We start from the raw sequence: 57,109 nt of genomic DNA on the forward strand, positions 1-57,109 counted from the left end.
GACGAGATCGACCGCGCCGCTCTCCGCGAGCGCGACCGTCAGGTCGGCGTAGGCGTCGTCCGAGATCTCGACCTGGCCGCCTTCGTTCGCGGTCCGGCAGGTCGCGAGCAGCGGGGTGCCCTGCAGTTGCGTGGCCAGGCCGGCGGCCTGCTCGGCCACTGCGGCGATGTCGTCGATGCGGTCGAAGAAGTCGACGCGCCATTCGACGACGTCCGCCCGCCCGGCCACCGCGGCGACCTGCTCCCGCAGCGCAGCGGGCGTGCGGCCCATGACAGGAACGACGATCGTGGGTGTGCCTTCGCCGATCACCACGTCCCTGACACGGACGGGTGTGATCGTTCCTCCCACGTGCCGTCTCCCTTCCCTCACTCGATGCAGGGCCCTATTCGATCACGTGTGTGTCGAACCGCTCCCTGCGGTGTCCGCACTCGTCTCCGACTCGTCGACGATCACGGCGGTGTCGTTCTTCGTCGGCTTCGTCGGGTCGGCGACCGCCTCACCGCGCGCGACCATGAGAGCTTCGTCGGAGAGTGGGATCTCCTTGATGAAGCACGCGAGAACGAAGGCGATGAGCAGGAACGGGATGAGGTACCAGAAGACCGGGGCCAGCGAGTCGGCATAGGCATCGACGATGCCTTCGCGGACCGGGTCCGGAAGGAGCTTCATTGCTGCCGGGTCGACGGTCGCGGTGGCCTGGCCGGCCTGCTCCGGTGTCGCACCCGCAGCGGTGAAGACCTCGGTGAGCTTCTCCGAAAGCCGGTTGGTGAAGATCGTTCCGAAGATCGCCACACCGAGAGCAGCACCGACCTCACGGAAGTAGTTGTTCGAGCTCGTGGCGGTCCCGATCTCGTCGGCGGGTACCGCGTTCTGCACGATCAGGATCACGACCTGCATGATCAGACCCAAGCCCAGGCCGAAGACGAACAGCATCGAGCAGATCACCCACAGCGAGGTGTCGCCTTCCAGCGTGGTCAGCCACAGCATGGCCGCGGCGGTGATCAGCGAACCCGCGATCGGATAGATCTTGTACCGCTGGGTCTTGGTGATGGCCAGACCGGACCCGATCGAGGTGATCATCAGACCGGCCATCATCGGCAGAAGCAGCAGACCCGAGACCGCAGCGGAGGTACCCGACGACATCTGCAGGAAGGTCGGCATGAACGCGATGGCGGCGAACATACCCAAGCCGAGCACGAAACCGATGGCGGTGGCATTGACGAAGATCGAGTTGCGGAACAACGACAGCGGGATGATCGGGTCCTGCGCCCGCGACTCGACGAGCACGAACAGAGACGCGAAGGCGACGAGTCCTGCTCCGAACGCCCAGGTCAGCGGATCGTCCCAGCCGCGCTCGGCGTCGCCACCGAAGTCGGTGAAGAAGATCAGGCAGGTCGTGGCGAGCGAGAGTGCGACGACGCCGAGGACATCGATCTTCTTGGTGGGCTTCTTCGTCGGCAGACGCAGCGCGATCCAGGTGATGACGAACGCGGCGATGCCGACCGGGATGTTGATGTAGAAGCACCACTCCCAGCTCAGGTGGTCGACGAAGAAACCACCGAGCAGCGGGCCACCGACGGCGGACAGGCCGAAGATCGCACCGAGCGGACCCATGTACTTCCCGCGTTCACTCGCGGGCACGATGTCGGCGATGATCGCCTGCGACAGGATCATCAGGCCGCCGCCGCCGAGGCCCTGCATCGCGCGGAAGATCACGAACGTCCAGAAGTCGTCGGTGAGCGCGCATCCCACCGAGGCGAGCGTGAAGATGCCGATCGCGATGAGGAACAGATGCCGGCGCCCGAAGACGTCGCCGAACTTGCCGTAGATCGGCATGACGATCGTGACGGCGAGCAGATAGGCGGTGGTGATCCACGCCTGATGCTCGACGCCGCCCAGCTGCCCGACGATCGTGGGCATGGCGGTCGAGACGATCGTCTGGTCCAGGCTGGCGAGCATCATGCCCGCGATGAGTGCGGAGAAGATGATCCAGATCCGTCGCTGGGTGAGGACCAGCGGTTCCGAAGTGGTGGTCACGTTGTTCCTGTCGGATGATGAATATCGAAAATCCAGTGGGGCCTGCGCCGGGGCACCGAGACCTGAAATTGTGGCACCCGATGCACCTCGCCACCTAACGATTATTCCCGAATCATTCCAGCCAGGACCGTACGGGTGGTTTGACCCACATGATCTTCTCGTCCGCGTCGGTGGGCGCTGCTGACGAGTGATCAGGATGGTTGCGCGCCCACGCCGTCTTCTCGTCCATGAGACGCGCTGCCATCTCCCAGGTCTCCATGGTGCGTGGCGGGTGCGCGTCCGCTGCTCGCGCCAACTTGCGTCTCGTCTCGTCGGTCATGGCGAGCAGTTCCGTTCCCGAGATGCCGCGGTTCCACGCATACCGGGCCAGGATCACAGCCTTGTCGCGTCGGTTCTTCTCGGCGCGGTCGGTGTGGGCGAAGTCGGCGTCGCTCATGTTGCCAAACGGTACGCGTCTCCGAGTCGTGGCCGGCGACGACGATCTGCCGGATTTCCAGCGTCGTCCCCGGTCTCGTCTGCCTACCCTCGATGAGGGGGCGGAGGAGGCACGATGACCGACGAGATCCCGAAAGGAACACCCGAGTCGGTGGTGGCCCGGGCCGCCGAGCCTCCACGGGTTCCCGACTTCGAGCCGACTCTCGGTATCGAGGTTGCCCGGTCCTTCCGCGGCACACCCCGGCATCGACTGGTCGCGCTCGGCGATTCCCTGCTGCAGGGCTTCCAGAGCGGTGCGATCTACAACACCGACATCTCCGTCCCTGCGATCGTCGCGTACGAACTCGGTGCCGACTTTCGGTACCCGCGCTACGGCGGACCGGGTGGGCTCCCCTTGAACATCGAACTGCTGCTGCGCCGGATCGAACAGCGGCACGGAACGACTCTCGAACCGTGGGAACTGCCGACGGCGCTGCTGGCGGCACGAGGATTCATGGACGAAGTGGAGGACTACTGGGAACGCGGGCCCGGTGCGGCCTTTCCGTCTGTGGGATATCTCCACAACCTCTCTTGCTTCGGCTGGGATCTGCGCGATGCGCTGCAGAAGACCGCCCGCGACTGCGCCGCCCGGATTCGGACCCCGCGCGACGATCTCGTGCGGCAACTCGTCGAGAACAACGGAGAGCGTGCTGCGCTCCATGTCTATCCGAACGGCGACGAGCGACGCCGCGACCTGACGCTGTTCGACGTCGCGGCCGAACTCGGTGCCGACCACGACGACGCCACCGACACCGGGATCGAGACCCTCCTCGTCTTCCTCGGTTCCAACAACGCGCTGCGGACGGTCACCGAACTGCGCGTCGCGTGGAGCGGCGACGACTTCCGTGACCTCGACGCGAAGCGGGCCTACACGATCTGGCGACCCGAGCATTTCGACAGTGAGTGGACCGAGGTCCTCGCACGGCTGCGCACCGTCGGCGCGCGGCACGTCGTGCTGTGCACAGTTCCGCACGTGACCATCGCGCCCATCGCCCGTGGGCTCGGGACGAAGAGCGGATCGCGGTATTTCCCCTACTACAGCCGTCCCTGGGTGGACGAACGCCGGTTCGAGGCCTCCCGCGACGAACACATCACCGGCCCGGAAGCCCGCATGGTCGACGCCGCCATCGACCTGTTCGACGAGACGATCAGCCGCACCGTCGCCGATGCGCGTCGCGCCGGACTGGACTGGTATCTGCTCGACACCGCGGGCATCCTCGACCGTCTGGCCGCCCGCCGCTACGTCGACGACCTCGAAGCACGACCCGCGTGGTGGCAGCCGTACGCGCTACCGCCGGCCTTGGCCGCACTCGACCCGGTGCCGGACACGCGCTTCCTGTCCGCCGACGGACGCGGCGGCCGGGCGAGCGGGGGACTGTTCTCCCTCGACGGAGTGCATCCGACAACCGTCGGCTACGGGATTCTCGCCCAAGAGGTCCTCGACGTCATGGTGCGCGCGGGTGTCGAGTTCCGAACGGCGAACGGGACGGTGAGAACCGGAGCTGTCGCCGTGGATTTCGAGCGTCTGCTCAGGCGTGACACGCTCGTGCGCACCCCGCCGCAGAACCTCGATTCGATGCTCTCGATCCTCGGATGGCTCGACGAGGTGCTCGACGTCTTCCGGGTGCAGTTGCGGTTGGGTCTGTGAGGAATCAGGTCAGATTGACGACGTGTGCGTGCGACGCCACGGCGTCCTGCATCTTCTTGCGCGACAGTGATCGCGGACCACAGGCGCATCCCGAGGGTATGGAATCATCCTCGAACTGGGTCGCTTCGAGGGTGTCCACATACTCCGAGTTGAGCGACGTGCCGTTGTGGGGAGTCGATTCGCGATCGCGGTTACCGCGACCACCGGGTCCGCTGCGAGAGACCACGACCTGACCTTCGGAAGTGTTGTACACCGCCGCTACGGTGTGGCCTTTGGGACAGCGAATCTTGAGGACGGCCTTCTCGGTGCGCTGAGGCCCGAGTTCCTTCACCGCGGCGAGTGCCAGCTTGCGACGTTCGGTCGGGGGTGTCGTGGCGATATCCATTTTTCTATTCCACCTCACAGGGTCGGGGTTCACAGGAGATCGGCAGAAACCGATTCGGGGTTTGTTCTCAGATGATCTCGTCGGTGAGGTGGTTCGGTGTACCGAATCGATGTGCGGTGATCGCAACTGCCTGTTCGGCGAGGAATGGCAGCATTTCGATTCGTCCCGATTCGGTGACGGGATGGTCGAACACCGCGATATCGCATCGAGTGTCCCACTCGGCGGGGGGCTTCGCACCGATCAGGCGGACGCGGGCTACAGAGGAGGCAGCCATCCTCTCCGCCCATTCCGCATCACTTTCCACACGCACCTGATGCGCGAAACATGCTGTACAGGAATATCTTCCGAGATCGACATCGAGGGCGGACGAGATTTCGACCGGCGCACCCGCCTGCGCGGCGGCGCTGAGCACGCGCACAAGTTCGACTGGATGCCCATTTTCGCCCAGCCGAATATGAGTGCGAACAGGTTTGTACCGGAACAGGTTTCGTTCCGCGGACAGATCGCTGGCATCCTTTGCGATACCGAACTCGGATTGCCACGCCTGCTCGTCGCTTGCGAACGCGCGGTGCAGCGCATCCTCGTCGAGTGGGCGTGCTTGCCAGGAACCGAAACCGAACAGGTAATTCGGCCCGCCTGCCTTGAAGCCTGCACCTACCGAGGACTTCTTCCATCCCCCGAAGGGCTGGCGCTGCACGACCGCGCCGGTGATACCGCGATTCACGTAAAGGTTTCCGGCTTCCACCCGCTCGAGCCACCGGGCGATCTCGTCGGAGTGCAACGAGTGCAGACCCGCGGTGAGCCCGTAGTCCACCTCGTTCTGGATGGCGATGGCCTCATCGAGATCGGCTGCGGTCATCACTCCGAGCACAGGACCGAAGAACTCGACGAGATGTGTGCGCGACCCGCGTCGCACACCCGTGCGCACACCGGGACTCCACAGCCGTCCTTCCGCGTCGAGCCGCTGCGGTTCGACGAGCCACGACTCGCCGTCCTCGAGGCTCGTGAGTGCTTCGAGCAGCTTGCCCTGTGCCGGCTCGATCAAGGGACCCATGCGGGTCCGCGCGTCGTATGCCGGGCCGACCGGCAGCGAGCGCACCGCGTCGACGAGCTGGTCCCGGAATCGGCGGGAGGTCGCCACCGAGCCGACGAGGATCACGAGCGACGACGCCGAGCACTTCTGTCCTGCATGCCCGAAGGCCGACTGCACGACGTCGCGTACCGCCAGATCCGGATCGGCGCTCGGCGTCACCACGATCGCGTTCTTGCCACTGGTCTCGGCGAGCAGGCGCATGCCGGGGCGCAGGGCGCGGAACAACTCGGCGGTCTCGTAGGCACCGGTGAGCACCACCCGGTCGGCACGAGTGTCCGCAACGAGTTTCGTACCCAGCGACCGTTCGTCGGCGTGGGCGAGGTGCAGGACGTCGCGGGGCACGCCCGCATCCCACATCGCCTCGGCGAGCACCGACCCGCACCGGGCCGTGAGTGTCGCGGGCTTGAGGATCACCGCAGAGCCCGAGGCCAGAGCACCGAGTGTCGACCCTGCCGGGATCGCGACCGGGAAGTTCCACGGCGGGGTCACGACCGTGAGGGTCGACGACACGAACGGCGCACCGTCGATCGCGTCGAGTTCGCGCGCCCGCTCGGCGTAGTAGCGGGCGAAGTCGATCGCCTCCGAGACCTCCGGATCGGACTGGTCGAGAGTCTTGCCGCCTTCCGCCGCCATCACCTCGATCAGGTCGGCACGGCGCGCTTCGAGCACGCCGGCGACCTGTTCGAGGATCCGCGCGCGGTCGGCGCCGCCGAGAGCCCCCCAGGAGCGTCCCGCAGCGGTTGCCGCTACCAGCATGCGCTCGAGTTCGTCTTCGGATCCGAGGGTGTGTGCACGTACGGTGTCGACACCGAGTTTGGACGAGGGCACCCGTTCGAGGATGCGGCGCGCCCACTCCCGGTTCTGCGGCAGCGACGGATCACTGTCGGGAGTGTTCGCGAAGCCGGTCGGTGCCGGCGGTGGCGTCGGCGACGGTTCCTGCCGGTTCTGGGTGCGGTTGGGGACGGGGACGCTCTCGTCGAGAGCGGCGACCGATGCCCGGAACCGGCGTTCCTCCCGCTCGAAAACCGTGGGATCGTCGGCGAGATCGAAGACCGCGGACATGAAGTTGTCCTGCCCGGCGCCCTCGTCGAGTCTGCGAACCAGATACGAGATGGCCACGTCGAACTCGTCGGGCCGCACCACAGGGGTGTAGAGCAACAGGCTGCCCACATGCCGGCGCACCACCTCGGCCTGGCTCTGGGCCATGCCGAGCAGCATCTCGAAGTCGATCCCGTGTCGCGCCCCGCGTCGGCCGGCGAGCACCCAGGCGTAGGCGATATCGAAGAGATTGTGACCGGCGACCCCGATCCGCACGTTCTCGATCCGCTCGGGGTCGAAGGCGTAGTGCAGCAGGCGTTTGTAGTTGGTGTCGGTCTCCTGCTTGGTGTGCCAGGTCGCGAGGGGCCAGCCGTGCAGCGACGCGTCGACCCGTTCCATCGGCAGGTTGGCGCCTTTGACCACGCGCACCTTGATCGCCGCACCTCCACGGGCCCGCCGCGCCGCCGCCCACTGCTGCAGCCGCATCATCGTGCGCGGTGCGTCGGGGAGATAGGCCTGCAGAACGATGCCGGCCTCGAGACCTAGGAACTCGGGTCGATCCAGAAGGCTCGTGAACGCCGCGACGGTCACGTCCAGATCGTGGTACTCCTCCATGTCGAGGTTGACGAACTTCGGGGTCGGGGAGGAGGCGGCGAGTTCGTACAGTGGCGTGAGCCGATGGACGATGTCCGAGACGGTCTCGTCGAAGGCCCACGGCGAATGCGGCGCGACCGCAGCCGAAACCTTGAGCGAGACGTAGTCGACATCGTCCCGTGCGAGCAACGCCAGGGTGCCGTCGAAACGACGACAGGCTTCGTCGTCACCGAGTACTGCCTCGCCGAGCAGGTTGAGATTCAACCGGGTTCCGGGGCGTCGCAACCGTGCGATTGCGCGACCCAGCGCGTCGTCGTCGGTGTCGACGACGAGGTGTCCCACCATCGCGCGGAGGGCTCGGCGCGCGGCGGGAACGACGAGATGCGGGAATCGGGGTCCGGCCGTTCCACCCACGCTCAGAGCCGCCCGAAGATGCAGGGGAAGGAAACCCGGTATCTTCCGGGATAATTCGGCCAATGCGTGCGCTGCGACGGTCGGATCCTCGGGGCGGATCACCTCGTCGACGAAGCGCACCGTGAAGTCGAGTCCGTGAGGGTCCGCGAGGAGATCGGCGAGATGCCGGGCCGCACGGTCGGGGGCGACATCCGACGATTCCTCCACCCACCGGCGGGCCAGGGCGACGGCATCCTCGACGATCCGCACGACGCCCTCCGATCGACGAGTTTCGATCCTGACGCCAATCTACCCACTGAGGGCAGTTTGCGTTTGCGCTCTGCATCTCCGGGAATACAGGGCGAAGGGGACAGTCCCGACAACGAGGAGACGAAAGTGAACCGTCAGGTCCGGGCGTCGCGTGGCGCGTCGCAATCCGCCGAGCGCGTCGCGCAGAACGGCGTGTTCGAGAAGTTCGCCCGTGCCGGCTACATCGGTAGCGGCATCGTGCATCTGCTCATCGGTTATCTCGCGATCCGGGTCGCGTTCGGTGGCGAGGAGCAGGAGGCTTCGCAGTCCGGCGCGATGGCCGAGCTCGCCGAACAGCCCGGAGGGAAGATCGCGTTGTGGATCGCGGTCGTGGTCTTCGTGATGATGGGTCTCTGGCGTTTCGCCGAAGGGGCCTTCGGGAAGGTCTCCGAACCGGAACCGCGTGGCGCCGACAACAAGGACGTGGTGTTCGACCGGTTCAAAGCGTTCTGTGTGGGAGTGGTCTACTTCGCGTTCGCGTACACCGCCTTCGGTTTCGCCCGCGGAAGCGGACGGTCCAGCGGTGAGCAGAACGCCGGTCTTACTGCGAAACTGCTGCAGTCCGGCACCGGAAAGTTCGTCCTCGTCGTGGCGGGGCTCGTCATTCTCGGTGTGGGTGCGTACCACGTCTACAAGGGGGTGTCGAAGAACTTCATCGACGATCTGAAGAGCCACCCCAGTACCTTCGTGGAGCGCCTCGGTCTCGTCGGATATGTCGCGAAGGGACTCGCGATCGGTCTCGTCGGTGTGCTGGTGATCGCTGCCGTGTTCCAGGCCGACCCGCAGAAGGCCGCAGGTCTCGACGGAGCGCTGAAGACGTTGGGAGCGCAGCCTTTCGGATCGGTACTGCTCGTTCTCATGGGCATCGGGATCGCGGTCTACGGGCTCTACAGCTTCGTCATGGCGCGGAACGCCAAGATGTGAGCCTCGGTCGGTGGTCTCTGCCCCTGCGGCCTTCGGGTCGCGGGGGCAGAGACATGTCGGGCACCTTTCGGAACACGCCTGGTTGACACGGCAACCAGTCTGGTTATCCTGGTAGTTGACAATGCAACGACCGCCGCGAGGGGTAGATCGATGACCGTCGACGAGCAGCAGCGTTCGGAAGAATTCGAGCGCAGGCGTGCAGTCATCCGCGACACCCATCTGAAGCCTGCCGGATCGCGCCCGCAGTCCTCGGCACGCGGACTGCATCACGCCGCGCTGATCAGCAGTGATGTCGAGCGGACCGTGCGGTTCTATCAGGATCTCCTCGAGTTTCCCCTGACCGAGCTCATCGAGAACCGCGACTATCCGGGCTCGTCGCATTTCTTCTTCGACATCGGCAACGGCAACCTGCTGGCCTTCTTCGACTTCCCGGGTCTCGACATAGGTCCGTACCGGGAAGTATTCGGCGGTCTGCATCACGTCGCGATCAGTGTCTCGCTGCCCGTCTGGGAGCGCCTGCGCGCCAAGCTGATAGACGCAGGGGTCGAACTCGCCGAACACAGCGAGGTATCCCTGTACTTCCGCGACCCCGACGGGGCCCGCCTCGAGCTCATCGCCGATCCCCTCGGAGAGATGTACGGATCGAAGGTTCTCTAGGCACGCACGACGAAATCCCCGAACGCCGGCGGTGGAGTGACCGCGCGATTCGGGGATCTGCCGAACGGAACTCTTCGATTACTCCACGATCGGGAAGATCGAGTCCCCGTCCTCGGGACTTCCGTCGATCTGACCGCGATTGACGCGTGAATCCTCCACGATCACCCCGTCCACCACGTCCGCCAGTTTCTCGTCCTCGGGTCCACCCGTGGTGCCGTCGTCGATCACCTCGTCGACGTCCTCGGTGAGTTCGTCCTCCGGTGTCGCCGCGACCGGTCTGTCGAGCGGCTCGGCCGGTTCCACGTCGGGCTCCTCCTCGGCGAGCCGTTGGTCGAGAGACTCGCCTTCCTGCTGTTCACGCTGGGTCGTTCCGAACTTGTCGGCTTCACTCCAGCCCTCGGGCGGCTCGACGACCTCATCGCCGTCATCGTTCCGCACTTCGTCGGCGTCGAGGCCTTCGCTGGGGCTGAGGGTCTCGCCGGGGCCGTCTTCGATGCTCATGCAGGGGAGATACCCGACCGCCGGAGAGCGAAAACCGCCTGCAGTTTCACGCCGCACGGAGCAGGCTGTCTGTGCAGGCAGAACACGCCATGTAATCGAAGCGGCGGATCGAGGGACTGTCATGGACGAGAACGACCTCATCCAGTACATCGAGAAGTTGGTGGACGAGGAGAAGACGTTGCGCTCGCGCACGGGCGAGGACGGTCCGAGCGGTGAGGACCTTCAGCGCTTGGGTGTGATCGAGGAACGGCTCGACCAATGCTGGGACCTGCTTCGACAGCGTCGAGCGAGGGCGGAGTTCGGTGACGATCCGGACCGGGCGCAGACCCGCCCCGCGGACGAGGTCGAGTCCTACCGTCAGTAGGCAGGGCCGGCTGCGCATGCGGCGGTCGGCGCGTACCGCACGGTCTGTATCGACGCGGCGGATCCATGCTGCCCTGCGTAAGAGTGGCTGACCGGCGAGGCGGTCGAGTCTCGTCGTCATGTCGGCCGAACCGGGTCTCGACGGCCTGGAGGCGGCGAGCCGTGGGGGCCGGGTAGGTCCCGCTCGGCGTCGATGATGCGGCTCGACAGGCGAGGATGTTGTAGCAAACGTTGTGTGTTCTGTCACATCCCCGGCCGGAACAGTGTAACGAGCTGGCAAAACCAGGGGTTATAGCTCCTGCTTATCGAACTTCTAGAAAATATCGATTGGCACAATCAATCGTTCGCGGATAACGTCGAAATCGTCAACCCCATCGAGACGAGTGAGGTTCTACATGTCGCTGATCAACAAGAAGATCAAGCCGTTCAAGGCCGAGGCTTTCAAGGACGGCGCCTTCGTGACCGTGTCCGACGAGGACATCAAGGGCAAGTGGGCGATCTTCTTCTTCTACCCCGCAGACTTCACGTTCGTCTGCCCCACCGAGCTCGGCGACCTCGCAGATCACTACGAGGAGCTCCAGAAGCTCGGCGTCGAGGTCTTCTCCGTCTCGACCGACACGCACTTCACGCACAAGGCGTGGCACGGCTCGTCGGAGACCATCGGCAAGATCAAGTACGCCATGATCGGTGACCCGACCCTGCAGATCAGCACCAACTTCGAGGTGCTTCGCGAGGAGCAGGGCCTGGCCGACCGCGGCACCTTCCTGGTCGACCCGGACGGTGTCGTCCAGTTCACCGAGGTCACCGCAGAGGGCATCGGCCGCAACGCCGCCGAGCTCGTCCGCAAGGTCAAGGCTGCTCAGTACGTCCGCTCGCACCCGGGCGAGGTCTGCCCCGCCAAGTGGGAAGAGGGCGACGACACCCTCGCTCCGTCGCTGGAGCTCGTCGGCAAGATCTGATCCGTCGGCGGAATACGTTCCGGTGGCACGGGATCGAGATTCCCGTGCCACCGGGCACCGTCCGGGTCCGCTCGGCTCGAGCTGAGAAGTTCGCCGACTCCCCATCTTTTCCGGTCACAGTTCTTCCACCTCTGGAGTAATCCTCATGCTCGATGCCTCCCTTGCCGCCCAGCTGAAGTCCCTCCTCGAAAAGGTCACCCAGCCGATCGAGTTGGTGTCGTCCCTCGACGATGCCCCGAAGTCGAAGGAACTCGGCGATCTCCTCGACCAGATCGCCGGGATGTCCGATCTGGTCACCCACGAGCGCACCGGTGAAGCCACCCGTCGCCCGTCCTTCGTGATCCGCCGCGTCGGCACCGACATCGAGGTCGAGTTCGCCGGCATCCCGCTCGGCCACGAGTTCACCTCTCTCGTGCTCGCGCTGCTGCAGGTCGGCGGTCACCCCTCGAAGGAAGCTGCGGAACTGCTCGAGCAGGTGCGCGACCTCGAGGGCGACTTCCACTTCGAGACCTACTTCTCGCTGTCGTGCCAGAACTGCCCCGACGTGGTGCAGGCACTGAACGTGATGTGCGTGACCAATCCGCGCATCAAGCACACTGCGATCGAAGGCTCCCTCTTCCAGGATGAGGTCGATGCCCGCCAGGTCATGGCCGTGCCGACCGTCTTCCTCAACGGAGAACTCTTCGGCTCCGGCCGCATGAACCTCGAGCAGATCGTCGGCAAGCTCGACACCGGCTCCGCCGAGCGCACCGCCGCCGCGATCACCGCGAAGGACCCCTTCGACGTCCTCGTCGTCGGTGGCGGCCCCGCCGGTGCTACCGCCGCGATCTACACCTCCCGCAAGGGAATCCGCACCGGCGTCCTCGCCGAGCGATTCGGCGGTCAGGTGCTCGACACCATGGCGATCGAGAACTTCTCCTCCGTCCCCTACACCGAGGGCCCGAAGTTCGCCGCCGAACTCGAGAACCACGTCCGGCAGTACGACGTCGACATCATGAACGTCCAGAAGGTCGCGAAGCTGACCCCGGCGCCCACCGCGGACGGACTGGTCGAGGTCGAGCTCGAAAGCGGCGCCCGCCTGCTGTCGCGCAGCGTGATCCTCGCGACCGGCGCCCGCTGGCGTGCGATGAACGTGCCCGGTGAGAACGAGTACCGCAACAAGGGTGTCACCTACTGCCCGCACTGCGACGGCCCGCTCTTCAAGGGCAAGCGTGTCGCGGTGATCGGTGGTGGCAACTCGGGTGTCGAGGCGGCCATCGACCTCGCCGGTGTCGTCGCACACGTGACTCTCATCGAGTTCGACTCGGTGCTCCGCGCCGACGAGGTTCTGCAGCGCAAGCTCCGCAGCCTGCCCAACGTCGACATCATCGTCAGCGCTCTGACCACCGAGGTACTCGGTGACGGTTCGAAGGTCACCGGTCTGAGCTACACCGACCGCACCACGGACGCCTCGCACACCCTCGAGCTGGACGGCGTTTTCGTGCAGATCGGCCTGCTCCCCAACACCGAGTGGCTTGCCGGCACAGTCGAACTCAGCCCGCGCGGCGAGATCGTCGTCGACGATCACGGCCGCACCTCGGTGCCCGGCGTGTTCGCCGCCGGCGACTGCACCACCGTCCCGTACAAGCAGATCATCGTCGCCGCCGGAGCGGGTGCGACCGCTGCGCTCGGCGCGTTCGACCACCTGATCCGCACGAGCGCCCCTGCTCAGGAAGGCGAGGCGGTAACCGCAACCGTCTGACGACGATCGGTTGCTTCGCTCGGGCGGATACCGAGCACCGAACGGAGGCCCCGGCGCTACGCCGGGGCCTCCGTCGTTGTCGGACAATGGGGAGTCGGAGTGAGGTCGCTCGCGTCCCGGATGAGCACATTCCGGAAGTAACTGGAAGCGTCGTATGGACACCATCTTTCAGCGGTGTTGGGCGCTACCGTAGCATTTACCGTCATCGCGACTCCGGTGGTCCTCCCTGCGGGGACGGTTCTCGGCAGCGAGAATTGCCGCTTTTGGCCCGTTTCGACGCTTCGACGATTTACTTCGTTCATGACTCTCGATTTCCGGCCTGCGATACGATCGCATCCCATAGGCGCCTGTGCACCTGATGTTGTTACTGACCTCTTGTCGAGCGAGGAACAGATATGGCTGCTCCCGAGGCTCCTCCCGAAGTGAACAGGTTCGTCCCACCGCTTGCACGCGGTGCGCACGTGATCCTCGCCGACGGTGAGGATGCGAACCGCACATGGCACATTGCCGAGGCATCAGCTGTCCACAACCACTGTCCGAGGGAGAGTCATGTCCGAACCGATCGATCCCAACGAGTTCCGTGGACGCGGTCTCGGTACCAGCGACTCGCTTTCGCTCAATCCCGTCTTCTTGCGACCCGGAGAGGCTACCGACCTCCCGAAAACACGGATGCCGGAATCGGAGTCGCTTCCCGAGACCGCTTATCAGATCGTGCACGACGAGGCGATGCTCGACGGAAACTCACGGTTGAACCTGGCCACATTCGTCGGCACGTGGATGGACGAGCGCGCCGCCCGCCTCTACACCGAGGCCGCCGACAAGAACATGATCGACAAGGACGAGTACCCGCAAACCGCGGCTATCGAAACACGTTGCTGGACAATACTTGCGGATCTGTGGAGTTCCCCTGATCCCGAGGGTTCCATCGGAACGTCCACGATCGGCTCCTCCGAGGCATGCATGCTCGGTGGTCTGGCACTCAAGCGCAGGTGGCAGGCGCGTCGACGCTCCGAAGGCAAGTCCACGGAAGCGCCGAACATAGTGCTTTCGAGTGCCGTTCAGGTGTGCTGGGAGAAGTTCTGTAATTATTTCGAAGTCGAGGCGAGATATGTGCCCATCAGCCTCGAGCACAGAACGCTCGACGGGCACGAGCTCGATAAATATGTGGACGAGAACACCATCGGTGTCGTCGCCATCATGGGCGTCACGTATACCGGTGCGTACGAACCCGTTGCGGAGATCAGTGCGGCACTGGACCGGATCGCCGCCGACACGGGCGTCGACGTCCCCATCCACGTCGACGGCGCGTCCGGCGCGATGATTGCGCCCTTCTGCCATCCGGACCTGGTGTGGGACTTCCGTCTCGACCGAGTCGCGTCGATCAGCACGTCCGGTCACAAGTACGGTCTCGTCTATCCCGGTGTCGGCTGGGTGGTCTGGCGCGACAAGTCTGCGCTACCCGACGAGCTGATCTTCTACGTCAGTTATCTCGGCGGCGACATGCCCACTTTTGCGCTCAACTTCTCGCGCCCCGGCGCGCAGGTGCTGTTGCAGTACTACATGTTCCTGCGCTTGGGATTCGAGGGCTACAAGCGTGTCCAGGAGCAGTCGCTCGCAGTAGCCCAGTATCTTGCGCACGAACTGGCGAAGATTCCGGCCTTCGAACTGTGGAACGACGGCTCCGATATTCCCGTGTTCGCGTGGATGCTGAAGAAGGGATACACCGAAAAATGGGACCTCTACGACCTGTCGGACAGGTTGCGCATGAAAGGTTGGCTCGTCCCCGCGTACCCGATGCCCGACGACCTGGCCGACGTCACCGTGCAGCGCATCGTCGTCCGCAACGGTCTGAGCCACGACCTGGCCACTGCGCTGCTGGCCGAGATCAAGACGGAGGTCGACTTCCTCGATCGGCTCCAAGCGCCGATACCTCGTGAAGGTCGGCGGGTGATGTTCCACCACTAGAGTTCCGGCGACCGGCCAGGGCGGTATGGGTCAGTGGCACTGTGGCAGAGAACTTTCGGAATCGGACAGCTCGAGTGATCCGGCTGTAGATCGATCCGTGACCTCGAAACCCGGTGTGGCAGCGGCTGCGGGGGCAGAGGATGGGGGACGGCGCCGGATCAAGAATCGATGAGCTTCGGATGTGGAGGAGCAGGGGTTCTCGACGTCGAAACGCTCACGAATGTGCGGCCCACCCACCACAGGAGAATCGCCATGAAAGCAGCAGTCGTCACCGACTTCACAGCACCACTCGAGATCCAGGATTTGCCCGTTCCCGATCCCGGACCGACCGATGTACTGGTGAAAATGGAGGTGAGCGGCCTCTGTCACACCGATATCCACGCCGCACATGGTGATTGGCCCGTCAAGCCGTCGCCGCCGTTCGTCCCCGGCCACGAGGGAATCGGTCGTATCGAGGCGATCGGGTCGGAGGTGACCGATCGCGCGGTAGGTGACCGCGTTGCCATCGCCTGGCTGGGATATGCGTGCGGCGCGTGCCGGTACTGCATCTCCGGCTGGGAGACGCTGTGCGAGCAGCAGCGCAACTCCGGATACTCCGTCAACGGTAGCTTCGGCGAGTACGCCGTTCTCCCCGCTGCTTTCGCAACCCCGGTTCCCGAGGCTGTTTCCTCCGTGGACGCGGGTCCGCTGACATGCGCCGGCGTGACCACCTACAAGGCGGTTCTGGCGGCGCAGGTGCGTCCCGCCCAGACCGTCGCGGTCTTCGGCATCGGCGGACTGGGACACCTGGCGGTGCAATACGCCCGAATCGCCGGCGGTTTCGTGATCGCTGTCGACGTGGAGGACGGCAAGCTCGAAATGGCGCGGCGTCTGGGTGCGGACCACGTTGTCAATGCCAAGACCGAGGACCCGGTGGAGGCGATCACCCGACTCGGTGGAGCGGACGTGGCCCTCGCTCTGGTGGCCTCTGCCGCGTCCTTCGAACAGGCATACGCCTCCCTGCGTCGCGGTGGGCGACTCGTCTGCGTCGCGCTACCGGCCGGTGATGCGTCCCTGCCGGTACCGATCTTCGACACGGTGCTCGGCGGAAAGTCCGTCATCGGATCGATCGTGGGCACACGCAACGACCTGGCCGACGTCTTCGCGCTGCACGCCGCCGGGCGAACCCAGGTGATCGCCGAGACGCGTCCCTTGGAATCGGTGAACGAGTCGATCAGCGACGTGCTGAGCGGAGCCGTGCCCGCTCGGGTGGTGTTCGAGTTCTGACCGCTTCGCCGACGAAGGCGGCAACAGCCTCCCGCTCGTTACGATGTTGCATGAACATTGTGGTGATGGGCGTGGGGGGATGTGGGAAAACGACATTCGCGCAGCTGCTTGCCGACCGGATCGGCGGCGTCTTCATCGATGCGGATGATTACCACAGCGAGACGTCGATCGAGAAGATGCGCTCCGGCCGGCCGCTCGACGACCGGGCTCGCGAGCCTTGGTTGCGTGCGGTCGCAGCGGCCGCTTCCGACAGCGTCGAGACGCCGGTGGTTGCGTGCTCGGCGCTGAAACGGTCGTATCGAGACATCCTGCGTGCCGGTGCCCCGACCGTGTTCCTGCATCTGGACGTGTCCATGGATGTCGTGCGCTCCAGGGTCCGCGAACGCGGTGACCACTTCTTCCCCGAAAAGCTGGTCGTCTCGCAGTTCGAGGCGCTCGAACCACTCGCACCCGACGAGCACGGCGTGGTCCTGGACGGCACCCTGTCGCTCCCTGAACTCCTCGTCACATCCTGCTCGTACCTCGAGGGCCGTCGGGAAGGATGCGGGTGATACGAGCTGCCTGACATTCGCGACGATATCGGGGTCCGCCTTGGTACCGGACCTGGACGGTCCCGATATTCCCTCAGTACGGGACGGACTTTCGTCCGACGGGCTGAGGGGTCTTCACCAATCGCACTGGTACTCCTAGCGCTCGGCAGACCGGACGCATTGTGATTTGCCCTCGTTGCGATCAGGCAGAGTTGCTGCCATGCACCACTTGCCAACGGCGCTGCCATCTACGTTGCGAGAGCCGGCGGTGGGTGCCCCTCGGTGGACGGCTCGACCGGCTCGCAGTCGATCAATCGAATCCGTCCTTCCGGATCCGGGCATGCACCCCCTTGACGACGTCGACCACCTGTGAGATGTCGAAATCGGTGGCGGCCGACAGATCGTTCGGTGCACCTGTTCGCCGCGTCTGCGGTGTCGTGACCTGGACGCCTTCGATTTCGGCGTCGAGGCCCTGGGCGCGATCGTGCACGCCGATAGGCCCCGATCGGTCCAACACTGGGGTAGAGCCGACCTGCTCGCTCAAGGACTGCCGATCTGGGCCGTGGGAACACCGTCCTCAGGCGTGTGGGCTCCCGGTGGTGGGCGACCGTGCACCCCGACCGGCCCCTGTTTCCCGGAGGCGGAAACAAGGGTCGGTTCTTTCCCGCGTCGCGGAGGGGGTGTCGCACGCTCGCGCACAGGCCCCCGGGCTGGGTCTACTTGGGGGTGCCGAATCGTTGGTAAGCGGCCTGCCGGGTGGTGTCGAGGGCCAGGCCGATGGCGGCCCACGAGTCGCCGTCTTCGCGTGCGGCGGCGACGGCGGCGCGGAGTTCGGCCTCGGCGTCCTCGAGGCCTTTGCGGGCGGCGATGATCCGCCGGAGGTGCTTGGCGTCGCGGGCCTCGGTGCTGGTGGGGTCCAGGTGGTCGAGGCCGGTGGGGTCTGCGTTGGTTCGTTTGATGGTCTGCATGTGTCTCACCTCAGGTAGTCGTAGAACTTCGCACGGAGGCGGTCTGCGTGGATGATCCGGTTCGGCTGGCCGGCGGGCACGGCGACCAATTCGAGAAGTCGCCCTGCCGTGTCGGTGCCGATGATGAGGAGCCGTTCCTCGCCGTCGTACTCGTACTCGACGTAACGGATCGCGTGCTCGAACGCGTGGGTGATGTCGTCATCGCTGATGCCATGTTTGCGCGCTGAGTCGTTGATCCGCACTTGTAAAGGTTACCTTTACAACATTGGGTCGTCAAGGTTGCCTTTACAAGGCGATGCGTGGCCGGTGCCCTACGGCCTTTCGCAGTAGCCGGCTGCGTTCGAGTCCTAGGTGCAATCGACGAATCCGGTGGGCGTAGCTAAGTCCTTTGATGTGTGCCAGCGGGGTTGCTGACCGGACTCGGGCGGACTGGTGTGATCACTCGCCGGAAGTGTTCGTCTCAGGCGTGCCGGTGTCGTCGCGACCGAGGAAGCGACCCCACGACCGGCGGTCCGCGCCCCCCGGGCTCCCAGTCGTCGAGCGTGCCGCGTCGGTGGAGAAGATGACCGCGCTCTGGGCGCAGGGTCCCCGCCCCGCCGGCATCGCCGAGCTGACCGAACTCAGCAGCAGCGCGGTCACTGAAGCGCTACGCGCCGCCGAAGACGAACCGAGGAAGGGGAGGTTGTGGTGAGGGTGACGGAAGTCATCACGCCGGAAGTGGTGGCGATCCCCGAGATCAAACGGCGGCGATTCCAATGAAAAGGCCAAAAATGATAGAGCGCAACCGAGTACGCGATACCGAATTCAACTGGGACCGTTGCTGCCTCGTTGCTGGGGGTGGCGGTATGCGTGCATGTCTGCCCAGCGGGCGGGACATCGCTCACGCGGGGTGCCTAGTGAAGCGGGACTGGGGCTGGGTCTACGAGGAACTGCGCGACCTCCAGCGTGCCCGACGCCGACGACCTCCGGCGTGAAGCTGAGCAAGAAGCCGCCCCGTTCGTCCCGAGGGCTGAGCCGCCCACTCCGGCTGACGAGGTGGTGGACCTGGGGCTCATCCCGTTTGAAGACGCCGTGGAGCGCGTCCGGCGTACCAGCCCACCACCGCCCCGGCGCACACACCGCACCCGCCGCATATAGGGCCGCTGCACCCGTCCAACCATCGCCATATCGGAGCAGTAGGCTGCTGGGCGGCACGGGCTGGGGCGCGGCAAAAGTCAACCAGTAGGGGCGTTGACCTGCTGTTACGCACTGGTATCGAACATGCGTTCGAGGTCGGTTGTGGGGTGCAGGGGTGCAGGGGTGCAGGCAACATCGCGCCCCATGCACCCCCCCAACGGCAAGGGAGACAACGGGTATGAGAGTCATCGGGTACGTGCGAGTGAGTACCAAAGATCAGGGAGTGAGCGACCTCGGTTTGGAGGCTCAACGGGAATCGTTGGAGCAGTGGTGTTCCCAGCGTGGGCACGAGCTGCTCACTGTTACGACGGACGTCATCAGCGGGGCCAAGACGGACGCCATGTACGGGCGTGAGGTAGCCATCGCCGCCGTGGAGAACGGGGTCGCTCAGGCGTTGTTGGTGCGGGCGCTGGACCGCGTCACCCGCGACCAGCTGGACGCCGCTCAACTGATGAAGCGCGCCGAACGCTACGGCTGGCGACTGATGGACTGCGAAGGTGCAGACAGCGGCGAACCCAGCCAGCGCTTCGCGGCGGACATCCGCCTGGCGATGGCCGCTGAAGAACGGCGCAAGATCGGTACCCGCACTCGCGAGGCTCTGGACACCAAGCGTAAGCGCGGAGAGCCGGGGTTGGTCAGCACCAGCGCGCAGCGCCGCATCCAGATCCTGCGCTCAGAAGGACTCGGGGCGAAGGCGATAGCCGCACGCCTCACCGAAGAAGGCATCCCCACCGCCACCGGAGGCGATACGTGGCATTACTCGTCGGTGCGGCGTGTGTTGCGTCGCCTGGCTGAAGAGAAGGCGGTGGCCTGATATGGCACACGTGCAGAAGCGCACCACCAGCACCGGCCAGACCCGCTACGTGGTCAAGTACCGGACGCCGGACGGCAAGCAACGCAGCAAGGGCGGCTTCACCACGAAGAAGGACGCCGGGGCCTACGCCAACGAGGTGGACTACACCCAGCGGCGCGGCAGCACGTGGGACCACCGCGCCGGAGCGATGACGTTCGGTGTAGCGGCGGAAGAGTGGTTGGCGTCCCGGCACGACCTGAAGCCGCGTACCCGCGCCGAGTACGAGAATCTGCTGCGCCCCAAGACGCGCGGCCCCATCGCTACACGCGAGCTGTCCATTGCGGCTACGTTCGCTGGTTACCCGCTGAACGCGATCACCCGGCAGCAGATCAGCGAATGGGTGCAGCGCCTGGTCGCCGCAGGCAAGAAGCCGTCCACCGTGCGGCACGCGTACTTCGTCGTAAGGATGGTGCTGGCTCAGGCCGTGGTGGACGGACGCCTCACCGACAACCCAGCCGACTACGTGAAGCTCCCCAGCGAACACAGCACGAACGGCGGAGCGCACGGCGTTGTGGACGACCCGGACCAGTTCCTCACAGCGGAGCAAGTGCAGGCGCTCACGGCAGCGACGCCCTGGCCGTACAACGTCTACGTTCATGTGGCCGCGTGGGCTGGCCTGCGCGCGGCTGAGTTGGCGGGGTTGCAGGTGGGCGATGTAGACCTGCCCGCGCGGTCGCTGAACCCCAACGCGCGCCCCAAGCCGGGAACGCTCCGCGTAGAGCGGACCGTCATCACTATTGACGGCCAGCTCGTGTACGACACCCCCAAGACGCGGGGGAGCCGGCGACGAGTCCCCCTCCCGCCCGCGACCGTGGAGCTGCTGCGCGATTACCTGGCACGGCACCCCCGCCACCATGAACCCACCGCGCCGCTGTTCCCGGCTGGCACCCTTGTCCCGCAGAAGCCCACCGGCAAGAAGGCCACTGACGAGAAGGGGCGACGGGTAGTCCCCAAGGCGGAAGACGCACTGGCCGCGCTCACCGTGGACGAAGCGCAAGCGCGGCTGACGCTGGACTGGCACGCCCTGCCTCGGCACCAGACGTTCTATAAGGCGGTGTACCGGCCCGCAGTGCTGCGGGCAAACCGGCTCTCACCCAGCGCCGCGCTGCCGCCCGCGCTTAAGTTCCACGCGTTGCGGCACACCTACGCCAGCCTGTGCGTGGCTGCGGGCATACTGCCGTTGGAGATCGCGCGGTTCATGGGGCACGCCAAGGTCACCACTACGCTCAGCGTGTACGCGCACCTGTTCGCCGACGACCACGCAGACGCGATGGCCGCGTTAGGCGCAATGGGGCCACCGTTCGCTGAGACCGGGAACGTGGTGCCGCTTAGGGACGGCCACGGAATCGGCCCCGACGGTTGTTCGCCGACCGCGGCTACGACTACGACAAGTACCGTGCTCTGCTGCGTGCCCGCGGTATCACGCCGAGGATCGCCCGCCGCGGTGCCGCACACGGATCCGGTCTCGGGAAGGTGCGCTGGGTCGTCGAACGGACCTTCGCCTGGCTGCATCAGTTCAAGCGCCTACGAACCCGTTCCGAAGTACGAGCCGACTGCACCAAGGGCTTCTCGAACTCGCGTGCAGCATCATCTGTTTGAGGCGACTCCGGAAGTCATTCTGAAACGCTCAGTTAGTGACAGAGATCGGGGGCTCTACTGACTCAAGCATGGGGGGAGTGTAAACCCAGTCGACCTAAGTCTCGGTCTCTTGATTGCTTACTGCGGCGGTATGCCAGGGCGCGCGGAGGACCGTGTAGGCATCTGTTCATTCGGGTGCCGAGGTACGACGGAGGTACCGCTACGCGGAGGACAACAAAGGCCCCGGCTGCGCGATGCGCGTACCAGGGCCTTCAGGAGAGCCGATGACGGGAATCGAACCCGCGTATTCAGCTTGGGAAGCTGATGTTCTACCATTGAACTACATCGGCACGCTGGGCTTTTGCCGATTCTCACCGGCTCGGCCCGAGCTTCGGAGCAAACTTTAGCAGACTCTCCGAGTCTGTTGCGGCACCCCTAGACGAGTGATCGTCCCGTCCGGATTCGCCATCGCATGTCGGCCAGCAGGACGCGGTAGGGCAGTTCGCGTATCGCCACCGGCAGTCGCTTGTTCACCACACCGAGAGTGCGCATGAGTCGGTCGAAGCGACGCTGGTCGCGCGGCGTCCACGGCAACAGCATCTGCTCGCGGAACAGCGGCGGCAGGAAGCCCGCGGTGAAGAACAGATTGAGCGGGCCGAACAGGGCGGGAACGGGTTGGGGCAGGAACTCGATCCGCGCGATCGACAGCAGGTGCTCGCGGATCGTGTCGTCGATCTTCACCTTGTGGAGGTTGTCGTTCCAGTACTGTTCGAACGCTGCGCGGTCCTTCGGCCACATCTCCTCTGGCACCTGCAGTGTCGTCCCGAAGGTTGCGCCGTTCTGATAGAAGTACTCGATCGCGTCGTCGGGGATCGGCCCGTAGAGCGCGCGGTGCACGTCCTCGAAGCCCCGGTAGATGCACGCCGCGACCCACAGTTGGAGTTCCGGGTCCATCGCGTTGTACTCGACGGGGCTCGAATCGGTGGAGCGGACCTGCGCGTGGGCCTTGTTCACACCGCGCCGGAACAGGCGCTTCTCGTCGTCGGTGCCCCGGGCCGCGACGGCGAGATAGGTGAGGGTCGTGCGGGTGCGCTTGATCGGGTGGTCGAACAACCGCCCCGACTCCACGCGGGATTCGTAGACGCCGTAGCCGACACCGGGCCACGACAACTGCATGATGATGTTCGCCGCTCCGGCGGCCAGGCCGATTCCGTCGATCGTGTCGTCCAGTCCGACGGGCTTGTCGACGATTGCTGTCATCGAAGATCCCCTTTACTCGAAGTGACCACGACTGTACTCAGATCCAGGTGGAGCGTAAAGGCCGGACGCTGCGAAGATGGGGGCATGGCAACTGGACGGCTCTACGGTGGACGCGCAGGTGAGGAACGGCAGGCGGATCGGCGAGCCCAGCTGATCGAGGCCGGTCTCGACCTCCTGGGAGCGGCCGACGGCGAACCCACGCTGTCGGTTCGCGGTGTCTGCAAACGTGCAGGCCTGGCCTCTCGCTACTTCTACGAAAGCTTCGCCGATCGCGACGAGCTCACCGGCGCCGTCTACGACCACGTCGTTCGACGCATCGCCGAGAGCACACTCGCTGCCGTAGCGGCGGCACCGGCCGGCGACGCCCGCGCGATCGTGCGGGCCTGTGTGGAGAACATCGTCCGGGAGATCGACGAAGATCCGCGGCTGGGTCGCATGCTGTTCTCCGTAAGCCAGGCCAATCCGCAGCTCGCGAAGCGACGCCTCGACTCGACCCGCATGTTCGCAGGCCTCGTCACCGCCCAGGCGGAGAACATCTTCGCCATCACGCCGAGTCCCCGCCTCGACCTGGCAGCCCATTACGTCGTGGGCGGGCTCGCGCAGGCGCTCACGGCCTGGCTCGACGGGACCGTACCGCTGAGCCACGACGACGTCGTCGACGAATGCACCGAATTGCTGGTCACGATGTCGGCTGAGCTCCGGCGCGACTCGGCCACGTAGAAGCTGCGCAAGGCCAGGTTGTTAACCTCTACTCGTGCTGCTCTCCGATCGTGACATCCGCGCCCAGATCGCCTCCGGTCATCTGGGGATCGACCCGTTCGATCCGGAGCTCGTGCAGCCCTCGAGCGTGGACGTCAAGCTCGACAGCCTGTTCCGTGTCTTCAACAACACCCGCTACACCCACATCGACCCGGCGAAGCAGCAGGACGAACTGACGTCGCTCGTGCAGGTGCCGGAGGGCGAGCCCTTCGTACTGCACCCGGGTGAGTTCGTGCTCGGTTCGACGATGGAAAGGTGCACCCTGCCCGCCGACCTCGCGGGTCGGCTCGAAGGCAAGTCGTCGCTGGGTCGTCTCGGTCTGCTGACGCACTCGACTGCCGGATTCATCGATCCGGGATTCGACGGACACATCACACTCGAGCTGTCGAACGTCGCGAACTTGCCGATCACGCTCTGGCCCGGCATGAAGATCGGTCAGCTCTGCCTGTTCCGGCTGACGAGCCCGGCCGAGCATCCCTACGGCAGCGCGAAGGTCGGCTCCAAATACCAGGGCCAGCGTGGACCCACCCCGTCGAAGGCGTACCTGAACTTCGTGCACAGGCATCCCGACGCCCCGTAACTCCCTCCCGCCCCGCATTCGCGGCGGTTTCCTCGGCGACGGGAAGCGCGTGTCGCGCGATGTCTCCGGTTCACGTGCTGCGATTGCCGGGGTGTCGAGCGACGGCGGGGCCGTAGAACCGGCGGCTGTCCGGTCGGCTCGGCTCGGGAAGGGGAATCACGATGGGCGGTCGTACATCCCACCGCACCGGAAAACTGGCCTTCCGCTGGAGCAGAGGTGGCACCGTGCCGGCGAGTGACAGGCTCACGTTGATGGTTCCCGCCTCGCATTCGATGAATTCGACAGCGCCGTTCCGAACGGAGACGGAGGTGCGTCCCATGGTGAAGACGACACTCAGTTCGAAATCGATACAGGCAGACTCGTGCTCCTCGACGAACAATGTGACCCGGGCCGGTCGCCGAACCGGAATTCGATACGGGTCGAGAATGTTCTCGACGACCTGCGTGCCCGGATCGGCACGAGTTGCGCGCGCCGCGGTCATCACGTTCTGAAGAGTGCCCAGACCCTTCGCGAACAGCGGTCCGGGATCCTCGTCGAGTAGGCCCAACGCCGTTGTGAGGATCCGCTTCTCGACGATTCTCAGAGCGTGCGAGGGAATACGCGAACCGCTTGTGCGACGGGCAAGTTCGTCGGGGCCGGCCTGTGCGGCCATCCTCGACACGAGATCGGCATCGTCGGCGGCGTCGAAGACCATCGACCTCAGTGTGGAGCGCGTATCGACGGTGGTCATGATTCCTTACCTTTCTTTCAGGGGGTTCCGAGTTCGAGGCGCACCGACAGCGACCGGGGGTCGTCCGCGGGACCTTCGATCACGGCGGGCGACGTGTCGAGACGAATGTCGGAGTTCGGGATGTCGCAACGGGAATCTTTGTGCCGATCGATGATTCGCTTGATACGAATCCCGGCTACCGTGCCGGCGAGTGCGGCGGCGAATAGCAGCCACGCACCGAAGTCCGTGCCGATCGACACAGGTGCGACGTCGGCCGTCGCCGGTGGGGCAGGCTCGGGCTGGGCGGAATCGGGCTGTGGAGAGGTGCTCTGGACAGGCTCGGACTCGGTCGGGGTGGGCTCGGGTGAACGAGACTCGGTTGGTGGAGCGGGGGTGGCGGCGTTCGAAGTCGGAGAGACGGTGTCGGTCCGGGAGGATTCCGCCGTCGTCACCTCCGCGGAGACTCGTTCGCGCCGCGAATCGGCCGGTGATAAAGGAGCATCGGGACTCTCCGGCTGGAGAGTGACCTCGGGTTGCGGGGGAGTGCGGGTCCCCCCGAGGGACTCCTGGGGTCGGCGCACCGGTGGTTCCACCGAGGGAGGCGGCTGCGGTGAGGGCTCCGGCGGCTCGGACGGTCGGAGCCGAGGCACGGGAGGTGGATCTACAAGGTCCGGCGGAGTGGTGGGAATCGGCGGGAGTGGAACGGAAGGAATCGATGTGATCGGCGGAAACGTGTAACGGTTCCATCCGGGATTCTCGCTGCCGTGGGAGTCACAACTCGAGCAGTCGGACGGCTCCGGCACGGTCGTCTCGTCGGCTGCAGCAGGTGTTCCCCATGCGGTTCCGGCGAGAACCGTGACGGTGAGACAGGTGACGGCAAGGGCCCTGTGGGTGTGCAGAGGCGGCGTGGTCATGGTTCCCCCTTGTGGTCGCCAGTCCACTCTCGGCCGAGGGAGGTCGGGGGTCATGCGTAGTGCACTACGCGAAAGCGGCGAGCGCTCTCGCCGGCACCGGGGAGCGGAGCGACCGGGGCATCGCGCAACCTCTGGGTCGTTGCATTGTTGTAACGAAGTGGAGAGAACACCCGATCTCCTCGCAAAGCGAGAAACGGACGAAACGGGAGATCCGCCGGTGGCACGACCCCTCAGAGCGTTGTTCGTCAACGAGAACATCGGTGGGCACGCCACCGTGCACAATTCGCTGAGGCGGGCGTTCGCCGAACGCGACGACATCGTCGTCGACTTCCTCGACGCCGACGGTCCGGGGCTCGTAGGCAGGGTTCTTCGCGCGCCGGTTCCCGTGCTCGGTCGCCTCGACCTCGACCTGCAGGCGCTGCGGGGGCAGCTCGTACATTCGCGCGGGCTGAGGCGCCGGGTGCAGGAGCGCCTCGCCGAAGGAGACATCGACGTCCTGCACGTCTACACCCAGAACTGCATGCTCGGTTCTACCGACCTCGTGCGGGCTCTGCCCACGGTCGTCACCACCGACAGCACCAACGAACTCAACGCCTATCTGCTCCCGTATCGTGCGCCGACCCGCTTCACCCCACTCGCGGTCAGCGCTGCGGCCCGCTTCGAACGGCCGGTGCTCGACGCCGCGGCGCTGGTAGTCGCCAACGGCAGGCGTACGGCATCGTCGTTGACCGGCCCGAGGTACGCCTTGCCCGAGGAGAAGGTGGTGACGATGGCGCCAGGGATCTGGTCGCCCTTCCTCACCGGCGAACGGGCGCTGCCCGATCGTTCGCACCACCCGCGGCCCACCATCGTCTTCGTCGGCACGAGCATGGAACGCAAGGGTGGCAACACCCTTCTGCGGCTGCATCAGCAGCACCTACGCGAGATATGCGATCTGGTACTCGTCACCCGCGATACCGTTCCGGACCTGCCGGGCGTGCGGGTCGTGGGAGATCTCGTCAGCGGTGACGACCGGCTGTGGGATCTACTCGCTGCGGCGGATCTGATGTGCTTTCCCTCCGGGATGGACCAGGCGCCGAACGTGATTCTCGAAGCCGGTGCGGCGGGTCTTCCCGTCGTGGCCTCCACGGTCGGCTCCATCCCCGAGATGGTTGTCGACGAGGAGACCGGGCTGCTGGTCGATCACGGCGACGAGGAATCGCTTCTCGCAGCACTTCGGTTGCTGCTCGCCGACGGAGTCCGGCGCCGCAGGATGGGGGCGGCCGCCCACCTACGGATCGCCGAGTCGTTCGACATCCGCACGACCGCCGCGCGGCTGACCGATCTGCTGTACCGGGTGCATCGGACGGTTGCCGCGCAGTGAGCGGTTCGCTGTTGTTCGTCGGGCACACCGGCCAGCGTTCGGGTGCCGAGAAGGTCATGCTGACGCTCATCGACGTCGCTCTCGAACAAGGCCTGCGAGTTGCGGTCGCGTGCCCCGACGGACCACTCGCCGAGGAACTTCCGGCCGGATGCAGGCATATTCGGGTGCCGAGACTGGGAATGTGGGGGCAGACGGGACTCGGCCGGATCGCCGGACTCGCCGGTCTGCCCGTGCGCTGGTTGGTGGGAGCGCTCCGGGTACGTCGCGTGCTCCTCGCCGAGCGACCGCGCGTGGTGTGCAACTCGCTGTTCGCGTTACCGTGCCTGCGACTCGCCGTGGCAGGCACGCCCCACCGTGAGCGCGCGAGGTGGCTGGTGCACGACACACTGTCGTCGAGGAAGCAGCGTCTCGTCGCCCGGCTGGGCAGAGCAGCGGTGGCGGGTGCTGTCGCGGTCTCCCGGGCCACGGCCGTTCCGGTCCGTGAATGCGGCTATCGGGTGAGCGTCGCCCCGAACGGTGTCCCGATCCCCTCGATCCCTTCCTCACCCGCATCTCGTGCGGACTCGACGGCGCGCGTGGGCATTCTTGCGTCGGTGACGGAGTGGAAGGGACACCGGGTTCTCCTCGACGCGGTCGCCGAGGTGCCCGGCCTCCACCTCGATGTGGCCGGCGCTCCGTTCCCCGGCGACGAACCGTTCCTCGAGGAGTTGCGGCGCCGCGCAGACCGTCCCGACCTGCGTGGGCGCGTGACCTTCCTGGGCGTGGTCGATCCGGCGGACGTCTTCGCGGTGTGGGACGTGCTGGTCTCGGCCAGCACCTCACCCGAGGCCGGGCCGCTGGGGGTGCTGGAGGCGATGGCGCACGGTGTGCCGGTCGTGGGAACCGATCACGGCGGTACCGCCGAATATCTGTCCGGAGGAGCCGGGGTACTGGTGCCGCCCGGTGACGTGAAAGCGCTGGCAGCAGCACTGCGGTGGATACTCGACGAGCCGGATCTGGGAAACGAACTCGTCGTCACTGCGCGTCGTCGCGTACAGAAGCAGCACGACATCGAGCTGACACTGCCGGCCATGGCGGATGCGTTGTGGGGGAGCGAATTCCCATTGTGAGCCGTCCTCGAGTATTGCTATTGCAACCATGTTGTGATCTCGGGTTTTTTGGTGTTGGCCGAGCTTTCCCGCACACTGTGAGCCATGTGGGTGTGGATCGCATCGGCGCTGGCGGCGTGGCTGGGCCTCTCGGTTCTCGGCGCGCTCGCGGTCGGGCGATTCCTGCACGTCGCCGAGACCGAGGAAGAACTCGTCGAGATGCAGCGCGCAGAGCGTGATTCTTCGAATCCGCCCGTGGTTTCCTGAGCCACGGGACGCCGACCGGCGGGATACTCGCGAGTAATAATCTGTCTGCCTAGACTCGGATTCACGTCGTCCTCCTGTCCCCCTGTGAGGGCGACTGCACGGACCGGTTACCCCCATCGCTGGTCTGTGCCGAAGCCCCGGCGATTCACCACCACGATCGCCGGGGCTTCACCTGTTCGAGGTAGCGATATTCTGTCGTTCATGACCGAGCAGGCTCCTCGTGTGGCGATCACCTACTGCACGCAGTGCCGATGGCTCCTGCGCGCCGGGTGGATGGCCCAGGAACTGTTGAACACTTTCGGTACCGCGCTCGGTGAAGTGGCCCTCGTTCCGGGGACGGGCGGAGTGTTCCGCATAGTCGTCGACGAAGCGGTTGTATGGGACCGCAAGGAAGACAAAGGTTTTCCCGAGATCTCCACCCTCAAACAGAAGGTACGCGATCTTGTGGAGCCCGATCGTGATCTCGGGCATGTGGATCGCGCCGCCCGTTCGGAATCGCTGTCTCGCCGAGACAGCGGCGACACCTCACGGTAACGTTTCCGCCTACGCGCCTGCGTTTACGCGCGCCGGGCGCGGTCGACGGCGCGCCGCTGACCAAGCGGCCGCCGGTATCGAATTACGGGGAGGAAATCGATGAATTCTGTTGCGAAGAAAGCTGCCGTCGCGGCCTCCGGTGCCGCGCTGCTCGCACTGGCGGTTCCCGGCGTCTCGTCCGCCGCAGGGCCGAGTGTGTCGGCGACGGCGGAGAACGGTGCCGTCGTAGTCGACTTCGATCTGTCCCGGGCGGACGTCGACCGCGGCGTCACCTGTGTCACCTACGTTCTGAAGCCGGGCACCGTGGACACGGCCGAGCCGTCGGGCCGGATCGATGCTCAACCCGCGGGCACGAGCTTCGAGGTGCGGAACACCGCCACCTCGAGCGCGCTGTACGTCAAGGACGGCGCTCCCTCTCAGGCCGGCCCTCAGGCGATCACCGATGGAACGTACAACGTGTTCTGGGGCTGCCAGGACGCCTCGGGTAAGCAGTACGAGAACATCTTCGACGCGTCCGGACGCCCCTTCACCGGCGGCATCTCCGTGACGGTCGGTGGTGGCGAGCCCGCACCGCAGGCCCGCTCGGCGCCCGCCCCGCAGACGACGCCGGCCCCCGCACCGCACGCCCAGGCCGCCCCCGAAACCGGGGATGTGCCCGATGCTCCCGGTTCGCAGCCGGAGCCGGTGGATCCTCTCCGGTTCGTGATCGAGTTCCTGCGTGATCTGATCGGCAACCCGTCCTGATCGACGGACGTTTCGGCATCGGCGGCACCGGATGGGTGCCGCCGATGCTGTTTCTGCATCGACCCTGTAGAGATGGTCGGGAGATCTCTGCGGCAGGGAAGGGGAAGGCGTGGATACCGTGTCGATCGAAACAAGCCTCGTATCGCCGTCTCGCTTGCGTCGCTCCTACGGCGCGAGCATGCGTCCCCTCACGTCGGCGGGTAGCTGGTCCGAGGGCGACGGCTGGTGGGTCGGCATCACCGGGGCGCCTGATCCCGATTACAACCTCGCCCTCGTCCACGGCGGCGACGTCACCGCCCACGCGCACCACGTCTACGAGACCCTCACCGAAGCGGGGCTGCCGTCGATCGTCCTGCTCGCCGGCGACGGTCTCGGCGCAGCACAGGTCCTCGCCGACCGCGGCTGGGTGTGCGCGGGTTCGCTGGATCTGACCTACCTCGTCGCGCACGGCGCCCCTCTCGATCCGGGCTTCCGGACACTCGACGAGGCCGACATGGCGCACGCCCGTGAACTCGCTGCCGGAACGTTCGGGATCGCACCCGGGACCGCCGCGGTCGCATACGCCGACACGATTGCCCGCGCATCCGGTGTCGAGGTGGTCGGGATCGTCGACGATTCCGATCTGCAATGCTGTGCGCTGCTCGTGGACAGCGGCCCGATCCGTACGGTGTGGTCGCTCGGGACCCGCACGGGCCGGCACCGCCGCGGCTATGCCAACCGGCTGATCCGGGCGGGCGCCGCGCACACGCACGCGCAGCGCGGTCCGATCGCGATGTGCGGACTGACCCGGCCGCGCGTGACTCCCCTCTACCTCGTTGCCGGCGCGCGTGTGGCGGAGACATGGCAGATGTGGTCACGTCCGCGCTGGCTGCTCGGCAACTGACGGGCGCTGCGGGCGGGGTAACGTTTGCCCGATTCGTCACGAAAGTATGGCGACGTGCCCTGTTCCCGGGGCGTACAGCGAAAGGCCTTGTGCATCGTGTCCGAACGAAGCATCCGCGACGCCGAACTGCGGCGCGAGCTCGGTGTTCCCCCGACCGTCGATCTGGTGGGGCATGCCCGCGACCTCGCCCGGGTCGCGATACCCGCCGCGGCCGTCGCCGTGCTCGCCGCGGTTGGGATGTTCTTCGTCCGAGACAACGGTCCCGGTGTGTACGAATCGTCGCTCGTCGCCGAGATTCGCTCCACGACCGGGATCTCGGGCTCGGACGCGACGCTCGGACAGCTCATCGCTCCTTATGTTGCCCTGTCACAGGACTCGGCGGTCGTCGCCGCGATCGCCGCCGACACGAACGAGGACCCCGCCGAGCTGGTGTCGAGAATCGACGTAGGGTACGGCTCGTCACCCACCCTGCTCACCGTCACCGCCCGCGACGACTCGCAGGCCGACGCCGACCGTCTCGTGCAGGTCGTCGTCACGCAGCTCGACCGGGCGCAGACCGACCGCAATCGTGCCGCCCTCGACGCGCGCATCGCCGATCTCGACGCGGTCGTAGGCGGCCTGCGGGCCGATCTCGCCGCGAGTATCGCGGCCGATGCGGACGGTCGAGGCGACCCCGTGTTGCAGGCCGAACTCGATGCGCGGTTCGAACAACTCCGGCAGGCGCGCTCGGGTGGGAGCCTCGAATACCTGCAGGTGCTGTCGGCGCCGGCAGGTTCCGGTGAGAAAGTGTCTCCACAGCCGCGCGCCGAAGCCGCGGTGACTTTCCTCGCGGTGTTCGTCGTCGCCGCGGAGTTGCTGGTCGCCTTCCTCGGACGCTTCGGTACGACGAACAGCGCAGCATGGGCCAGGCGGATCGCTCGGCGTCACCGTTCGGCCGTGCAGATCGTGAAGGACGATCGAGCGACGCTCCCCCTCGACACCGTCGTCATGCTGCAGCAACGCGCGTCGCTCGGCGATTACATCCTCCTTCTGCACGGGGTGGGAGTGACGGTCGAAACGGACGCCTTCGGCGATGCCTCCGACCGGATCGTGTGCTGCGAACTCGGCGAGCAGTGGTGGACCCGGGTGCGCACCGAAGGCTTGGCGCTCGCAGTGATCGTCGTGCAGGCCGCCGCCGAGGAACGCGCTGCTGCCGAGGACACCCTGAGTGCGCTTGTCGAGGTCGAGGTACCCACGCGTCTCGTCGTGCTCGGCGCCGGACGTGAGGTCCTACCCGCACTTCCGTCCCGCAGCCGAGGATCCGTGGACTCCGTGCAGCCCCTCCCCGAACCGGCACCCGCAGCGCCGCCGGTACCCGCAGCGCCGCCGGTACCCGGAGTTCAGCAGCGTCCGGTACCGGACACTCGTCACCGGCCTCCGGTACCGGCTTCGCCGCGGTCCGAGCCGCTGTTCGTCCCTGCGGAGGAACCCGGGCACCAGCGGTATCGCTACGACGAGGGACACAGCTACGACTACGACTACGACTACGGGCAGCGTCACGAGCACCCGGATGGGTCACCACGCTACTGACGTTCTCCGGCGCGAGTTGAAGCCCGACACGGAAGCGCTATAGTGATCGCGGTCACGTCAGGGGATGGATGTGGCCTGCGCAGCCGAGCACATCGGCTTCACGATGAGGGATTCGATTTGTCTACCTGCGTTGCCGACACCGCTCAGCACAACACTGCAGTGCCGGGAAGCACCGAATGGATCAAAGCTCACCTCGCTCGCATGGATGACCGTGCGAGCTCTGCCCCGTCCGACAGCGACGCAGCCGCAGAGAGCGTCGCCGACACCCGTGGCTAGTCCCCTGGCAGGGTTGCGACGACAATGGACCGGGTACGCGTGGCGGTGACGCGGTCGAGAGGAGCGAGACATGCGGGATTTGTTCAGGCGTCAACTCGATGAACTGGTCGAACGCCTCGGTGAGCTCGCATCTGTCGCCGGAGAGGGTCTCGAACTGGCCACCCGCGCGCTGTTCGACACCGATCTCGACGCGGCCCAGCGCGCTCTCGATCTCGACGCCAGAATCGCCGAACTCGACACCGATTGTTCCGATCGGGCGGTGAGGATCTTCGCCCTGCAGGGCCCGGTGGCCGCCGACCTGCGGCTGGTGTTCTCTGCCGTGCGCATCACGAGCGATCTCACGAGGATGGGTGAGCTGAGCCTGCACATCGCGCGGGTGGTTCGGCGTCGCCATCCCGAGTCGCTGGTGTCCGAGCTCTTGCGCGACGATCTTCGCCGGATGGCCGATCTCGCGGGGGAGATCGTCGCGATTCTGCGCGACGCGTTCGCCGACTTCGACCTCGAGACGATCACGGGCATCCACACCCTCGAGAACGAACTCGATGCGGTCCATTCGCGGTTGCTCACCCGCCTCGAAAGTCCCGAGTGGGATGGTGACATCCGGACGGCGGTCGACACCGCCTTGCTCGCCCGCTTCTACGGGCGCTTCGGCGATCAGGCCCTCGACGTCGCGGATCGGTTGATCTTCTTCGTCACGGGTCAGCGCCCGGCCGCCTGATTTCGCCGCGCGGCGCGGCGCAAACCGTGCCATTCTCTCCCCATGACCAGCGACGAGTGCCTCTCGGTCGACGGTCCTGGGGTGACCGGGTTCGACGACCTCGACTTCGACGCCCTGTCGGCGCGGTCCGGTGCCAAGTGGGCGCGGGCGGTCGCCGACGGGCTGGCTCCTGCCTGGGTCGCCGACATGGATTTTCCGGTCGCACCTCCCATCGCGGACGCACTGCGCGATCTGGTGGACCGTAGTGATCTCGGCTATCCCGACTGGTTCCACGGAACTCCGCTGCGTGAGGAGTTCGCGAACCGCATGCGCATGCGATACGGCTGGGAACCCGATCCCGGTGCCGTCCGTGAGCAGACCGATCTCATTCAGGCGCTGCAACTCGTGCTGCACCTGAGCACCACGCGTGGGGACGCCGTGGCGATCCAAACGCCGAACTATCCTCCGTTCCTGGCTTCTCTGCGCCGGATGGGCCTGCAGCAGGTCGACTTTCCGTTGGTCGATCGGGGGGAGGGGTGGGCGCTCGATTTCGAGACGTTCGTGCCGTTGGTTGCGCGGCGACGTCCGCGCGTTCTCGTGCTCGTCAACCCGCACAACCCCACCGGGCGGGTGTACACCCGCGAAGAACTCGAGCGGATCGCCGAGATCGCCGAACGTTACGACATGCTCGTCGTCAGCGACGAGATCCACGCCGAGTTGACCTACGAGCCGCACCGGCACATCCCGTTCGCCTCGCTCGGGCCGGAGGTCGCCGCCCGGACCGTGACCCTCACCTCTGCGAGCAAGGCGTTCAATCTCGCTGGTTTGCGTTGCGCGGTAGTGCATTACGGTCCTGCATTCCTGCTGAGGCGGCGGGATGCGGAACCGTTCGACCTCTACGGAACGGTGTCGGTCCCGGGAGTGATCGCCACGCTGGCGGCGTGGCGTGAGGGCGACGCGTGGCAGCAGGATCTGCTGCGCGTCCTCGACCGCAATCGCAGGCATGTGGACGAGGTGCTGCGCGAGAGGATTCCGGCTCTGCGGCACCACATGCCGCAGGGCACCTACCTCACGTGGGTGAACACCGGACCGCTCGGGATCGATGATCCGGTGTCGGCCGTACGCGATCGGGGTCGCATACTCGTCGACGGTGGTGTGCGGTTCGGATCGGCTGCGCGCAATTTCGTGCGCATCAACTTCGCGACATCGAGGACGATCCTCGATCGGATCCTCTGCGGGGTCACCGATGCGCTCGGACCCTGACCTCGGCCACATCGCGTACGCTCGGGACGGGCGATTCCGGCGCCGGCCGTAACGCTTCGCCCGCACCCTGCGATCTCTGCCGTGGAGTAAGCGGCACGGCCGGCCGCGAATCGACTGCAGCGAGGGGAAGTCCGGAGGATGTCGGATTCGCGGACCGAAGGTCCCGGTGTGTACGCATCGTGAGTTTCGAGATCCATGACGAGGTGTCGGCCGCTCGGATGGCCGGCGAGTGGGACGCCCTTGCAGAAGAACGGGCAGCGCGCGTCGCAACCCGGCCGTCGTATGCTCTGGCCTGGAACCGGGTGGGACGCGGCCGGCCGGCGGTGTGCACCGTCCGGCGCGGCGGTCGGCTCGTCGGCCTCGCACCACTACACGCCAGGACGCGTTTCGGAGTCACCGCGCTGCGCCTGCCCGCTCACGGTCTCGGGACGATCGGAACCTTTCTCGCCGCCGACGAATGCGCACTCGGTGATCTTCTCGACGGGATCGCCGCACGGAACATGGCGTTGCAGCTCGACCACATCGACCTCGCCGATCCGCTGCTCGCGATGCTGCGCGCCTCGCCGCGCTGGAGCGTCGACGTCGTCGCAACGGAGCAGTGCCTGACGATCGATATCGCAGCCGGGGCGGGGGCGGAGTCGCTACGCGGCAGGCGCACGCTCAAGACCCTGTCCCGGCTCGAACGCGTGCTGGAACGTGCGGGCACACCCGTGACCGTCGAAGTGGTGCGCGATCCCGGCCATCTCGCCAGGCGATGGCCGGACATCGTCGCCGTCGCCGCGGCCGCCGACGAGCACAGCGGGCGCGACAACTTCTGCGCGCCGCCGTGGGCGTCCTTCAGCCGGCCGTTGCTCGACGCCGAAGCGCGTGCCGGCCGGCTTCTCGTCGTCGGTCTGCTCGTCGGTGGGCGGTGGCGCGCCCACGAGATCATGTTTCGTACCGGGTCGACGGTGGAGATGTGGATCGGCCGTTTCCATCCCGATATGCGCCGCTACCAGCCCGGCCAGTTGCTGCAGCGCCGGATCACCGATCGGCACGACGAACTGGGCATCGACAGGTTCGACTATCTCTACGGCACATCGGAATTCAAGTCGCAGTGGGCGAACGGCGGATACCGCGTGGGTTCGGTGGTCGCCGTACCCGGCTCACGGCCGCACCAGCGGTGGACCCTCCGTGCCGCCGATCGTGCCGCCGACCTCGTCCGCCCCCTGCGCAGGGCGACCGGCGGGACGCTCGCGATGCCCCCGTCGTGATCAGAGGCAACCGGGGGTGGACGCGGCGGCGCGCAGCACGTCCCAGGCAGGTTTGGGCGACCCGTCGTGGGCGACGACCCCGAAATTCTGTTCGCGGTCCGACACATCGGAGCCTCGGTCGAGGAGGCTGTAGACGAACAGTTTGTCGACGAAACCGAGCGCCCGCTGTTCGGATATCCCGTCGCGCAGGATGTCTGCCTGTTCGGTGAGTCCGACCGCGTCGGTGCCCGTTCCGGTCGGAGCCCCGAACTCCGTTGCCCAGATCGGCTTGTCGGAATCCCCTCTCTCGACCATGACGGTGCGCATCTCGCGCATCCGGTAGAAGGAGTTCCAGTCGGACGTCGACGCGTCGGACGGTAGGGCGGGATAACTGTAGGGGTGCATGCCCACCACGTCGAAGGTCGACGAGACTCCCTGTTCGTACAGCTCGGCGAGGAACGTCGTGGGTGCGATGTCCGATCCGTTGTCGGTGGCGGGGGAGAGACCGCCGGTGACGACGACGGCAGCCGGATCGATGTTGCGGATCGCGTCCGACGCCGCCACCAGCAGGTCGGCGTACGCCTCCACATCGGGTTGTGGAGCGAAGAAGGACGTGAGGTTCGGTTCGTTCCAGATCTCCCAGTGCGTCACGCTGTCGAAGTAGCGATCGGCGGCGTCCCCGGCGAAGCGCCCGAATTCCTCCGGGTCGGCGGGCATGCCGTGGGTGTCGTCGGCGTCGGCCTCGGGTGTGCGCGCCCACTGCGGGGTATGGGTGAGCAGGCCCAGCACCTGCAGGTCGTGCGAAGCCGCGGCGGCGACGACCCGGTCGGTCCCACCCCAGTCGAAGCGACCGCGCGCAGGTTCGATGATCGACCAGTCGATGTCGAATCGGACCCAGCCGGCGCCGCTGTCGGCGACCGCAGCCATGTACTCGTCGAGTTCGGAGTCGTCGAGAGTGTCCAGACCCGATCCGGTCGCGATCCCCAGGCTGCCGCCGGTCAGGTCGGTTCGGCACTCGCGTGCCTCGGTGCTCTGGGTGCACGACAGAGCGAACACACCGACCAGAGTGAGGACGGCGCGCAAGGGTATGGACCGCGAAACGCGGCGCGGCATGGACCGCGAAAGGGACACTGCAACCTCAACGGGATTTGACGAGACCGACGAGACCGAGCCCGCCGGTGATGGGAAGGACGTGGGTTCCGGCCAGGACACAGAACGCCGAGACGGCGGCGGTGACGGGCCAGGGGAGATCGTAGCGGTCGGCGAACAACGATATCCACACGGCCACCGAAACCCCCAGCATTGCGATTGCCGCGACTTGGGAGAAGGGGAGCAGCCCCCCTATTCGCACGGTGCGGCTCACGACGATCCAGATGGCCACGAGCATCGCGGCTTCGGTGAGCACGGTCGCCAGAGCCGCGCCGTCGAACGACATGTGAGGGATGAGCACGAGGTTCGCGCCGACATTCCCGGCGAGCGCGCCCAGCGCGACCCACGGATACACCCGGTGCCGTCCGGTCGCGATGAGCACCATGAGACCGAGTTCGGTCAGCATCGACAGAGCGCTGCCGAGCACCAGCATGCGTGATGCGTCGGCGGCCTCGGCGAACCGCTCGCCGTAGAGAAGGGAGAGCACTCCGTCGGCCGACGTCCAGAATGCGGCGGTCGCGGTCGCACCCAGGACCGCGAGCAGCATCGCTGCCTCACGAGTGCGTCGGCGGAACTGGTCGGTCTGCGCGGGCCACGTTGCGACCAGCAGGGTGGTCACCGGCCCGACGACGGTCGACGAGACCATCGACAGCAGGTCGGCGAATTTGTATCCGACCGTGTACAGGCCGACCGAGTCGAAGGTGTCCATCCGCCCGAGCATCAGCACGTCGATCTTCGAGAGCACGGTGAGCAGAGCGAATCCGATGCTGAGCGGGATCGCCTCGACGAGCATCTCCCGCCAGCGCCACAGCTGGGCCCGCGCGGCGGGCCGGGGGCCGGCCTTGCCTGCCCGGACGCCGCGCACGAGGATGCCCGCTCCGACGATCTCGTTGACAACGGCCGGCGCGACGAGCACGAGCAGCACCGGATTCCACAGCACCGCTGCGATGGTGGCGATCAATTGGGCGAGCTGACCGAAGGTTTCGGCCACCGCCACCGACGCCATGCGCAAGCGACTCTGGTACATCACGGCCAGAGCGTTGTTGGGAGTCGCGATCACCACGACGAGTCCCGCGATCACCGTCGCCCAGACGACATCGGCGGAGTATCCGAGGAGCAGTACGTAACCGACCGCCAGCGCGTAGCCGAGAAGCCCGAGCATGCCACGCAACGCGATGAACGCGGTGGTGACGTACGAGACCTCCCACGGATTGCACTCGACGAGTTTGGCGAGCACCACTCGTCCGACGCCGAGATCGGTGACGACCGACAGCAGGCCGAGCAGACCGAAGACGAACGCGAACTTGCCGAAATCGTCCGGGGCGAGCGCGCGGGCGACGATCATCGAACCGGCCCAGCCCATCGACGCGACAGCCAAACGGCTGCCGAGCATCACGACGGTGTTGCGCCGCGCCGCGCGCCCGTCCAGTTCGGGCGTCTGGGGTTCGTGCAGCGTCCCGCCGGGATCGTGCGCCGCGACGATCCGCTCCATCACGACGGTCTCGGCCATGCGGTCGGCCAGCGAGTGTCTACCCACGTGGTCGCCTGCTCACAGTCGCAGGCCTGCTGTGCGGTAGGCGTCCAGCGTCAGCTGCGCGGTGCGCGTCCATGCCGAGGCCGTCGCGACCTCACGGCCACGTGTGCGCAGCATGTCGGCGGTGTCGGTGTCGTGGACCACCGCTCGCAGTGCCGCGCTCCACGATGTCTCCGTGTGCTCGGTGACCAGCAGTGCTCCGTCGTGGACGACGTCGGGCAGTGCACCGACGGCACTCGTCACCACGGCGCCGCCGCATGCCATCGCCTCGAGGGGTGGCAACCCGAATCCTTCGTAGCGTGACGCGTACGCGACCGCGGTCGCCGCCGCGTACAGCGACGGTAGGTGGGCGGTGGGAACGTAGCCGAGTCCGATCGAACCGGCCGGGGCGTCGGGGCCGGTGGATCCGGCGCCGGCGAGCACCAGCGGGATGTCGAGAATGCGGCACGCGTCGGCGACGAGTGCGACGTCCTTGCGGGGTTCGACGGTGCCGACCTGCAGGACGAACCGTTCGGGTAGCCGGTAGGCCTCACGGATACCACGTATTTCGTCGGCGGTGGGAGGCGTGGCCCAGGTGGCGGGCGCCAGGGGGGTGACCACCGCCTCGCGTCCGCACAGCGCGTGCAGGCGCTCCGCGGTGAAGTCCGAGACCGCGACGAGCACGTCCGCTCGCCGCATGGCGTCCCGCAGCAGGGCGCGTTCACCGAGGGCGCGGAACCGGGAGAACGCCCACGGGGTGTCGAAGACGGCGAGGTCGTGGAATGTCGAGACTGTGGCGCCGGAGCACAGCACGGGCAGGTCGACGTCGAGGCTGTGGAACAGGTCGACTCCGCGAACGGGTGCTTTGGCGTACAGCACTCGCCGTAGCCCGTCGGCGACCGGGCGTACCTGTGGGCTCACGCCCGGGGGGAGATCTCCCGTCGCGTCGCGCTGCACGGTCGCTCGCAGACCGGCGTCGGGTAACAGGGGAGCGAGCGCGTTCAGCAGTTCGCGGACGTAGGTCTGTACGCCGCTGCCGGTGGGCCGGTGGGCGAGGGCGCCGAATCCGATGCGGGAACCGAGCTTCGGTGAGGTGACCAGTGTTGCGTCAGGGCGCATCCGACAGTTCCTAACAGTAACCAGAAATAGACATCGAGTGGGAAGATCTCGAGATAGGTCGCCACGGTGGAGGCGACCGCCGCCGCGACGATCGTGCCGCTCACTCCGAGCGCGAGGGCGGCGTCCTGCCCACCCATGAGCCGTGACGCGCGCAGTGTCGAGACCGCGGCGCACACGAGCACCAGGACGAACAGCCAGACCCCGAGAGGGCCGAGTTCCACGGCGAGTTTCATGTAGTAGTTGTCGGGCTGGTAGGGCATGAAACCGAACTGGACGGCTGCCTGCAACGACAACTCCGACAACATCGGGTTGCCGTCACCGACCGCCTTGGCGGCTGCCGAACCGGTCGCACCGAGTCCCTGACCGAACGGATGCACCCCCAGCGAGGCCAGGGTCTGTGACCATCCGTCGCCACGTTCGCCGAGACTCGACGACGAGAACAGCGGGTCGAGAATCGACCTCGGCACCGCGAAGAGCGCAAGGGGCGCGAGAGCAACTGCGCCGCCGAAGGCGAGGAAGAGGGCCCGGTAGCGGTGGATCGCGAGCCACAGAAATGCGACCACGAGCCCGATATAGCTGGCGCGCACGATCGTCACGCCCATTCCGAGCAGCATGATCGGGATCGCGCACAAGAACAGCTTGTTTCGGAGTCGATGCGGGTCGGCGAACGCGACCGCACACCCGACGATGAGGGCGATCATGACGAACAGCCCGAAGGCGAACGGTGTCGTGAAGGTGCTGAAACTGCGCAGGATTCCGCCGGTGGTTCGCAGGTGCTCGTCCCAGCGATAGCCGAGTGCGGCGAGCCGTTCGCCACCGATCACCTGCTGTGCGAGGCCCACGACGGCGGTCAGGACACCCATGCCCATGATGATCGTGACGAGGCGGTCGCGGTCGCGGGCGTCGAAGGGGGCCCGCCAGAGGATCACGGGGATCACGAGATAGAAGTAGGTGATCTTGAGCGCGGTGATGCCTGCGAGTCCCGAGACGATGAGCGCCGACAACACGCCCAGCGCGACCCAGGCGGCCACCGCCGGCCACCACGGATACGACGGAGCGGGCAGCCTGCGACGGTACGGGCTCACGAAGGTGGCTGCGAGTGTGAGGAGAAGGACTCCTTCTTTCCACGGTGCGAGCGCCTGCCCCCCGGGCACGATCGCGAGCAAGCCGTGGAGCGGGGTGAGTGCTGCGACGAGCAGCAAGCCGTGCTGCGGTCGCCGGTACAGCACGGCGAACAGTGCGAACACGGCGGGAACGCCGAGTAACAGCAACGTCGTCGTCACGAGGCGCGCTCTGTGTTCGCCGGTTCGGCCGGCAGGATCCCGAACTCTCCGAGTACTGCGGAGACGACGGCGGACCGGAGGAACTCGCGTCCGTCGCGCTGATAACCGCCGTGGTCGCCGACCGGCCCGGCCACGATGCGCCCGGTGAATCCGCGACGTCGCAGCCTCCGCAGGCTCTCCTCTCCGCGCTGGTAGCGGAACGAGCGATGATCCTGGGCCGACAGTACGACCGTGGTCGCCACCTCCGCTCGGCGCAGTGCCTCGAGAACGACCTCGGGCACCTGCGTGACTCCGAACCTGCCGAGCAACAGCCACAGCCGGTACGGCAGGTACTTCTGCGCCCACGGCTTGACGCGGGCACGCAGCGGAATTTCGGCCGGCTTGTCGTCACCGCCGTTTCCGGGTGGACCGGGAACCGGGGGACCGAGCATCTCTCGAAGCGACTTCCGCCGGTGGGTGGACCAGAGAATCATGTTGACGAGCACAGCTGTGCGCGCGTGTCCGCCGATCGCGACCCAGGATGCGTACCACGCGCCGGAGCACAGTCCGATCACAGCGAGGTTCCTCGGGTCGACGCCGAGCGCGGTGACCGCTTCCTCTGCGTCGCGGTCCGACACCCCGGAGTACAGCGGAGCAGGTGCCGCCCCGTGCGCGGTACCGGTGTCGCCGACGCCGGTCCGGTCGAATCGGATCGAGGAGATACCGTGCGCGGCGAGGCTGCGTGCGAGTTCGACCCACAGGCGGCTCGGCCCGAGCCGGTGCTCGTAGGCAGTTCCGAAGAACAGCACGGTCGGGCCGGGCGTCTCGCATCCGGAAGCACCGACCCCCTCCGTGTGCAGTGCGAACATCTCGTTCGGCCCGAGGTGCTCGATGCGTTCGTGGACCGGGACCCCGGAGCGGGTCGTCGCGACGACGGCGTGCTGACGGGTGGGGAAGTGGACCTCGTGGGTGGAACCCGGTGCTCCGGCGGCGATCCAATCCGCGATGCGGGTGAGGTCTTCGGTCGGAACTGTGGGGTGGAGGGTGCTCGGCGTGGTGAAGGACTCGTGTCCGTCGAGTGAGAGTTCGTCGGCGTCGAGTGCGGTGGCGAGTGCGGAGACCGCGGCGGTGTCGCGGGCCGCCGGCCGGGTTGCGAGAAGGGTTCGTGCGCCGGCGAGGACCTGGGCGTCGACTGCCAGGGCGCGCAGCGGCTCGACGGCCTCGGGCGCGAGGACGCCACCGATGATCGAGACCCTGGGGTCGGCGGGATCATCGCCGCCCTGGGTGACCTGGTAGAGCGCGCGCTGTTCACGCAGCAGCATCCGGCCGGAGACGATCGGATCCCACAGCACGGCGGCGTCGACCGGCCCGCACTCGGGCAGCGCCGTCGCCGCGATCAGCGCGCCCGCGCGCAAGCCGACGAGGGTGACATGGGCGGCTCCGCTCGCGCGTGCCGTCGCCACCGCGGTGACGACACTGCGCTGCCACGCCGCGACCGCATCGGGTGAATCCTGCTCACCTGCGGAGTCGCCCGTGCCCGTGTAGTCGAACCGCAGCGCTGCGAGTCCGCGCTCGGCGAGTTGCTCGGCGAGTACCTTGATGCCGCGATAGGTGTCGATGTGCTCCTTGCCCAGGGGTGGGCACAGCACCACGGCACCGCGAGCCCGGCGCGAGTCGGGAAGGTGGATGTGGCCGAGGAGCGGCGACTCGGGGTCGCCGAACCACGACGTGTCTCGCACACCCACGCATTGACCTCCACCGTCGAGGGGTGAAAGCCAGGGTGATTCCTCGACCCGCGGTTCTACCCCGAATGTTCTTGCCGTTCGGACGTATTCGTATCGAGGCATCGTTCCGGCCCGTTACCCCTGGCCCCCGCCGCGTCATAAGGTACCTTCCCGGTCGATCGGGATCTTCGAAGGGATGGCCGTGCCGGGAATTTTGGTACACGAGTGGATCGCGCGTGACGGCGGGTCGGAGAAGGTTCTCGACGAGTTCGTCCGCGCTTTTCCCGACGCCGACGTGTTGTGTCTGTGGGACGACGCCGATCGGTATCCCGAACGCACGGTGCACGAGAGTGGGCTGGCGCGGACGCCGCTGCGACGGAACAAGGCGCTGGCCTTGGCGACCATGCCGTATTTCTGGAGGCGGCGACCCGGCTCGTACGACTTCGCGCTGGTCAGCTCCCATTGCTTCGCCCATCACGTCACGTTCGACGCCGCGCCGAACGGATTCGAGAAGCTCGTGTACGTACACACCCCGGCGCGCTATCTCTGGAATCCCGAGCTGGACGATCGGGGTGCCTCGCTCGCGGTGCGGTGTGCCGCACCGCCGCTGCGTGCCCTCGATCGGCGCCGGGCGCGGGAGGGTGCGCACTTCGCCGCGAACAGCGACTTCGTGCGTCGTCGCATCGAGCGGGCATGGGGTGTCGACGCGCGGGTGATCTTCCCTCCCGTCGAGACGACCCGGATCTCGGCTGTGCCCGACTGGCGCAATGAACTCTCCGCAGCCGAATCCGACCTGGTCGAGGGCCTCCCTGAGATCTTCGTGCTGGGCGCGTCGAGGTTCGTGCCGTACAAGCGACTGGACTGGGTGATCCGAGCCGCCGAACGTGCCGGCCTGCCGGCGGTGATCGCGGGCTCCGGGCCCGAGGAGAGACGGCTGCGCCGGCTCGCCGCCGAGTCCACGGTGCCGGTACACGTGCTGGCGCGACCGTCGGACGCACTGCTCTACAGCCTGTACCAGCAGGCACATGTGTACGTCTTTCCCGCGGTCGAGGATTTCGGGATCATGCCGGTCGAGGCCCGTGCGGCGGGTGCCCGCGTGATCGTCAACTCGCTCGGCGGCGCGGGCGAGACGGTCAGGGAAGGGGTGGACGGCCTGCGCTTCTGTGAGGACTCGGTGGAGGCCGTCGCCGCGTGCATCACAGCGATCGACACGGTACCGAAGGATGGTGTCGGCGGGGTGGCTGCACTGTCTGCGGAGAACTTCCGGCACCATATCCGGGACTGGGTGGGGGAGACGATCGACGGGACGTGATCCGGGTCGCACTTGCGTCGAGTCCAATGGCCCTTGTCGGCGGTTCGTCCCTGTTGTACCTTTTTCCCGGGTCGGGAGCCTACTGACGGGATGATGGGGGGTCGTCATGGGCGCACTGCCATCGACCGAGCCGCTTTCGACGTTTCCGATTGCTGTGCTCTTCTTCGAAATAAACTGGCACGCAACCTGTTCAAGTGATCGGTAGCGCGCCCGTAGGTGGGCAGGGCCGTCTGGGCTTCACCGTGATTTCCGGCATGAAACACAGTTCGACGTTTCGGCGATGAAACAGACAATGACGGCAAATCGATCATCGGCTGTCGGGGCCGCACTTCGGGGTGGAGTAGGCAAGCAGGAGAGGCATGGGCATCGGACCGGAGTTGGCGCGCCGCGGCGCACCGGCAGGCGACACAGGCAACGGCCACGGCGGTATCCCACGCCGGCGATGGCAGCGAACCTATCGCCGGTCGCTGGCGATCACCGACACAGTGATCGTCGTCGCGATCGTCGTCTCGGCTCAGGCGGCCGGGGCCGCGACCGACCTCCTTCCCTACGACTCCCCCTCGCCGGCACGTGCGCTCGGATCGATCGCCCTGGTCGCAGGTTTGTGGCTTGCGATCCTCGCGCTCAACGGCACGCGCAAGGAACCGGTAGTAGGCAGCGGGGAAGAGGAATACCGACTCGTCACGAGAGCAACCCTGCAGGCATTCGGCCTGCTCGCGATCGCCTCGTTTCTCGTCGAATCGTTCGCGACAGACCTCGACGCGATCCGGGCCTATCTGTTGCTCGCCCTCCCCGTCGGACTGATCGCGCTCCCACTCGGCCGCCGGTGGTGCCGCCGGGTGGTCGAACGCCGCCGTGTTCGAGGCGAGTTCCAGACTTCGGTCCTCGTCGTCGGATCCGAGCGCGCGGTCGACGCCATGGCCGGTTCGTTCGTCCGTGACGCGTCGGCCGGTTACCGCGTCGTCGGTGTGTGCACCACCGGGTACACCGGGGACGGTGCCGGCACGATCACTGTGGCCGGACACGAGATCCCGGTGCTCGGAGCGGAGACGGATGTGCTCCGCGCGGTCGATCTCTCCGGCGCCGATACCGTCGCCATCGCGGCCGGGACCCACTGGGGCAACGGCGACATCGGCGATCTCGCATGGGAGCTCGAACCCTATCGAGTCGATCTTGTCGTGGCCCCCGGTGTCACCGACATCGCGCTGCCGAGGTTGTCGATGCATCCTGTGGGCGGATTGCCGTTCGTGCATGTCGAGGAACCGCAGTACCGAGGGTCTCATCGCCTCGCCAAGACGGTTTTCGACGTCGTGTGCGCGGCGCTCGCTCTGGTAGCAGCGGCACCGGTCATGCTGGTGGTTGCGGCACTCGTCAAGCTCCACGACGGTGGTCCCGTCTTCTACCGGCAGGAACGGGCCGGGCTAAACGGCGCCGTCTTCCGTATGTGGAAGTTCCGCTCCATGGTGGTCGACGCCGACCGGATGGTGGACACGGTCCGCTCGCAGTCGGGACAGGACGGCGCGACCTTCTACAAGTGTGCCCGCGACCCACGAATCACGCCCGTCGGGCGGTTCATCCGCCGGACGAGCATCGACGAACTGCCTCAGTTGTTCAACGTTCTCGCTCGCGACATGAGCCTTGTGGGTCCGCGTCCCCTCGCGATCGGTGAGGGGGAGCGGATTCCTGGATTCGTCGCGCGCCGCATGCTCGTGCGCCCCGGCATGACAGGACTGTGGCAGGTCTCCGGCAGGTCCGATCTCTCCGAGGCCGACCGGATCCGGCTCGACCTGTTCTACGTCGCGAACTGGTCCATGGTGCAGGATCTGCTCATCATCATGAAGACGGTGCGTGCTGTGCTCGCGAGCGACGGGGCGTACTGACACACCCGCGAGATCCAGGAAAAGCCATCGCCACGGATGCCGAAGACGGGCCGAGTCGCGACCATGAAGCGAACATGACGATGCCCGGGCTGTCGGTGGCCACCCTCTCGCCCGAGCCGTGGTGGCGACGACCCGCCAAGGATTGGGTCGCCCGGCGAGTCGGCAAGTACTCCGAAGCAGCCGAGGAGGACGGCCGGTTCGTCTGGCTTCTCACGGGACGGATGGTGGGACGCGGACCCGATCACGAGCCGCTGCTCGTCGACGTCCGGCCGCATGCACGGCTGAGCCCGCGTGTGCTCGAAGAAGCGAAACGCTGGTACGACGAGCACTTCGAGTCGGGGAACGGATCCCGGCGAAGCGCGTAGAACCCGCCGCGGGCAGGCCCGCAGCGGGTTCTACGTTCCGGCTGCTCCGGTAGGAACGTCGTCGTCAGACCAGGTTCCGCGGAATCGTGCGCTGCCAGTTCTGGGAGTGCACGCGCCGATCCCCGTGGTCGTCGTCGAGTTCGAAGGCGTCGAGCTCGGCGTTGATCACGAACTCGTCCGGTGTGGACGTGAGGATCGTGCGGGTGCGAACCTCGGTGCGCCAGTCGTCCCGTTCGTAGCGACGCAGTGTGCGGGTCTCACCACGCACCGAGTTGGGGTCGTTGCCCCCGAAACTGAACCACTCCTGGGTGCGGTACCGGATGACGGTGCCCGTCTCGTCGATCCGGAACGACCCCTGATCGTCGAGGATGTCGAGGGTCGACACGCCGGTCGCGAGGTCGCGGGTGGTGCGCCAGTGGTGCTCGCCGGGTTCGATGGGAGTGATCTCCAGCGGGGGAGCCCCCTCGGGTTCTCCGAGATCACGGAGTTGCACGTCGTCCTCCCGGGGAGGGCGGACCGGCAGTACCAGTTGGCCGCCGGTGTAGATCGTCACCTCGGTCGGAGTCGGTGACGGCCAGGCGAGCGGGAAGTACGACGTGGAGAGCGAGAGGCGGACGCGGTGCCCGGCCGGGAAGACCTGTCCCGCGCCGTTGAGTTTCATCCTGACGCGGTAGCGCTTCCCGGGTTCGAGCGGCTCCGGGTTCTCGCTGCTGTCGCGGTGGGTGAGGTTGAGCAATCCGTACGTCACGCGGGTCGCCTCGCCGTTCGGCGCGACGTCCGACAGTCGCGCGGCGAGCATCGCGACCGGCGTCTTCGACGACACCTCGAGTTCCAATTCGGGTTGGCCGAGGATCTCCATCGGTGCGTCGAGCGACTCCGTTTCGAAGACCACGGCGCCGCCGTCCTCTTCGCGCTGGTCGGAGGGCAGATCCGGGGTGGCCGCGTAGGAGGCCCACTTTCCGGCGAACATTCCCACACTCAAAGGAGATTGGAGGGAGATCGGCCGCTCCTCGCCTGCCGGGCGGGTTCCTTCGGCGTGCAGTGTGTGGCGGTCGAAGGTGTAGCGGCGGGACTCGATGTTCGGTGACGGCCACGACGGTTCGGCCACCCACCGGCCCGGACGTTCTTCGTAGGACGGGTTCGGTGGAATCGCATCCTGCATCCACGCCCGCACCATCGGTTCATCCATCACCCCGGTGTCGACGCCCTTGAGCCAGTGGTCCCACCATCGCACGACCTCCTGCAGGAAGCCGATCTTCGGACCGGGCACCCCGAGATGGGGGTACTTGTGTCCCCAGGGTCCGATCAGTCCCTTGCGCGGAACGTCGAGATGTTCCATCAACCGGAAGATCGCATTGGTGTATCCGTCCGCCCAACCCCCCACGGCCAGAACGGGACACTGGATGGCCGAGTAGTCCTCGTTGACGGAGGCGCGCTTCCAGTAGTCGTCACGGTGCTGATGTTCGAGCCACTTGTCGATCCACAGCCCGCTGCCTTCGAGTCGTTCGTGCCACATCTCGCGCCAGCGATCGCCGACGATCGCGGGATCGGGGGGCAGGCTGTTGAACGCGAACATCACCGTGGCCTCGGACAGGTTGTCGGACAACAGACATCCACCCATGTAGTGCATGTTGTCGACGTACAGGTCCTCGGTGGCCGACGCGCTGACGATGGCCTTCAGGGCCGGGGGGCGGCGTGCAGCGACCTGCAGACTGTTGAATCCGCCCCACGATATGCCCATCATGCCGACGGAACCGTCGCACCACGGCTGCGAGGCGAGCCACGCGATGACCTCGCAGGCGTCGTCGTGTTCGTCGGCGAGATATTCGTCGCGCAGAACACCATCGGAGTCGCCGCTGCCTCGCATGTCCACCCGCACGCAGGCGTAGCCGTGTCCGGCGATGTAGGGATGGTTCAGCGCATCCCGCATCCGCGTGGAATCACGCTTGCGATAAGGGATGTATTCGAGCACGGCGGGCACCGGTCGTTGTTCGGCGTCCACGGGCAGCCAGATCCTCGCAGCGAGGCGGGCTCCGTCGCGCATCGTGATGAAGACGTTCTCGATGACACGGATCTCGTGTGGGAGGTCTGTCTCGATATGCATGTCGACCTCCTCGTCAGTTCTCCTGCACCGGATCGAAGGTGAACGGAAGCGCTTCGAGCCCCTGCTGATACCGCTTTTCGAGCTGCTCGACACTGTCGGCGCCGATGTACATCGAGCCGAGTTCGTAGCGGTATGCGTCCTGGTTGGGCAGCGCGGAGAGCCGGTCGCCGGGGGAGACGTCGATGCACACCAGCGCGACTGGAATCGTCTCGCGGAGGCGGGCGATGTCTGCTTCCGTGGGCACCGATGTGACGACGCCGTCCTCGTAGCGAGGGATGATGCACTTTGCGGCAACGGCGAACTCGCCTTCCCGGTGAGGCATGCGCGGTGGCTGCCCGAGAGCGATATCGATGGCCACCTCGTGGTTGGAGCTCCCGTCCACCTTGACGAAAAGATCGCTGTGCGACTGCGAGATCCGCGTGTTGACCTCGATCAACCAGAGCTTGTCGTTTTCCTCGTCCCACATGAACTCGGAATTGAAGCAGCCGTTGTCGAAGCCGACGTGGCGCAGATACCGCTCGGTGATGTCGATCATGCGTGCCTGTACCTCTTCGGGCACGGTGCTCGCAGGATAGTCGAGGCGTTCGAAACTGCGTCCCGCTGCGTCCTTGCGCATGTCGAACACGCCGTGAACATCGAACTGTCCCTTGAACATCGTTCCCTCGGGTGCGGCCTGGATGCCGCTCACGACCTGTTCGGCGAGGCAGGTCGTGCCCGACCTCTCTCCGATCTCGTCGGGCAGATCGACGCGGCGCAGCACTTCGTCGAAGGCATTGCCCACCAGGCCGATCTTCTGCCGGATCTCGACGAGAGCGTCTGCGAACTCCTTCTCGTCACGGATCTCGAATCCGAGCTGGGAGGAATGCGATTTCACCGGCTTGACCCAGAACGGGAAGTCGAGCTCGATGCTGTCGAGGGCATTGTCGTCGAAGGGGTCGAACGTGCTGAACTGCGGGACGCACTCGGGTACCGATTCCTGTTGTGCCAGGCGGCTCCAGTACTTGTGCTCTGTGGCGACGATGCTGCGCAGTGACGGCGAGGGGAGACCGTGCTCGGCGGCGAGGATCGGCGCGAGCACGCTGGTGGGGAAGTCCCAATGAGCAATGATCCCGTCGATGGAGCCGGGAAAGTTGTTCAGCTCTCGCCGGCATGCTTCGAGGAGCTCGTCGAAGACGTATTCGTCGGGCTCCACGAGTGTCTCGTAGTCGAGCAAGCTGTGAAAGGTGAACTTCTCTGCACCGCTTACTGTTTCGAGTTCCTTACGCTGGATGTCGGTGAGTCCGAGGACGAAGATGTTGGTGCTCATGCATGAAGCCTTCCCACTCCTCCCCTGAATAAAACAAAACGATAACGAAACCGGATGGAAGGAAAGATGTTTCACACACGATTGCCCCGGTGCCGAAGCGCCGGGGCAATCGTGTGGATGTGCTGTCGGGATGAGGCGGATCAGGGGGTCTCGGGGTCGAGGGCATCCTTCACCTTGCCCACAAGCCCCTTCTCGGTTCCCAATGCGGCAGAACGAGGCTTGCCCTGGGAGCCGTCGTAGGTCGCGTACAGCTTCGGATCCGGCGGCGGTGCGCTCGCGACGTCGCCCAGCGGGACCGGATCGCCGAGGAAGGACATCGGCGTAGTGCCGTCCGGTCCGGTGCCGTGTGCCCAGCGCCCTTGATCGGAGGCTGCGCCGTCCGACAGATGCCACAGGCTCGAGGCATGCTCGGAATGCTCTTCGTCGAACAGGGCGTTCGGCGCGATCGGGCTCGGCTCGATTCCGTCGGCCTGGAGCTCCTCGATGGCGGCGAGCCACAAATTCTGATGATAGGTGTCGCGGGCGAGGTTGAACCTCAGCATGTCCTTGACGCCCGGATCGTCCGTCATGTTGTACAGCCGCGCGGTCTGCACCCGCCCCTGAGCTTCGGCTGCGACGTTTGCCCGGAAGTCGGCGAGGAGATTACCGCTGGCCACGATGAAACGTCCGTTCCACGGAACACCGTTGCTGTCTGCGAGGGTGGCACCACCACCGGAGACGATGGCTTGCTGGGGATCCATGCCACCGAGCACAGCTGCCACCACGGGATCGGCTGCTGCATTCTTGGTCGACTCCGTCGCGGGTGCGCCCTCGAGAAGGCGTGCCACCATTGTGGCGATCATCTCGACGTGGCCGATCTCCTCGGTTGCCACATCCATGATCATGTCCTTGTACTTGCCGGGCATTCGACAGTTCCAGCCCTGGAACAGGTACTGCATGGTCACGGTCATCTCGCCGTACGCTCCGCCGATCAACTCCTGGAGCTTGCGGGCGTATACAGGATCGGGCTTTTCTGGTTTGACGTCGAATTGCAGATGATCTGTGTGTCGAAACATAGGTTTCCCTCGAGTTCCGGTGTGGATTGGAAAGAACCGGTGACGCCGTGGTCTCGACGTTGCATCGGTGGGCCCGTGGGCTATCGACGGCTACCCGCGCAGGCAACGGCTCTAAACACGATCCGCTATGTCTTTGCGCCTGTTCCGTTATGTGCCAACGTAGAGGTATGGAGCATTGGTCGGATTCCACGTTCGGGGACGTGGGAGAGGTCGCTCGCGGCAGGGCTGCGGGATTGCTGCGCAGGACCGCGGCTGTCGTACTGACGGTAGTCCTGGTGGCCGGCGCAGTCGGCCTGCTCGGAGTTCGCAGCTCCAGCGTTTCGGCGCAGGGCGGCGGGTACGACGTGGAGGTGACGTATCCACGGGTCGCCCGCCCAGGGCTGGATGTGGCGTGGGCGGTGAAGGTGCACCGCGCCGGGGGTTTCGACAAGGAGATAGTTCTGGCTGTCGACGCGTCGTACTTCGAGATCCTCGAGATGCGCGGGCGCCTGCCGGAGCCGTCCTCGGAGACCGCGGGGGCCGGGTTGGTGTATCTGACCTTCGACCCTCCGCCCGGAGAGGAGTTCACATTGTCGCTGGACGTGCGGATCCGAGCGGGAACTCAATGGGGAGAGTCCGGATCGGTGTCGGTGATGGAGGGTGAGATGAAGGCAGTAACAATCTATTTCGACACGTGGCTGGCGCCCTGATGGAAATCGTGATTCGTGCTGTCGTCCTGTTCTTGTTTCTGTGGGCGATCACCCGGCTCGTCGGCCGTTCCAGCGTCGGTGAGTTGAGCACTTTTCAACTCGTACTCTTCGTGGCCATGGGTGATCTCGTGCAACAGGGGATCACCCAGGATGACGTGTCCATGACGGGTGCGGTCCTCAGTATCGGTGTGTTCGCCATGCTGACTTTGTTCCTGACGACGATCAACGCCCGATTCCCGCGGGTGCGCGGTATCACTCACGGTATCCCCGTCGTGGTGGTCAAGGACGGCGAACCGGACATGAAGAACCTGAAACGGGAGCGCCTGTCCTTGGACGACCTTCTTGCCGCAGCGCGTCAGGAGGGCATCCGACGATTTTCCGACATCGAACTCGCGGTGCTCGAGACCAACGGGAAGGTCTCCTTCTTCACGCGCACGCGCACGCGCACGCGCACGCGTGCGCAGGACGGCGCTCCGGAAGAACCGGACCCCGCCTGAAAGCGCTCGATCAGCCTGTGTGCCGCCCGGTGAGGGCGTCGCGCAGGCGATCCACCATGCCGACCCCCGGTCCGATCGTCTTGTGGAACAGTTCGGAATGGGGAGCGGACGGATGCGGCCGGGTCGGAGCAAGCTTCTTGGCCGCTTGTACCTTGTCGCCGACCTCCACCAGCGTGTCCTGCTCGAGGTGGGTTCTCAGCGCCGGAAACTGTTCTGATTCTTCGTCGTTCGCGTGATGGCGTAGCAGGTCTTCGAACTTCCCGAGCAGTGTCGTGAATTCGGCGCTCGATGCGTCAGCACTCTCGAGTTGCTTCATGACCTGCACGATGCTGCCGTGTTCCTCCTTGTCGTGGTCGACGGCTTCCGTGCCGCCAGGGAGATGTTTCTCCATCTCCGGATAGACGAACATCTCCTCGGCGACCGAGTGCCTCATCACCTCGGCGATCGCGGCGTCGGTGAGATCCCGGCGCTCGCCCGCATCGAGGGTGGTCTGTGCTCGGCCGACGAGTTCGAGCATCTCGCGATGGTCGTCGGTGAGGATGGTGACGACGTCCACGCCGTCGTGGGATTCGGTCATCGTAGTGTGCCCTTCGAGGTGTCAGGACCGGCCGGACTCGTCGCTCTCGTCCTCGCCTTCCGCCTGGTTCGGCTGCCGCTGAGCCTTGGAGCGGAGGCTGTCGGGATCGGCGTCGGGGTCCTGGTCGGGGTCGTACGGATCGGTGGAATCTTCTGTGCTGCTCATACTCGAAGGGGTTGACCGGTGCCGTGACGGGCAAACACCCGATCGGAGGGCTTGCGACCCATCAGCCGCATCGTGACGGGCGAGTTTTCATACGATACGTACGGACACGAGTCGTGAACGGAATGCGGGGTCCGGGAGGGCCCGGCAAACAGGACCGAGGAAACCATGGACGAACCCGAATCCATGATGGCGTGGCGGCTCGTGCGGCCCGGCCCGGTAGCCGGCCGCCCCATGCGCTTCGACTCCGTTCCTCTGCCGGCGGTCGGAGCGCACGACCTGCAGGTGCGGGTGCTGGCCTGCGGTGTGTGCCGAACCGATCTGCATGTCGCCGAGGGTGACCTGCCCGTCCACCGTCCCGGTGTCGTCCCGGGGCACGAGGTGGTGGGTGTGGTGCATCGGGTGGGGGAAGCCGTGGAGGGATTCGCCCCCGGAGACCGCGTGGGCGTGGCTTGGCTCCGTTCGACGTGCGGGCGCTGCCGCTACTGTCGCAGGGGAGACGAGAACCTCTGTCCGAATTCGAGATACACCGGCTGGGACGACGACGGTGGCTACGCGGAGTTCGTGAGTGTCCCGGCGGCGTTCGCGCTCGCCCTGCCGGATGGTTACGACGATGTCGAGCTGGCGCCGCTGCTCTGTGCCGGCATCATCGGGTACCGTGCGCTGAAACGCGCGGCCGTGCCGGACGGTGGCAGGCTCGGTATCTACGGGTTCGGCGGCAGTGCGCACATCGCAGCCCAGGTGGCGATGGCGCGAGGCGTCGAGGTGCACGTCATGACGAGAAGCGAGGATGCGCGCACCCTTGCCCGCGATCTCGGGGCCGCGTCCGTGCAGGCCGCCGCGGACGCGCCGCCGGTCCTGCTCGATGCCGCAATCCTCTTCGCGCCCGTCGGCGAACTGGTGCCACCTGTCCTCGAAGCGCTCGATCGCGGCGGCATCCTGTCGATCGCCGGTATCCACCTCACCGACGTTCCGCAGTTGAACTACCAGCAGCACCTCTTCTACGAACGGGAGATCCGCTCGGTGACCGCGAATACCCGCGAGGACGCCAGAGAATTCCTCGCCTTCGCCGGGGAACACCCGATCCGGGTCGCGACGATGCGATACGGACTCGCCGACGCGGACCGCGCGCTTGCCGACCTCGCCGGTGATCGCGTCCGAGGCGCAGCCGTCCTCGTGCCCGAAGCGGCTGGACGATGAGGTGGTCCGAAGACATCCAGGTCGGTAAATGGGGACTTTCTGCCCTACGGCGAAGGCGTACGCAAGACGAGGATTGACACTGTCGGACCCATCAGGGCCCCTCGGACTTCTCACTCTGCGAGGAGATGAGGGCAATGTCGACACCATCGGCCCACACCCCAATGCACACCCATCCGGACCTCGTCGAAATGCGTGAACGTTACGAACGGATGGGGGAACAACCCACTGCTCAGATCACCGACGGACTGTTGGTGATCGCCGGACTGTACGCGGCGGCATCCGCGTGGATCATCGGCTTCGCCGACCAGACTGCCCTGGCGACGACCAATCTGGTATGCGGCATCGCGATCGCCGTTCTCGCCTTGGCGCTCGGCTCGGCATACGGCCGCACGCACGGTCTGGCGTTCGTCGCACCCGTGCTCGGTGTGTGGCTGATCGTCGCGCCGTGGTTGGTCAGCGGGGTCGCCACCAGCGCATCCATGATCTGGTCGCACATCATCGTCGGTGTGATCGTGTGTGTCCTGGGCCTTGCCACGGCTGCGATGGGGAGCGGCTGGATGAACCGCTCGCGTTGACCGTTCGCGCCGTGTACCCGGGGCGGTGCTGCCGGCTGCAGGTCTGAACCGGCAGCACCTGGCCGGGCGCGGCGTCCGGACGCCGTTGCGCGGCTATCGAGGGCGGTACCCCGGGAAGAGGCGTCAAAACCCCTGTGCAGCCGAATTTCGCCGTGGCCGCTGTACGCGAAGAGCAATTCTGCGCGGCATTGGCCTCGAGCGATGTCATCGGGCAGGCCAAGGGTGTTCTGATGGAACGCTTCGGGCTCGATGCAGACGGTGCGTTCGCAATGTTGCGCCGGCTCTCCCAGGAACAGAATCAACTCGTGCGTGACCTCGCTATCGCGGTGGTGGATACCGTTGCGACTTCGGACGAACGGTAGAGCTCCCGCCGGTGAAGGCCGTGGCGTCGTCGGCAGCGGAACTGAGCACGGTGCGCATTCCGAAAGCGTGTTCTGGATCACATTTGAACATTCTGATGCGCTCAGAATTATTCTGTTGACGCCTTCGCGCAGTAATGCCGACTATTGCTGTACCAAATGACGTGATCGAAGCGGCTCGGACACGATCGGACGCCGCGACGAAGGACGGTGGTACGCAATGACCGAGACCGTGATCCGCGAGAGCGAACCAGTTCCCTACGACCTCGACGACCGATATCGTTCCGGCTCTGGTCCGGTGCTGCTGACCGGTGTCCAGGCGATAGCCCGTCTGCTCGTCGAGCAGCACGTGCGCGCTATCCGGGACGGCCGTCGGGTGGCGACCTTCGTCTCCGGCTACCAGGGCAGCCCTCTCGGTGGTCTCGACAAGATGCTCCACGGCATGCCGAAGGTGCTCGCCGAGCACGACATCACCTTCGTGCCCGGGTTCAACGAGGAACTCGCCGCCACCTCGGTGTGGGGAAGCCAGGGACAACTCGGCGCCGGCACACGAACCCACGACGGCGTCGTCGGCGTCTGGTACGGCAAGGGGCCAGGTCTGGATCGGGCCACCGACGCGCTGCGTCACGCCAACATGTACGGAGTCGACCCCGACGGTGGGGTGCTGCTCATGGTCGGCGACGATCCGGCCTCGAAGTCGTCGACTGTCCCCGCTGTGAGCGAACGGTCTCTCGCAGCACTCGGTATCCCGGTCCTGTTCCCGCGCAACGCCGCCGAGATCGTGTCGATGGGACTGCACGGGGTGGCACTCTCGCGGGCATCAGGCTGCCTCGTCGCGCTCAAGATCGTCGCGGACGTCGCCGACGGTGCATGGTCCGTCGACGGTTCGATCTCCGACCTGCCTATCGCCGTTCCCGAGATCGAATGGCAGGGAAAGTCTTTCGTCTACCGCCAACGTCCCATGGCCGCTCCGGGTGACAGTGTGATCGCCGAGGCCGATCTGTACGGGCCGCGCTGGAAGATCGTGCAGGAGTACAGCAGGCTCAACGGACTCGATGTGATCGAGGTCGATCCGCCTCACGCGCGCGTCGGTCTCGCCGCCACGGGGACCACCTTCGACGCACTGCGGCAGGCACTTCTCGATCTCGGGGTGGACGACTCCGCGCTGCACCGCGTCGGCATCCGCCTGCTGCGCATCGGCATGCCGTACCCGATCGGACCCGAGGTGATACACGAATTCGCCCGGGGCCTGGACGACCTGATCGTGGTGGAGGACAAGACCGCCTTCGTCGAGACTCAGATCCGCGAAATCCTCTACGGAACCGCCGATGTCCCACGGATCGTCGGCAAGAAGGACGCCGACGGTCGCCCGCTGGTGCCCGTCGACGGCGAACTCACCGCCGGACGGATCCGCGGCCCGCTTCGCCGTGTGCTCCGCGGCCACGTCGAACTCGGTCCCGCACCCCTGCCGCAACTGCCGCTCGAGGTGCTGTCGACGCAGCGCACCCCCTACTTCTGCAGCGGGTGCCCACACAACCGGTCCACCGCGCTGCCGGAAGGCTCGATCGGTGCAGGCGGAATCGGCTGTCACACCCTCGTCACCCTCTCCGGCCGCAAGGACAGCGCCGTCACCGGTCTGACCCAGATGGGTGGCGAAGGCGCCCAGTGGATCGGGCAGGCGCCGTTCACCGACGTCGGACACATCTTCCAGAATCTCGGCGACGGCACGTTCTTCCATTCCGGGCAACTCGCTGTCCAGGCGTGTGTGGCCGCGGGTGTGAACATCACCTTCAAGCTGCTCTACAACGATGTCGTCGCGATGACCGGCGCCCAGGAAGCCGAGGGCGCACTGAAGATTCCCGCCCTGACCCGCAAGCTCGCCGTCGAAGGCGTTCGCAAGATCATCGTCTGCTCGGACGAACCGAAACGGCACCGCACGAGGTCGCTCGCGCGCGGCACGGAGGTCTGGCACCGGGACCGGCTCGACGAGGCACAGAAGCTGTTGCGCGACATCCCGGGAGTCACGGTCCTCATCTACGACCAGCACTGCGCCGCCGACGCACGTCGTCAGCGTAAACGCGGCACGCTGCCCGCCCGCACCACCCGTGTCGTGATCAACGAAGCGGTGTGTGAGGGTTGCGGCGACTGCGGCGTCAAGAGCAACTGCCTGTCGGTTCAGCCCGTCGACACGGAGTTCGGCTCCAAGACCCGCATCGACCAGACGTCGTGCAACACCGACTATTCGTGCCTCGACGGCGACTGCCCGTCCTTCGTGACCGTCGAGACGGCACCCGAGAAGCCGCAGCGACGCAAGGCTCCGACCCCGCCGCGTGTGCCCGATGCCGACGTCGACATCCCCGCAGGGACGAGCAACGTCTTCCTCGCGGGCATCGGCGGCACCGGCATCGTCACCGTCAACCAGGTGCTCGCGACGGCTGCGCTGCGCGCCGGGTTCGAGGTCGAATCTCTCGATCAGATCGGGATGAGCCAGAAGGCCGGCCCGGTGGTGTCGCACCTTCGGTTCGCGGTCGACGGGCTCGAACCGGGCAATCGCGTCGGCCCCGGCGGCGCGTCGTGCCTGCTCGCCCTCGATCTCCTCACGGCGACCGAACCGAAGAATCTGGCCTACGCGAGTCCTGCCGAGACCGTGGCCGTGGCGTCCACGAGCCGGGTC

53 protein-coding genes, 1 tRNA gene and 3 pseudogenes (2 of these 57 running past the window's edge) are annotated in these 57,109 nt (G+C 66.1%); 34 read left to right on the forward strand and 23 right to left on the reverse strand.

What is annotated here, in order from left to right:
• The 3 genes from aroD to ABZ789_RS10195 all read right to left on the reverse strand — a co-directional run.
• A protein-coding gene (gene aroD, locus ABZ789_RS10185) for a type I 3-dehydroquinate dehydratase (RefSeq protein WP_358422780.1) crosses the window boundary here: on the reverse strand, positions 1-348 show its beginning. Its footprint begins 423 nt before the window's first position; 348 of the gene's 771 nt are visible here — the first part of the coding sequence; it begins with the start codon at positions 346-348; its stop codon lies off the left edge, out of view.
• A gap of 42 nt (positions 349-390) precedes the next feature.
• On the reverse strand, positions 391-2,034 hold the full coding sequence (locus ABZ789_RS10190) for an MDR family MFS transporter (RefSeq protein WP_358422783.1): 1,644 nt from the start codon (positions 2,032-2,034) through the stop codon (positions 391-393).
• A 112-nt stretch (positions 2,035-2,146) separates the two neighbouring features.
• Complete coding sequence (locus ABZ789_RS10195; protein WP_358422786.1) at positions 2,147-2,470, reverse strand: hypothetical protein; 324 nt, start codon at positions 2,468-2,470, stop codon at positions 2,147-2,149.
• A gap of 114 nt (positions 2,471-2,584) precedes the next feature.
• Here ABZ789_RS10195 and ABZ789_RS10200 point away from each other — a divergent pair, with 114 nt between their 5' ends.
• Positions 2,585-4,156, forward strand: a complete 1,572-nt coding sequence (locus ABZ789_RS10200) for a hypothetical protein (protein WP_358422789.1) — start codon at positions 2,585-2,587, stop codon at positions 4,154-4,156.
• A gap of 4 nt (positions 4,157-4,160) precedes the next feature.
• Here the strand turns inward: ABZ789_RS10200 and ABZ789_RS10205 are convergent, their stop codons facing one another.
• Together ABZ789_RS10205 and ABZ789_RS10210 are read right to left on the reverse strand one after the other, a co-directional pair.
• Positions 4,161-4,541 carry a hypothetical protein gene (locus tag ABZ789_RS10205; protein WP_358422792.1) on the reverse strand — a complete coding sequence of 127 codons (381 nt, stop codon included), beginning with the start codon at positions 4,539-4,541 and terminating at the stop codon, positions 4,161-4,163.
• Positions 4,542-4,608: 67 nt separating this feature from the next.
• Positions 4,609-7,929, reverse strand: a complete 3,321-nt coding sequence (locus tag ABZ789_RS10210) for a proline dehydrogenase family protein (RefSeq protein ID WP_358422795.1) — start codon at positions 7,927-7,929, stop codon at positions 4,609-4,611.
• Positions 7,930-8,055: 126 nt separating this feature from the next.
• On the opposite strand from ABZ789_RS10210, the gene ABZ789_RS10215 reads away from it, so the two are divergent.
• The gene (locus ABZ789_RS10215; protein ID WP_358422798.1) at positions 8,056-8,892 is read left to right on the forward strand and encodes a DUF1206 domain-containing protein; all 837 of its coding nucleotides are present in this window, start codon (positions 8,056-8,058) and stop codon (positions 8,890-8,892) included.
• A gap of 150 nt (positions 8,893-9,042) precedes the next feature.
• Positions 9,043-9,549: a VOC family protein gene (locus tag ABZ789_RS10220; RefSeq protein WP_358422801.1), complete on the forward strand. Its 507-nt coding sequence runs from the start codon at positions 9,043-9,045 to the stop codon at positions 9,547-9,549.
• Positions 9,550-9,627: 78 nt separating this feature from the next.
• On the opposite strand, the gene ABZ789_RS10225 is transcribed toward ABZ789_RS10220, so the two are convergent.
• A complete protein-coding gene (locus tag ABZ789_RS10225) occupies positions 9,628-10,050 on the reverse strand; it encodes a hypothetical protein (protein ID WP_358422804.1) in 423 nt (140 codons plus the stop codon).
• A 121-nt stretch (positions 10,051-10,171) separates the two neighbouring features.
• On the opposite strand from ABZ789_RS10225, the gene ABZ789_RS10230 reads away from it, so the two are divergent.
• The 6 genes from ABZ789_RS10230 to ABZ789_RS10255 all read left to right on the forward strand — a co-directional run bounded on the left by ABZ789_RS10230 (position 10,172) and on the right by ABZ789_RS10255 (position 16,895).
• Positions 10,172-10,414: a DUF2630 family protein gene (locus tag ABZ789_RS10230; protein WP_358422807.1), complete on the forward strand. Its 243-nt coding sequence runs from the start codon at positions 10,172-10,174 to the stop codon at positions 10,412-10,414.
• A gap of 394 nt (positions 10,415-10,808) precedes the next feature.
• On the forward strand, positions 10,809-11,372 hold the full coding sequence (gene ahpC / locus ABZ789_RS10235; protein WP_358422810.1) for an alkyl hydroperoxide reductase subunit C: 564 nt from the start codon (positions 10,809-10,811) through the stop codon (positions 11,370-11,372).
• Positions 11,373-11,517: 145 nt separating this feature from the next.
• Positions 11,518-13,113: an alkyl hydroperoxide reductase subunit F gene (gene ahpF / locus ABZ789_RS10240; protein WP_358422813.1), complete on the forward strand. Its 1,596-nt coding sequence runs from the start codon at positions 11,518-11,520 to the stop codon at positions 13,111-13,113.
• A 549-nt stretch (positions 13,114-13,662) separates the two neighbouring features.
• On the forward strand, positions 13,663-15,078 hold the full coding sequence (locus tag ABZ789_RS10245; protein WP_358422816.1) for a glutamate decarboxylase: 1,416 nt from the start codon (positions 13,663-13,665) through the stop codon (positions 15,076-15,078).
• 252 nt (positions 15,079-15,330) lie between these two features.
• Complete coding sequence (locus tag ABZ789_RS10250) at positions 15,331-16,344, forward strand: zinc-dependent alcohol dehydrogenase (RefSeq protein WP_358422819.1); 1,014 nt, start codon at positions 15,331-15,333, stop codon at positions 16,342-16,344.
• A 50-nt stretch (positions 16,345-16,394) separates the two neighbouring features.
• Entirely contained in the window at positions 16,395-16,895 is a 501-nt protein-coding gene (locus ABZ789_RS10255; protein WP_358422822.1) for a gluconokinase, read from the forward strand.
• 289 nt (positions 16,896-17,184) lie between these two features.
• Here ABZ789_RS10255 and ABZ789_RS10260 read toward each other — a convergent pair whose 3' ends face one another.
• The 3 genes from ABZ789_RS10260 to ABZ789_RS10270 form a co-directional block, all read right to left on the reverse strand.
• Positions 17,185-17,364, reverse strand: coding sequence for a hypothetical protein (locus ABZ789_RS10260; protein ID WP_358422825.1), 180 nt, complete (start codon positions 17,362-17,364; stop codon positions 17,185-17,187).
• Positions 17,365-17,590: 226 nt separating this feature from the next.
• Positions 17,591-17,842, reverse strand: a complete 252-nt coding sequence (locus tag ABZ789_RS10265) for a hypothetical protein (RefSeq protein WP_358422828.1) — start codon at positions 17,840-17,842, stop codon at positions 17,591-17,593.
• A gap of 5 nt (positions 17,843-17,847) precedes the next feature.
• Complete coding sequence (locus ABZ789_RS10270; RefSeq protein ID WP_358422831.1) at positions 17,848-18,084, reverse strand: hypothetical protein; 237 nt, start codon at positions 18,082-18,084, stop codon at positions 17,848-17,850.
• A 320-nt stretch (positions 18,085-18,404) separates the two neighbouring features.
• On the opposite strand from ABZ789_RS10270, the gene ABZ789_RS10275 reads away from it, so the two are divergent.
• The 4 genes and pseudogenes from ABZ789_RS10275 to ABZ789_RS10290 all read left to right on the forward strand — a co-directional run.
• Complete coding sequence (locus ABZ789_RS10275) at positions 18,405-18,533, forward strand: hypothetical protein (protein ID WP_358422834.1); 129 nt, start codon at positions 18,405-18,407, stop codon at positions 18,531-18,533.
• A 663-nt stretch (positions 18,534-19,196) separates the two neighbouring features.
• Positions 19,197-19,832: a recombinase family protein gene (locus ABZ789_RS10280; RefSeq protein ID WP_358422836.1), complete on the forward strand. Its 636-nt coding sequence runs from the start codon at positions 19,197-19,199 to the stop codon at positions 19,830-19,832.
• Between the two features lie 445 nt (positions 19,833-20,277).
• Positions 20,278-21,111: pseudogene (locus ABZ789_RS10285) on the forward strand (site-specific integrase); the annotation flags it as partial.
• Between the two features lie 92 nt (positions 21,112-21,203).
• A pseudogene (locus tag ABZ789_RS10290) lies at positions 21,204-21,493 on the forward strand (transposase); the annotation flags it as partial.
• 235 nt (positions 21,494-21,728) lie between these two features.
• On the opposite strand, the gene ABZ789_RS10295 reads toward ABZ789_RS10290, so the two are convergent.
• Both ABZ789_RS10295 and ABZ789_RS10300 read right to left on the reverse strand, forming a co-directional pair.
• A tRNA-Gly gene (locus ABZ789_RS10295) sits at positions 21,729-21,799 on the reverse strand.
• An 85-nt stretch (positions 21,800-21,884) separates the two neighbouring features.
• Positions 21,885-22,709 (reverse strand): oxygenase MpaB family protein, encoded by an 825-nt coding sequence (locus ABZ789_RS10300; protein ID WP_358422839.1) that lies wholly within the window; start codon positions 22,707-22,709, stop codon positions 21,885-21,887.
• A gap of 84 nt (positions 22,710-22,793) precedes the next feature.
• Between ABZ789_RS10300 and ABZ789_RS10305 the strand changes: the two genes are divergently transcribed.
• Both ABZ789_RS10305 and dcd read left to right on the forward strand, forming a co-directional pair.
• Complete coding sequence (locus ABZ789_RS10305) at positions 22,794-23,429, forward strand: TetR/AcrR family transcriptional regulator (RefSeq protein ID WP_358422842.1); 636 nt, start codon at positions 22,794-22,796, stop codon at positions 23,427-23,429.
• 34 nt (positions 23,430-23,463) lie between these two features.
• Positions 23,464-24,048 carry a dCTP deaminase gene (gene dcd, locus ABZ789_RS10310; protein ID WP_358422845.1) on the forward strand — a complete coding sequence of 195 codons (585 nt, stop codon included), beginning with the start codon at positions 23,464-23,466 and terminating at the stop codon, positions 24,046-24,048.
• Positions 24,049-24,118: 70 nt separating this feature from the next.
• On the opposite strand, the gene ABZ789_RS10315 is transcribed toward dcd, so the two are convergent.
• Positions 24,119-24,778, reverse strand: a complete 660-nt coding sequence (locus ABZ789_RS10315; protein WP_358422848.1) for a hypothetical protein — start codon at positions 24,776-24,778, stop codon at positions 24,119-24,121.
• A gap of 17 nt (positions 24,779-24,795) precedes the next feature.
• A complete protein-coding gene (locus ABZ789_RS10320) occupies positions 24,796-25,017 on the reverse strand; it encodes a hypothetical protein (protein ID WP_358422851.1) in 222 nt (73 codons plus the stop codon).
• Between the two features lie 871 nt (positions 25,018-25,888).
• On the opposite strand from ABZ789_RS10320, the gene ABZ789_RS10325 reads away from it, so the two are divergent.
• From ABZ789_RS10325 to ABZ789_RS10370, 10 genes are all read left to right on the forward strand, one after another.
• Positions 25,889-27,034, forward strand: a complete 1,146-nt coding sequence (locus ABZ789_RS10325) for a glycosyltransferase family 4 protein (RefSeq protein WP_358422854.1) — start codon at positions 25,889-25,891, stop codon at positions 27,032-27,034.
• Positions 27,031-28,143 carry a glycosyltransferase family 4 protein gene (locus ABZ789_RS10330; protein WP_358422857.1) on the forward strand — a complete coding sequence of 371 codons (1,113 nt, stop codon included), beginning with the start codon at positions 27,031-27,033 and terminating at the stop codon, positions 28,141-28,143. The genes ABZ789_RS10325 and ABZ789_RS10330 overlap by 4 nt, the downstream gene beginning before the upstream one ends.
• An 84-nt stretch (positions 28,144-28,227) precedes the next feature.
• Positions 28,228-28,389, forward strand: a complete 162-nt coding sequence (locus ABZ789_RS10335) for a hypothetical protein (protein ID WP_358422860.1) — start codon at positions 28,228-28,230, stop codon at positions 28,387-28,389.
• 201 nt (positions 28,390-28,590) lie between these two features.
• Positions 28,591-28,923, forward strand: a complete 333-nt coding sequence (locus tag ABZ789_RS10340) for a SelT/SelW/SelH family protein (RefSeq protein ID WP_358422863.1) — start codon at positions 28,591-28,593, stop codon at positions 28,921-28,923.
• 99 nt (positions 28,924-29,022) lie between these two features.
• On the forward strand, positions 29,023-29,667 hold the full coding sequence (locus ABZ789_RS10345) for a hypothetical protein (RefSeq protein WP_358422866.1): 645 nt from the start codon (positions 29,023-29,025) through the stop codon (positions 29,665-29,667).
• A 178-nt stretch (positions 29,668-29,845) separates the two neighbouring features.
• Positions 29,846-30,550 (forward strand): N-acetyltransferase, encoded by a 705-nt coding sequence (locus tag ABZ789_RS10350; protein WP_358422869.1) that lies wholly within the window; start codon positions 29,846-29,848, stop codon positions 30,548-30,550.
• A 96-nt stretch (positions 30,551-30,646) separates the two neighbouring features.
• Positions 30,647-32,119 carry a hypothetical protein gene (locus ABZ789_RS10355; RefSeq protein WP_358422872.1) on the forward strand — a complete coding sequence of 491 codons (1,473 nt, stop codon included), beginning with the start codon at positions 30,647-30,649 and terminating at the stop codon, positions 32,117-32,119.
• A gap of 346 nt (positions 32,120-32,465) precedes the next feature.
• Positions 32,466-33,113, forward strand: a complete 648-nt coding sequence (gene phoU, locus ABZ789_RS10360) for a phosphate signaling complex protein PhoU (protein WP_358422875.1) — start codon at positions 32,466-32,468, stop codon at positions 33,111-33,113.
• 42 nt (positions 33,114-33,155) lie between these two features.
• The gene (locus ABZ789_RS10365; RefSeq protein ID WP_358422878.1) at positions 33,156-34,355 is read left to right on the forward strand and encodes an aminotransferase class I/II-fold pyridoxal phosphate-dependent enzyme; all 1,200 of its coding nucleotides are present in this window, start codon (positions 33,156-33,158) and stop codon (positions 34,353-34,355) included.
• 179 nt (positions 34,356-34,534) lie between these two features.
• A complete protein-coding gene (locus ABZ789_RS10370; RefSeq protein WP_358422881.1) occupies positions 34,535-35,608 on the forward strand; it encodes a GNAT family N-acetyltransferase in 1,074 nt (357 codons plus the stop codon).
• On the opposite strand, the gene ABZ789_RS10375 is transcribed toward ABZ789_RS10370, so the two are convergent.
• From ABZ789_RS10375 to ABZ789_RS10395, 5 genes are all read right to left on the reverse strand, one after another.
• Positions 35,609-36,643: a cellulase family glycosylhydrolase gene (locus ABZ789_RS10375; protein WP_358422884.1), complete on the reverse strand. Its 1,035-nt coding sequence runs from the start codon at positions 36,641-36,643 to the stop codon at positions 35,609-35,611. It lies immediately after the preceding gene.
• An 82-nt stretch (positions 36,644-36,725) separates the two neighbouring features.
• Entirely contained in the window at positions 36,726-38,273 is a 1,548-nt protein-coding gene (locus ABZ789_RS10380) for a flippase (protein ID WP_358422887.1), read from the reverse strand.
• Between the two features lie 12 nt (positions 38,274-38,285).
• The gene (locus tag ABZ789_RS10385; RefSeq protein WP_358422890.1) at positions 38,286-39,368 is read right to left on the reverse strand and encodes a glycosyltransferase family 1 protein; all 1,083 of its coding nucleotides are present in this window, start codon (positions 39,366-39,368) and stop codon (positions 38,286-38,288) included.
• Positions 39,251-40,651 carry an O-antigen ligase domain-containing protein gene (locus ABZ789_RS10390; RefSeq protein ID WP_358422893.1) on the reverse strand — a complete coding sequence of 467 codons (1,401 nt, stop codon included), beginning with the start codon at positions 40,649-40,651 and terminating at the stop codon, positions 39,251-39,253. Before ABZ789_RS10390 ends, ABZ789_RS10385 begins: the two co-directional genes overlap by 118 nt.
• Positions 40,648-42,375 (reverse strand): alpha/beta hydrolase, encoded by a 1,728-nt coding sequence (locus ABZ789_RS10395; RefSeq protein WP_358422896.1) that lies wholly within the window; start codon positions 42,373-42,375, stop codon positions 40,648-40,650. Before ABZ789_RS10395 ends, ABZ789_RS10390 begins: the two co-directional genes overlap by 4 nt.
• 175 nt (positions 42,376-42,550) lie before the next feature.
• Between ABZ789_RS10395 and ABZ789_RS10400 the strand changes: the two genes are divergently transcribed.
• The 3 genes and pseudogenes from ABZ789_RS10400 to ABZ789_RS10410 all read left to right on the forward strand — a co-directional run.
• A complete protein-coding gene (locus ABZ789_RS10400; RefSeq protein WP_358422899.1) occupies positions 42,551-43,666 on the forward strand; it encodes a glycosyltransferase in 1,116 nt (371 codons plus the stop codon).
• 359 nt (positions 43,667-44,025) lie between these two features.
• Positions 44,026-45,546 (forward strand): sugar transferase, encoded by a 1,521-nt coding sequence (locus ABZ789_RS10405; protein WP_358422902.1) that lies wholly within the window; start codon positions 44,026-44,028, stop codon positions 45,544-45,546.
• A 29-nt stretch (positions 45,547-45,575) separates the two neighbouring features.
• Positions 45,576-45,911: pseudogene (locus ABZ789_RS10410) on the forward strand (DUF6098 family protein); the annotation flags it as partial.
• 64 nt (positions 45,912-45,975) lie between these two features.
• Here the strand turns inward: ABZ789_RS10410 and ABZ789_RS10415 are convergent.
• From ABZ789_RS10415 to ABZ789_RS10425, 3 genes are all read right to left on the reverse strand, one after another.
• Positions 45,976-48,015, reverse strand: coding sequence for a CocE/NonD family hydrolase (locus ABZ789_RS10415; protein WP_358422905.1), 2,040 nt, complete (start codon positions 48,013-48,015; stop codon positions 45,976-45,978).
• Between the two features lie 13 nt (positions 48,016-48,028).
• Complete coding sequence (locus ABZ789_RS10420) at positions 48,029-49,321, reverse strand: ATP-grasp domain-containing protein (protein WP_358422908.1); 1,293 nt, start codon at positions 49,319-49,321, stop codon at positions 48,029-48,031.
• A 140-nt stretch (positions 49,322-49,461) separates the two neighbouring features.
• The gene (locus ABZ789_RS10425; protein WP_358422911.1) at positions 49,462-50,376 is read right to left on the reverse strand and encodes a manganese catalase family protein; all 915 of its coding nucleotides are present in this window, start codon (positions 50,374-50,376) and stop codon (positions 49,462-49,464) included.
• Positions 50,377-50,543: 167 nt separating this feature from the next.
• Between ABZ789_RS10425 and ABZ789_RS10430 the strand changes: the two genes are divergently transcribed.
• Positions 50,544-51,065 carry a hypothetical protein gene (locus ABZ789_RS10430; RefSeq protein ID WP_358422914.1) on the forward strand — a complete coding sequence of 174 codons (522 nt, stop codon included), beginning with the start codon at positions 50,544-50,546 and terminating at the stop codon, positions 51,063-51,065.
• Complete coding sequence (locus ABZ789_RS10435; protein ID WP_358423153.1) at positions 51,065-51,562, forward strand: YetF domain-containing protein; 498 nt, start codon at positions 51,065-51,067, stop codon at positions 51,560-51,562. Before ABZ789_RS10430 ends, ABZ789_RS10435 begins: the two co-directional genes overlap by 1 nt.
• A 10-nt stretch (positions 51,563-51,572) precedes the next feature.
• Here ABZ789_RS10435 and ABZ789_RS10440 read toward each other — a convergent pair whose 3' ends face one another.
• Positions 51,573-52,139, reverse strand: coding sequence for a hemerythrin domain-containing protein (locus ABZ789_RS10440; protein ID WP_358422916.1), 567 nt, complete (start codon positions 52,137-52,139; stop codon positions 51,573-51,575).
• A gap of 21 nt (positions 52,140-52,160) precedes the next feature.
• Positions 52,161-52,304, reverse strand: coding sequence for a hypothetical protein (locus ABZ789_RS10445; RefSeq protein WP_358422919.1), 144 nt, complete (start codon positions 52,302-52,304; stop codon positions 52,161-52,163).
• A 183-nt stretch (positions 52,305-52,487) separates the two neighbouring features.
• On the opposite strand from ABZ789_RS10445, the gene ABZ789_RS10450 reads away from it, so the two are divergent.
• From ABZ789_RS10450 to ABZ789_RS10465, 4 genes are all read left to right on the forward strand, one after another.
• Positions 52,488-53,501, forward strand: a complete 1,014-nt coding sequence (locus ABZ789_RS10450; protein ID WP_358423156.1) for a zinc-binding alcohol dehydrogenase family protein — start codon at positions 52,488-52,490, stop codon at positions 53,499-53,501.
• Positions 53,502-53,635: 134 nt separating this feature from the next.
• Positions 53,636-54,076 carry an SPW repeat protein gene (locus ABZ789_RS10455; protein WP_358422922.1) on the forward strand — a complete coding sequence of 147 codons (441 nt, stop codon included), beginning with the start codon at positions 53,636-53,638 and terminating at the stop codon, positions 54,074-54,076.
• A gap of 152 nt (positions 54,077-54,228) precedes the next feature.
• Entirely contained in the window at positions 54,229-54,438 is a 210-nt protein-coding gene (locus tag ABZ789_RS10460; RefSeq protein ID WP_358422925.1) for an ANTAR domain-containing protein, read from the forward strand.
• A 217-nt stretch (positions 54,439-54,655) separates the two neighbouring features.
• Positions 54,656-57,109: the 5' portion of an indolepyruvate ferredoxin oxidoreductase family protein gene (locus ABZ789_RS10465; RefSeq protein ID WP_358422928.1), read on the forward strand. Its footprint extends 1,005 nt past the window's final position; the window shows 2,454 of its 3,459 coding nt (coding positions 1-2,454); its start codon is at positions 54,656-54,658; its stop codon lies off the right edge, out of view.

Origin of the sequence: Rhodococcus sp. NPDC047139 (genome assembly GCF_040643435.1) — a bacterium.
Lineage (GTDB): Bacteria > Actinomycetota > Actinomycetes > Mycobacteriales > Mycobacteriaceae > Rhodococcus.

Coding starts and splice junctions, on each gene's coding strand:
- ABZ789_RS10385 (WP_358422890.1), bottom strand. CDS start 39,368: ATGCGCCCTGACGCAACACTGGTCACCTCACCGAAGCTCGGTTCCCGC.
- phoU (WP_358422875.1), top strand. CDS start 32,466: ATGCGGGATTTGTTCAGGCGTCAACTCGATGAACTGGTCGAACGCCTC.
- ahpF (WP_358422813.1), top strand. CDS start 11,518: ATGCTCGATGCCTCCCTTGCCGCCCAGCTGAAGTCCCTCCTCGAAAAG.
- ABZ789_RS10300 (WP_358422839.1), bottom strand. CDS start 22,709: ATGACAGCAATCGTCGACAAGCCCGTCGGACTGGACGACACGATCGAC.
- ABZ789_RS10365 (WP_358422878.1), top strand. CDS start 33,156: ATGACCAGCGACGAGTGCCTCTCGGTCGACGGTCCTGGGGTGACCGGG.
- ABZ789_RS10220 (WP_358422801.1), top strand. CDS start 9,043: ATGACCGTCGACGAGCAGCAGCGTTCGGAAGAATTCGAGCGCAGGCGT.
- ABZ789_RS10205 (WP_358422792.1), bottom strand. CDS start 4,541: ATGGATATCGCCACGACACCCCCGACCGAACGTCGCAAGCTGGCACTC.
- ABZ789_RS10340 (WP_358422863.1), top strand. CDS start 28,591: ATGACCGAGCAGGCTCCTCGTGTGGCGATCACCTACTGCACGCAGTGC.
- ABZ789_RS10225 (WP_358422804.1), bottom strand. CDS start 10,050: ATGAGCATCGAAGACGGCCCCGGCGAGACCCTCAGCCCCAGCGAAGGC.
- ABZ789_RS10280 (WP_358422836.1), top strand. CDS start 19,197: ATGAGAGTCATCGGGTACGTGCGAGTGAGTACCAAAGATCAGGGAGTG.
- ABZ789_RS10350 (WP_358422869.1), top strand. CDS start 29,846: ATGCGTCCCCTCACGTCGGCGGGTAGCTGGTCCGAGGGCGACGGCTGG.
- ABZ789_RS10450 (WP_358423156.1), top strand. CDS start 52,488: ATGATGGCGTGGCGGCTCGTGCGGCCCGGCCCGGTAGCCGGCCGCCCC.
- ABZ789_RS10345 (WP_358422866.1), top strand. CDS start 29,023: ATGAATTCTGTTGCGAAGAAAGCTGCCGTCGCGGCCTCCGGTGCCGCG.
- ahpC (WP_358422810.1), top strand. CDS start 10,809: ATGTCGCTGATCAACAAGAAGATCAAGCCGTTCAAGGCCGAGGCTTTC.
- ABZ789_RS10435 (WP_358423153.1), top strand. CDS start 51,065: ATGGAAATCGTGATTCGTGCTGTCGTCCTGTTCTTGTTTCTGTGGGCG.
- ABZ789_RS10230 (WP_358422807.1), top strand. CDS start 10,172: ATGGACGAGAACGACCTCATCCAGTACATCGAGAAGTTGGTGGACGAG.
- ABZ789_RS10305 (WP_358422842.1), top strand. CDS start 22,794: ATGGCAACTGGACGGCTCTACGGTGGACGCGCAGGTGAGGAACGGCAG.
- ABZ789_RS10245 (WP_358422816.1), top strand. CDS start 13,663: ATGTCCGAACCGATCGATCCCAACGAGTTCCGTGGACGCGGTCTCGGT.
- ABZ789_RS10455 (WP_358422922.1), top strand. CDS start 53,636: ATGTCGACACCATCGGCCCACACCCCAATGCACACCCATCCGGACCTC.
- ABZ789_RS10445 (WP_358422919.1), bottom strand. CDS start 52,304: ATGAGCAGCACAGAAGATTCCACCGATCCGTACGACCCCGACCAGGAC.
- ABZ789_RS10420 (WP_358422908.1), bottom strand. CDS start 49,321: ATGAGCACCAACATCTTCGTCCTCGGACTCACCGACATCCAGCGTAAG.
- ABZ789_RS10200 (WP_358422789.1), top strand. CDS start 2,585: ATGACCGACGAGATCCCGAAAGGAACACCCGAGTCGGTGGTGGCCCGG.
- ABZ789_RS10275 (WP_358422834.1), top strand. CDS start 18,405: ATGACCGCGCTCTGGGCGCAGGGTCCCCGCCCCGCCGGCATCGCCGAG.
- ABZ789_RS10440 (WP_358422916.1), bottom strand. CDS start 52,139: ATGACCGAATCCCACGACGGCGTGGACGTCGTCACCATCCTCACCGAC.
- ABZ789_RS10400 (WP_358422899.1), top strand. CDS start 42,551: ATGGCCGTGCCGGGAATTTTGGTACACGAGTGGATCGCGCGTGACGGC.
- ABZ789_RS10415 (WP_358422905.1), bottom strand. CDS start 48,015: ATGCATATCGAGACAGACCTCCCACACGAGATCCGTGTCATCGAGAAC.
- ABZ789_RS10255 (WP_358422822.1), top strand. CDS start 16,395: ATGAACATTGTGGTGATGGGCGTGGGGGGATGTGGGAAAACGACATTC.
- ABZ789_RS10250 (WP_358422819.1), top strand. CDS start 15,331: ATGAAAGCAGCAGTCGTCACCGACTTCACAGCACCACTCGAGATCCAG.
- ABZ789_RS10335 (WP_358422860.1), top strand. CDS start 28,228: ATGTGGGTGTGGATCGCATCGGCGCTGGCGGCGTGGCTGGGCCTCTCG.
- ABZ789_RS10405 (WP_358422902.1), top strand. CDS start 44,026: ATGGGCATCGGACCGGAGTTGGCGCGCCGCGGCGCACCGGCAGGCGAC.
- ABZ789_RS10425 (WP_358422911.1), bottom strand. CDS start 50,376: ATGTTTCGACACACAGATCATCTGCAATTCGACGTCAAACCAGAAAAG.
- ABZ789_RS10430 (WP_358422914.1), top strand. CDS start 50,544: ATGGAGCATTGGTCGGATTCCACGTTCGGGGACGTGGGAGAGGTCGCT.
- ABZ789_RS10315 (WP_358422848.1), bottom strand. CDS start 24,778: ATGACCACCGTCGATACGCGCTCCACACTGAGGTCGATGGTCTTCGAC.
- ABZ789_RS10195 (WP_358422786.1), bottom strand. CDS start 2,470: ATGAGCGACGCCGACTTCGCCCACACCGACCGCGCCGAGAAGAACCGA.
- ABZ789_RS10265 (WP_358422828.1), bottom strand. CDS start 17,842: ATGCAGACCATCAAACGAACCAACGCAGACCCCACCGGCCTCGACCAC.